The organism is Massilia sp. CCM 8734 (assembly GCF_011682155.1).
Taxonomy (GTDB): Bacteria; Pseudomonadota; Gammaproteobacteria; order Burkholderiales; family Burkholderiaceae_D; genus Telluria_A; species Telluria_A rubra.
This window is the reverse complement of sequence record NZ_WHJI01000007.1, coordinates 113,385-171,055: the sequence shown is the minus strand read 5'-3', so window position 1 is coordinate 171,055 and position 57,671 is coordinate 113,385. Positions and strand designations below refer to the sequence as shown.

Below are 57,671 nucleotides of genomic sequence, written 5' to 3'. Positions count from 1 at the left end.
TCAGGCCGTCCAGGGCGGCGAGCTTTTGCAGTTCGATGTTCGCTTCGGCCAGTTTTTGCTGGCTCTCGCGCAGGAAGCGGAACGCTTCGTCGCGCTGCAGGCGGCTGGTGTGCGCCGCCGAGTGGTAGCGCACCCGCGCCAGCAGTTCCAGCTTGTCCGGCAGCTTGACCATGTAGTCGTTGGCGCCCACCGCAAAGCTGTGCGCCTTGAGCTTGGGGTCTTCCTTGGCCGAGAGCACGATCACCGGCACCTGGCGCAGGCTGTCGTGCTCGCGGTACTGCGCGATCAAGCCGAAGCCGTCGATGCCGGGCATGACCAGGTCTTGCAAAATCAGGGTCGGTTGCATTTGTGCGGCCGTCTCGAGCGCCAGCGAGGAGTCGAGCACGTAGTGGTATTCGATGTCGGCCTGGTCGGCCAGCATGCGCCGCACCGCCTCGACGATGATCGCCTGGTCGTCCACCATCAGGACCCGCACCTTGAAAACGGCCGGCTCCGGCATGTAGGGTTTGTTTACATCAGACATCGGTAATCAGCTTTTCGGTAGTGCCGGCGCGAAGGTGGAGATTCAATTCCCGGCCAGTTTCGACCCAATTCTACTGCGCAATGCGCGCCCGATGTTTTCTAACGATAAAATTTGCTGCGCGGCATCGATTTCAGCGGCCGCGCGTGGCATGCCGTACACGGCGCTGCTGGCCTGGTCCTGGGCGATGGTGGCCTTGCCGGCCTGGCGCATGGCGAGCAGGCCGGCGGCGCCGTCGCGCCCCATCCCGGTCAGCAGCACCCCGGTCGCGTCGCCTTCCCAGTAGCGCGCCACGCAGTGGAAAAACACGTCGACCGAGGGCCGGTAGGCGTAATCGCGCGGCACGTCGTCGTAATGCAGGCGGTGGCGCGCGCTCAGGACCAGGTGGTCGTTGGTGCGGGCGACCTGCACGCAGCCCGCTTCGAGCGCATCGCCGTCCTCGACCACGCGCACCGGCATCAGGAGCTGCTCGCCGAGCCACTTGGAAAAGTGCGCCGCGAAGTTTTCGTCGATGTGCTGGACCACCACGATGGCGGTGCCGGGGGCCGGGTTCCAGCCGGCCAGGATCTTGGCCACGGCGATCGGGCCGCCGGTCGATGAACCAATGGCCAGCAGGTGCTTGATCCTGGCGTCGGCGCGCTCGGGCGACTGCGCGGGATGGGCTTCGGCGCCGCTCACGCGGATCAGTTTGCCGATGGTCTTGATTTTGTGCAGCAGTGCGCTGTCGCCCCCGTCACCGCGCGCCAGCAGCGGCGTGGCGGTGACGTCGAGTGCGCCGGCGCCGAGCGCGCGGAACACCTGGCTCACATTGTCCTGCGGCTGGCCGGTCACCACCAAAATCGCGCACGGCGTTCTTTCCATGATCTGGCGCGTCGCTTCGACCCCGTCCAGTTGCGGCATGTTCAGGTCCATCAGGACCAGGTCGGGGCGGTTGTCGGCGCACAGGCGCACCGCTTCCAGGCCGGTGCGCGCGATCCACACCACCTGGTGTTCGCTGGTGCTGGCCACCACGCGGCGCAGCGCTTCGGCCGCCATGGCGACGTCGTTGGCGATCCCGATCTTCATAGGCCGGCCTCGCCGATCAGGTCGAACACGGCGTCGAGCAGGGTCTCGTCGTGGAAGCTGCCCTTGGTCAGATAGTAGTCGGCGCCGGCGCTCATGCCGCGCGCGCGGTCTTCGGGACGGTCCTTGTAGGAGACGATCATCACGGGCAGTTTGTACAAATGGATATCCTTCTTGACCAGGCCAACGAGTTCGATGCCGTCCATGCGCGGCATGTCGACGTCGGTGATTAACAGGTCGTAGTCGCCGCTGCGCACCACGTTCCAGCCGTCGATGCCGTCAATGGCGATGTCGACCTGGTAGCCGCGCCCCTGCAGCAGCTTGCGTTCCATTTCGCGCACGGTGAGCGAGTCGTCCACCACCAGAATGCGCTTGACCTTGCGTTTTTCGGGGCCGCCGCGCGCGCCCAGCTGGTGCAGGCCGCCTTCGTGCAGCAGCTTGTCGATCGACAGCAGCAGGTCCGGCACGTCCAGGATCAGGACCGCAGCGCCGTCGTCGAGCAGGGCGCCGGCGCTGATGTCGCGCATCTTGCCGAAGATCGGGTCGAGCGCCTGCACCGCCAGGCTTTGTTCGCCGCGGATCGCATCGACCACCAGCGCGTAGCGGCGCTGGGCCGCGCCGATCACCACCACCGCCAGCTCGCCCGCGCCGGCGCCGATCTGGCCCAGTTCCAGCACCTGCGCCGCCGACACCAGGCCGAGGTGCTCGCCGCCGAAGTCGAAGAACTGCTTGTTCTCGAGCGTGTGGATCTCGCTTTGCGGCACCTTGAGCACGCGTTCGACCTTGACGATCGGGATCGCGTAGGCTTCGCCCTGCACGTCGACCACCAGCGCGCGCACGATCGATTGCGTCAGCGGCAGGGTGATCAAGGTGCGAAAGCCGGCGCCGGGCACGGACTCGATGCGCACCGTGCCGTTCTGTTCGCGGATGGTCTGGTGCACGATATCGAGCCCCACGCCGCGCCCGGAGATGGCGCTGGTGGTTTCCTTCAGGCTGAAGGCGGGCAGGAACAGGAATTCAATCAGCTCGGGCTGCGACATGGCCGCCGCCATCGTGGCGCTGGCCATCTTGCGCTCGACCACCTGGCGCCGGATGCGCTCGATGTCCACGCCGCGCCCGTCGTCCGCAATCTCGATACTGAGCATGCCGGCGCGGTGGCGCGCTTCGAGCACGATGGTCCCGAGCGCCGGCTTGCCGGCGGCGATGCGCTCGGCCTGGGTTTCCATGCCGTGGTCGACGGCATTGCGCAGCATGTGGTTGAGCGGGCTTTCGATGCGCGCCAGGATGTCGCGGTCGACCAGCGTGTCTTCGCCTTCGATCACGAGCTGCGCCTCCTTGCCCAGGCTGCGCGCCAGGTCGCGCACCATGCGCGGAAAGGCTTGCACGCCGTCGCGGAAAGGGCGCATGCGCAAGGTCAATACTTCGTCCACCAGGTTTTTCGAGACCCCCAGCAGGCGCCGCTCGTAGCTTTCGATGTCGGCCATGTGTTCGAGCATGAACTGCTTGAGCGGATGGGCCTTCTGGCCGGTCAGGGCCGATTGCTCGATCAAGGCCTGGTCGCCGCCGCGCACCACCGCGTCGTGCAGTTGTTCGAGCGCCTGGAACAGGCTCGCCTGGTTGCGCTTGAAGCGCTGCAGCTGCGCGATGAACGGGTGCATCTGGTGCGCGTTGATGCGCGACTCGCTGGCCAGCGCCAGCAGGCGGTCGAAGTTCTGGGTCGCCTTGGGCGCGCCCACGACCCGATGCGGCGCCGCTTCGTCGGGCGGCGCGACCGGCGCTGGCGCAGGCGGTTCCAGCGCCAGCGGCGGCGGCGCGACCGGAAGCGGGTCGGGCGGCGGCGCCGACACGATCTGCGCAATGCCGGCGATGCTGTTCATGGTGGCGCCGATGCGCGCGCCGTGCTGTTCCAGCCAGGCCGGCAGGGCGGCTTCGTCCAGGGTCGAAAACTGCAGGATCAGGTCGACCCCGGCCAGCAGCACGTCGATGCGCGCGGGGGTGAGCTGCAACTGGCCGTGCTGGGCGGCGACGAAGGCGTCTTCCATGCCGTGCGCCAGCTGCACCACGACGTCCAGGCCGACGATGGCGGCGGCGCCCTTGATCGAATGGGCGGCGCGCATCATGGATTCGGTCGTCGAAGCGTCGCCGCCGCCGCGTTCCATGCTCAACAGGCCGTCGGTGAGGATCTGGGTCTGGCCGTCCGCCTCCATGCGGAACAGGTCCAGCATCGAGAATTGACTGAGGTCGCCGCTGCCGCTGCTCATCGCAGTAACCTGTTCAGTTGGTGGCCGATCAGCGGCGCATCGAGCACGCCGATGCGCATCTCGCCGTGGGTCAGCACGCCGGTGATGAAGCGCTGCAGGCCCTTGTTGAGGGTGGCCGCCGGCGCGCCCACGCTGGCAGCGCCGTAGCGCAGGATGCCGTGCAGGTCGGCCACCGGCAGGGCGAAACGCTGCTCTTCCCAATTGATGACGAGCAGGCGCGCGAACACATGGCGTCCGCCCTGTTGCGGGGCGTCGTTTTCGTCGATGCCGAGCAGGGTGGCCAGTGCGATGGACGGCGCCAGCGTGCCGCCGACGTTGACGATGCCGGTCAGGCCGCCGCCGCTGCGGTGCGGCAGCGAATGGCTGGCGGTCAGCGGCGCGACCGAGGCCACGATGTGTGCCGGCAGCATCAGCCACTCGCGCCCGAGACGGAACACCAGGCCCGAGCTGTCGTGCTGCGCGCGCGCGGCCTGCGGCTGGCGCAGCAGGGCGGCCCAGTCGTCGCGGTAGGCGGCGTCCACCGGGCGTTGCATGCTGCGCCTGGCCGCGCCGGCGTAGACCTCGCAGTTGCGGCAGTGGACATGCTGTTCGAGCTTGGGGCAGCTCATGTCGCCGGCCACGCCGATCGTGTTCCAGCAATCCTGGTCGTCGAGCGCGTGCAGGGTGTCGGGGGCGCTGGTCATCGGAGCGCCTTGCGTGGCGCGCTGTCGCTGGTGTCGCCGTTACCATTGCCGTTACCGCGCTGGTAGATGCGCGCGGCGCGCTGCTTGAAGGCGCTCGCCTGCGCCTGGTCGCCGCTTTGTTCGGCCAGCAGGGCCAGGTGGCACAGCGCGTCGTAGTGGTCCGGCTTCAGATAGACGCAGCGGCGCCAGTAGTGGCCGGCGGCGTCCATTTTCTGTTCGCATTCGCTCACCATGCCGAGGATGAAATAGGCATCGGCCGAATCGGGATCGGCCGCCAGCAGCTCGCGGCAGGCGGCGGCGGCGCCCTGCAAGTCGCCCAGGTCGGCCTGGCGGCGCGCGCGCGCCAGCAGGTCGGCAGGGGCCGTGCGCATGACCAGCTGCGCCGCAACCGGGGCCGTCACGCGCAGCCCCCGCGTGGCGGGCGCCGTGGCGGCCGGCGGCGCCGGCGTGGCGACCAGCGGCCGCGCCGGGCGCACGTGCTGGCGTGCCGGCAGGCGCGCCGGCCAGGCCGCGTGCGCGCCGGTTTTTTCGAGCGCGAACGCACCCGGCGCGCGCAGCGCCGCAAAGCCGTTGCGGCAGAACGCCGGCACTTCGGCGTAGCCGGCGAACAGGATGCCGTCGTCGGCCAGCAGGCGCGCAAGGCTGGCGATGGCGGCCGCCACGGTGGGGTCGTCGAAGTAGATCAGCAGGTTGCGGCAAAAGATGACGTCGTAGTAGCCGGGCCGGCTGGAAAAGGCCGGGTCGAGCAGGTTGGCGTGGCTGAACGTCACCTGGGCGCGGATCTCTTCGCAGATCTGGTATTCGGCGTCGACCGCCGTGAAGAAGCGATCGCGAAAATCGAGGTGGCGGCCGCGAAAGGCGTTGCGGGTGTAGCGGCCGGCGCGGGCGCGCGCCAGCGCCACCTGGGACAGGTCGACCGCGTCGATCGCGACATCGGCGCTGGCCACGCCGGCGCTTTGCAGCGACATGGCCATCGAGTACGGCTCTTCGCCGCCGGCGCACGGCACCGACAGGATGCGCAGCGCTCGCGCGGCGCTGGCGTCCAGGCGCCGCACGATGAAGGCGGTGGCCGCGACAAACGCTTCGGCATCACGGAACATCCACGATTCCGGCACCACCACCAGTTCGGTCAGGGCCGACAATTCTTGCGCGCTGGTGGCGAGCAGGCGTTCGTAGGCCAGCGCGTCGGCCAGCGCGATGGCCTGCATGCGCCGTTCGACGGCGCGCCCGACCACGGCCTCGGTCAGGTTCAGTCCCGTCACTTGCTGGAGCAGGTCGCGCGCTTTCATGACGCCGCTCCCGCGTTCGGGAACAGCAGCGCGCGCACGTCGGGCGCGAGCAGTTGCTCGAGGCTGACCAGTTGCAGCATGCCGGTGCCGCTGGTGGCCACCTGGCCCAGAAAAGGCGCGCCGCCCACGCCGGGGTCGAGCAAGGCGTCGGCATCGACGCTGTCGACGCCGACCACGTGTTCGGCCAGCAGGCCGAGCGGGCGCGTGGCGCCCTCGCCGGTGGGGTAATCGACCAGGATGATGCGCGAGTCGTACCACAGCTGCCCGGGCGCCACGCCGGCCAGGCTGGACAGGTCGATCACCGGCACCGCTTCGCCGTGCAGGTCGAGCAGGCCGGCCACCCAGGCGGGAGCGAGCGGAATGGCTTTCAGGGCGGCCGCCGGCACCACCCGCGCCACCGCCCACAAGGGCAGGGCGTAGCGGTCGGCGCCGATGTGAAAGACCATCACTTTCATCGACCCGCTCCTCAGGCGTTGACCGAGAAGGTGGCCACCGACGATTGCAGGTCGCTGGCGGCGTACTGCAACTGGTGCACCGCTTCGCTGGTGGCCTTGAGCGATTCGACCGTCTGCTGGGTGGCGTCGTTCAGTTGCATCATGGTGTCGGAAATCTGCGACGCGCCCACCGCCTGCGACTGCATCCCCTGCAGCACCAGGTCGAACTGGGGGGCGAGCTTTTGCACCTGGTCCATCACGGTCGAGAGCTGTTCGCCCACCTGGCGCACTTCGCCCACGCTGCGCCGGATCTCTTCGGAGAACTTGTCCATGCCCATCACGCTGGCCGATACCGCCGACTGCATCTCCTTGAGCATCTGCTCGATGTCCCAGGTCGACACCGAGGTCTGGTCGGCCAGGCGCCGGATTTCGGTGGCCACCACCGAGAAGCCGCGCCCGGCGTCGCCGGCTTTTTCGGCTTCGATCGCGGCGTTGAGCGAGAGGATGTTGGTCTGGTCGGCCACCTTGGTGATGGTGGTCAAGACACTGTTGATGTTGCTGGCCTTTTCGGACAGCGCGGCCAGCTTGGCGTTGATCGAATCGGTGGCCGAGACCATGTGCTGCATGGTGCTGTCCATGCGTTTCAGGTTTTGCTGGGCGTCGGCGGTGGCGTTGGTGGTGTAGTCGGCCACCGCGGTGGCGTCTTCCATGGTTTTGAGCAGTTGGGTGGTGTTGGCCGAGATTTCCTTGGTGGTCGAGAGGATTTCGATGCTGGTCTGGGCCTGTTCGATGCCGGTCGCTTCCTGCTGCTTGGCCGAGGCGGCGATTTCGGTGGCCGAGGTGGTGACCTGGATGCCGGCCTTTTGCACGTTGTTGAGCAGGATGCGCAGGTTGCCGACCATGGTTTTCAGGCCGTCGCCCATGCGTCCGATGGCGTCGCTGCCGGTAATCGTCACGGTGCCGGTCAGGTCGCCGATGGCGGCCTTGGAGACCACGTCGAGCAGGGCGTCGACATTGGCGCGCAGCGCATTCGTGGCGGCCGCCTCGTTGGCCTGGCTGTCCTGGATCGACTGCGCCATGCGGTTGAATTCTTCGGTGACCTTGCCCAGTTCATCGCGCGAGACCACGGCCGCGCGCGCCGACTGTTGACCGCCCGCGATCTTGCCGACCGCTTCGGTCAGGTTGTTAAGGGGATTGAGCAGCGCGCGCGCCAGCATCCAGGCCACGACCGAGGCCAGCGCCACGCACAGCACGCCGCCCACGCTGAGCAGCAGGGACATGGTTTTTTGCAGTTGCGCCGATTCGATCGTGCGCCCGCTCAACAAGGCGTTTTCCTCGTCGGTCATCTGGTCGATCAGGCTGCGCACCTGGCTGACGGTCTGGAAGCCGCTGGCCAGTTCCGGCGAGCGCACGACTTGTTCGGTCACCCCGTCGCTGGCCTTGCCCATCGCCCGGCGCCGTTCGATCAGCGGGTGGATCACGTTGTTGAGCCAGTTGGCGGTCAGCGATTCGAGCGTCCTCACGCGCGCCTGCTGGGCCGGGTTGTCGGCGGTGAGCTGAATGGCGCGCCGAATGTTCTCCAGGAGGAATTTTTCCTCATTGATGTCGGGTGTCAGGAAGCGTTCTTCGCCGGTCAGCAGGAAACCGCGGGTTTCGGCCTGGATTTCCAGCACATTGGTGGCGATTTTGTTTGTTTCCAGCAGCACTTCCAGGGTATGGCGGTCCCAGCGGCTTGCTTCGGATATCTTGGAGAAATTGTTGTAGGCCAGGATCAGCAGGAACAGGATGATGGCGACGATGGCGCCGAAGCCCAGAAACAGCTTGTTCTTGATGCTCAGGTCTTTAAACATGGGGGCTCTCCGGGTACGATGTTGTTCTCTATAAATGTAACATCGTTGAGGGATGGCACGGTACGTTTCGCTGTGGGGGCGGGAACTTTTTCTGTTCGGGGCCCTTTGATTCGCCCAAAAACGTCGTCCCCCGCGCCAAGGCGCGGGGGGCGACGGGTCACTGGCTGGTGGTCTTAGCTAACGCTTACTGCCCGCGCTTTTCGCGCGCCACTGCGGCGATGCGCATGCGCAAGGCGTTGAGCTTGATGAAGCCGCCGGCGTCGGCCTGGTTGTACGCACCGCCATCTTCATCGAAGGTCGCGATGTTCATGTCGAACAGCGAATCGGTCTTTGAATCGCGCGCGACCACGATCACATTGCCCTTGTACAGCTTCATACGAACCCAGCCGTTGACCGTTTGCTGGGTGTGGTCGATCAGGGTCTGCAGCGCGACGCGCTCGGGCGCCCACCAGTAGCCGTTGTAGATCATCGACGCGTAGCGCGGCATCAGGTCATCCTTCAGGTGGGCCACTTCGCGGTCCAGGGTGATCGATTCGATGGCGCGGTGGCCGCGCAGCATGATGGTGCCGCCCGGGGTTTCGTAGCAGCCGCGCGACTTCATGCCGACGTAGCGGTTCTCGACCAGGTCGAGGCGGCCGATGCCATGCTTGCCGCCCAGGCGATTGAGTTCGGTCAGCACGGTCGCCGGCGACATGCGCACGCCGTTGACGGCCACGATGTCGCCCTTTTCGTATTCGAGGTCGAGGTACTCGGCCTGGTCCGGCGCCGCTTCCGGGCTGACGGTCCAGCGCCACATGCTTTCCTCGGCTTCGGCGCTCGGGTTTTCCAGATGGCGGCCTTCGAACGAGATGTGCAGCAGGTTGGCGTCCATCGAGTAGGGCGCGCCGCCGTTCTTGTGCTTCATGTCGACGGCGATGCCGGCGTCTTCCGCGTATTTCAGCAGTTTTTCGCGCGACAGCAAGTCCCATTCGCGCCACGGAGCGATGATCTTGACGTCCGGCTTGAGCGCGTACGCGCCCAGCTCGAAGCGCACCTGGTCGTTGCCCTTGCCGGTGGCGCCGTGCGAAATCGCATCGGCGCCGGTGGCGCGCGTGATCTCGATGAGGCGCTTGGCGATCAGGGGACGGGCGATCGAGGTGCCCAGCAGGTATTCGCCTTCGTACACGGTGTTGGCGCGGAACATCGGGAACACGAAGTCGCGCACGAATTCTTCGCGCACGTCGTCGATGTAGATATTCTCGGGCTTGATGCCGAACTTGATCGCCTTGGCGCGCGCCGGTTCGAGTTCTTCGCCCTGGCCCAGGTCGGCGGTGAAGGTGACGATTTCGCACTTGTAGTTATCCTGCAGCCATTTCAGGATGACCGAGGTGTCCAGTCCGCCCGAATAGGCGAGGACTACTTTTTTGATGTCGCTCATGGAGATTCCAATCTTGGGTTGACGATGGTGTTATATGTATTTTTACTGCGCTTCGATCTGGCCGAGCAGCAGGTATTCGATCAGCGCTTTCTGCACGTGCAGGCGGTTTTCGGCCTCGTCCCAGACCACCGACTGCGCTCCGTCGATGACCTCGGCTGCGACTTCCTCGCCGCGGTGGGCCGGCAGGCAGTGCATGAAGAGCGCGTCGGGCGCGGCGCGCGCCATCTTGGCGCCATCGACGATGTAGCCGTCGAAGGCCGCCAGGCGGGCCGCGTTTTCCTTCTCGTAGCCCATGCTGGTCCACACATCGGTGTTGACCAAGTGGGCACCCCGGCACGCGTCCGACGGGTTGTCGAAGACGGTGAAGCGGGTGGTCGACACCAGGGAATGGTCGATGTCGTAGCCTGTGGGCGTGGCGACGTTCAGGTGGAAGCCGAATACCTCGGCCGCCTGCAGCCAGGAGTACAGCATGTTGTTGGCGTCGCCCACCCAGGTGACGATCTTGCCGGCGATCGAGCCGCGGTGTTCGACGAAGGTGAAGATATCGGCCAGCACCTGGCATGGATGGTGTTCGTTGGTCAGGCCGTTAATCACCGGCACGCGCGAATGGGCGGCGAAGCGCTCGATGATGTCTTGGCCGAAGGTGCGCACCATGATGATGTCGCACATGCGGCTCATGACCTGGCCGGCGTCTTCGACCGGTTCGCCGCGACCGAGCTGGCTGTCGCGCGTGTTCAGGTAGATGGCGGCGCCGCCCAGCTGGTGCATGCCGGCTTCGAACGAGAGGCGGGTGCGGGTCGAGTTTTTCTCGAACACCATGACCAGGGTGCGGTCGATCAGGGGATGGTAGACCTCGTAGTTCTTGAACTTGCGCTTGATGATCTTGGCGCGCTCGATCACGTACTCGAATTCGGCCAGCGTGAAGTCGGAAAACTGGAGGAAATGCTTGATCGGTTTATTTGTAGGCATAGACACAACGATTGAATGCGTGAGCCGCAGGCGGCCGGGCCCTGGCGTAGGGTTGCGTATCAATTATAAGGGTTTTGAAAATTTGCCGGGGGCAACCCGTTATACTACACGGTCCAGCGCCGCCGACGGTTCGGCCGTGTAACCCTTGCTCCCGCACCCATCATGCCCCAACTCGCGCTTGCCGATTTCCCTCCCGCCGTGGCGCTCGCCGCCGCCAGCCCGGACTGCGACTGGGTCGCCAATTTCAGCGCCGTGCAGCAGTTCGCGCTGCCGCTCATGCCGGTATTCGTCCAGCGTGGCACGGCGCTGATTGCCGCCGGTGCCGGCCGGGGCTGGGTCAGCGCGATGCGCGAGCTGTTCGGCGAAACGGGCCTGAAGGCGTGCATGCGCCAGTTCGCCCTGCATGCGCGCAGCATGGTCTCCGAAACCACGAACGGGACACCCGTGTGCTCGCAGATGTGTACCTTGCGCGACACTGTCGACCGGCTGCTGCTGCCGCACATCGGCGATCCGGGCGCGGACAGCCTGTTCCAGGACAGCGAACGGATCGGCATGCTGGCCAGCACCGCCGCGCTGGCGGTCACGCGGCAGGCGCCGGACGGCTGGTCGCCGGCGCTGAGCTGCGACCATCCGGACATCATCAAAAAATTCCTGTGGCCCGCGCTCGACCATCCAAGCGGCCTGGCCTGGCTGCGCCCTTTGTGCGAGCAGCTCGCCGGCGGCCAGCTATGGCTGCTGGCGGACGGCGAGTTCGCGCCGCAAGGCGGGGCCGGCGCCAGGGCCTGCGCGCTCCATATCACCGCCGAGTGGCCGCAATGGTGCCAGCGCGTACGCGCGCTGCTGGTCGAAGGCGTGCGGCGCGACTGGATCGACAGCGCCCAGGCCGAGGCCGTGATCGCGCGCCATCCCCTGCTCGAACCCTGGTATCTGTTGGCCACGCCCGAGAGCGAGGCGGGGCTGGAGGCATTGACCGCCAATCTGCGCGCGCGCTTGCCGCAACGGCTGCGCGAGCTGGCCGCCAGCAAGGCATTTTCGCCGGAGGAGGTGATCGACCTCTGCTACGACATCCACCGGCGCGGCGCCGCCGTTTTCCGCTGGCAGCAGCCATGGTGCTACCTGGCCGGCACCGACGCCCTGGTCGGTGTATTGACGTGGGTGGCTTCGCGCAAGCGCAAGCTGGGCGTGCGCACCGTCAATGACTGGGCCGACCTGATGCGCCACCTCGCCTTTGTCGACGACGCCGAACCGGCGCAGATGGCGGCGCTGGCGCAGCAGCTGGGCCAGTTCCCGCCGGCGGCGCTGCTGGAAGTACTGCCCTGGTGCGGCCGCGCGCAGGCACTGGTGCTGGAGGCGCTCGGCATGGCGCAGCTCGAGCCGCTGCGCTGCTGGCTGATGCGCCAGGTCGGGCAGGATCCGGCCTGCGTGCGGGTGCCGGTCGACGAGATGGGCAACTACAAGAAGGTAGCCGGAGCCCCGTTAGACGAGCCGGCAGCCATCGCCGCGCTGCACGGGGTCGACGAGGCCGCCTGCGCCGAGCTGATGACGGTCTACGTCAAGGCGGGCATGTTCAAGATGGCCGGCGCGGCGCGCTGACGCGCTTGTTGACGCGCCTGTCGACGTCTCAGGTGCGGTAGTAGCGTCTTGCCTTGCGCGAAAAACCAAAGGCGTAGGTCCACCATGCGGCCAGCGTCGCCATCAGGGAGACGGGAATCGGCAAGGCCTGGGGCGATCCGGCGTCGCCGGCGTGACGGATTGTCTCCGGCAGGAAAAATACCCCGACCGTCATCGCCCCGAGGAGCAGGATGCCGAGCCAGCGCCCCCATTGGCGGCGGCGGGTGGCACCGAGCACCGTGGTGAACAGCAGCGCCAGCACGGCGAGGCGCCAGGCGATACCACCCAGAAGGCGGTAACTCGTGCTCGCGGGAAAAGGGCTGGAGAACCAGGCGACGTTGATGGCGCCGAGCGTGAACCAGCTGAAGCGGATTGCGCCGATGGCGAGCGCGAGCGTCGTCGGCCACATGATCAGCAGGAACAGCCAGACCGATAGCGGCCGCCCGGGCAGGTCGGCGGGGACGTCGGGCGCGGCGCTGGGCGGGGGATGGTAGGGGTTGTGCATCCGGCCACTATAAGTTCAATCAATACATGAGGCAACTACTTCGGGGCAAGGGCAGCGCTGGCCGGCGCCGCAAAATAGCGTTTTGCCTTGCCCGAGAATGCAAACGCGTAAATCCACCAGGCCATCAGGGCCGGCCCCACGATCTTGCGGCCAATAACAGCGCCGAATCGTTCGGCATTGTCGGCGTACTGCGCCGTATCCGGCATCAAAAACGGCAAGGCGGTCAGCGCGGCCATGCCGAGCACGGCGATCCAGCGAGCCCATTGGCGCCGGCCCAGAATGCCGATCAGCGTACCCAGCCCGGCCGCGACGGCGGCCAGGCGCCATCCGATATGGAGCACCAGGTCGATCGGCGGCCAGGTGCCATACGAGTGCACGAGCCAGACCGTCGCCGCAGTGCCTACCGCAGCAGCGATCGTCATCGCGCCCACGATGATCAGAAGTAGCCATAGGGAGAGCGGACGCTTGCCCGGCAGCCCGATAGTATCCGTCGCCACGCTTGCCGGGGATTGGTATGGATTATGCATGTCAATTGCCGAAATAGCGGCGTGCCTTGGCCGAGAAGCCGAAGCGGTAGCCCCATAAGGCCATCAGCAATGGCGCGAGGATCATGCGGCCGAAGGCGCCGCCGCTGCGTTGGGTTTCATTGTCGTACTGCGCCGTATCCGGCATGAGGATGATCATGACCGTGAGCGCGGCGATGAGGAACAAACCAAGCCAGCGCCCCCAGCGCAGCCGCCGCGCGATGCCGACCAGCCCAGCGACGCAACACGCGATCATGGCGAGGCGAATCGCGAGGTCGAACAGGAAGCGGAAGTTCATCCAGTCGCCAAAGGCGATCAGGTACCAGATGGTACTGACCGCCCCGAACGCGATGGCGAGCGTTATCACGACCAGGACGAGCATCATCAGCCATGCCGACAGCGGTCGCTTGGCTGGCGGCTGGGCGGGCGCCATCGTGGCGCTTGACGGGGATTGATACGGATTATTCATCCGGCAACTATAGGTTCAATCAATCCCGGAAGCAACTGTTTCCTCTTTTTAAGACGGCAGCGCCGCCGGGTGACGGCGCAGTTCCGGTCAATAAATTTTCGGCACGTCCGATTCCGGATGCGCCGGCGCCGTCAGCGGCAGGTCGAGCACGAAGCTGGTGCCGTCCTGCGCGCTGCTGAGCACCGTGATCTGTCCGCCCAGCAGGGAGGTTACGATGTTGTAGCTGATCGACAGTCCCAGCCCGCTGCCGCCTTGTCCGAGCTTGGTGGTGAAAAACGGATCGAAGATGCGCCCCAGGTGTTCGGGCGGGATGCCGCCGCCGTTGTCGTGGAACTCGATCAGCACCCGTCCCTCGGCCGGCATGGCGGCACTGAGGTGCATGACGCCGCGATGGCCCGGCGCAAACCCATGCAGCAGGGCGTTGTTGATGAAGTTGGTGATCACCTGGCCGAACGGCCCCGGATAACTGTCCATCCCGATCGCGTCCGAGACATCCATCGCAATGCTGTGGTTGACCGCGCGGATGCGGTTCATCATGGTGGCGATGATTTCGTGGCACACCTGCTGCAGGTTGAAGAAGCGGCGCTGTTCGGTGGTGCGGTCGACCGCCACCTGCTTGAAGCTGTTGACCAGGTCGGCCGCGCTGGTCAGCCCGCGCAGCACCAGCGCCGATGCTTTTTGCGAGTCGGTGATGAAGGCGGCCAGTTCCGAGCGGCGCAGGCCCGTGCCGTTGAGCAGGGCTTCGATTTCGGCGGTCTTTTCCTGCATGGTGCTGGCGATCAGCAGGCTGTTGCCGATCGGGGTATTGAGTTCGTGCGCTACCCCGGCCATGAGCGAGCCGAGGGCGGCCAGCTTTTCCTGCGACACCAGCTGCGTCTGCGCATCCTGCAACTGGCGGTAGGCTTCGGCGTTATCGAGCGCGATCGCGCCGTAGGCGCACAGGGTGCGGAAAATCATGCGCTCGTTCTCGCCGTAGGCGTGCGACTGCGGCGCCTGCACCGTCATCACGCCGATGGCGCGCTCGCCCACCGTCAGCGGCACGAACAGCGCGCTCATATTGACCATCGTGCCCGGCACCACCTTGCGGTGTTCGGCGTCGGGCCAGTGCTCGATGTAGATTTCGCGCCGCTCGTCGAGGCAGCGCACCGAATAGGCTTCGCGCTTGGACAGGGCAATCGCGTGGCTCGGCAGCTCGCGCCCGAGCTCCACGCCAAAGGCGCGATTGAGCACCGTGCCGGCGGCGTCGATCAGGTAGATGGCGAAGGTGCTGGCCGTGAGCAGGCCGTGGATGTGGCGGTCGAGCGCCTGGAACACGGCGGCGGCGTCGAGGTGGGCGGTGATCTCCTGGCCGATCGCCGAGAGGCGTTCGAGCGTGGCGCTGGTGCGTTGCAACACCTCGGCGCGGCGCGCTTCCGATTCGGCCAGCTCGCGATGGTGGTAACCCTCGCTGCGCGCGTGTTCGGTCTGGTGATGCACCTGCATGGCGATGGCGCGGTTGGTCGCTTCCTGGCTGTGGGTTTTCTCGCGCGAGCCCGACGCCGCCAGCGCCACCTCGTAGGCGCGCGCGTAGTCGCCGGTGGCCGCGTATTCGCGCGCCATGGCGTCGTACAGGTCGCCCGGCACGGTGTAGCCCTCGATGGTCGACGCCACCGACAAGGCTTGCTGCAGGTAGTGCAGCACCGGATTCGGTTCGACCATGCCCGCCGGCGCCGGCAGCGCGTGCTGGGCGTGGATCAGCGCCATCACGCGCAGGGCGGCGATCTGGTTGTAGGCGTAGCCGGGAGCGGCGGCCATGGCGGCGGCGTCGGCGGCCACCGCGATGGCATCAAACGCGCGGCCCAGGTGCGACAGGGCATGCGCCTGGCCGCGCCGCGCGATGCTGCGAAAGTCGGACTGGTCGAGCACTTCGGCGCGCGCCGCCAGGCGGGTAAAGGCGTCGAGCGCGCCGTCGTAGTCGCCCTGGTCGAGCGAGAGGTCGCCCAGGTATTGCAGGGCGATGGCGTAGCTGCGCGCGTTCTCCAGGGGTTTCAGGATGACCAGCGCTTCCTGCAGCATGTCGTGGGCGGCGTCGAGCTGGCCGAGGCGGCGCAAGGTGTCGGCGCTGTGCATCAGGCAGGCGCCGACGCTGCGCGGCCAGCCGGTGGGGCGTGCCAGTTCGAGCGCGCACTGGACCCATTCGAGCGCCGAGTGGTGGTCGTTGAGGATGGTGAAGTCTTCGCCGATGTTGGTGGCGGCGGTGATGGCGGCGCGCACCTGGCCGGTGTCGAGGGCCGATTCGTAGCAGCGCATGTAGTGGCCGGCGGCGGCGCCGAAGTCCGCCGCCTGGCTGGCGGCCAGGCCATGAAAGTCGTTGACCCAGGTGGCCAGGGACGGGTGCAGGCGCGCGCTGTCGGCGTCGAAGCGCTGGCCCCAGCGGGCGACGGCGGCGCCGGGGTCGCGCAGCACGGCCCAGCGTGCGATGGCCGCTTCGGCCAGGTCGCAGCGCAAGGCGTCGCCGCCGGCGCGGGCGCTGGCGGCGGCCGCGGCGAAGGCTGCGTCGCTGCCGTCATGGTCGCCGCGGTCGACCGCGATCCAGGCCAGCAGCCAGTGGGCGTCGGCGCAGCCGGCATGGTCGTTCAGGAGCGTGAAGTGGGACAGCAGTTCCTGCGCGTGGGTGCCGGCCAGGTCGAGCGCGCCGTCGAGCCATTCGCATTCGGCGTGCAGCAGGTGCATGCGCGCCTCCAGGCTGGCGCAGTCGCTCGGCGGCAGGTCGGACAGGGGCAGTTGGGAGAGCGCTTCGCCGGCCAGCATGAGGGCGCGCGCCGGGTCGCGCTGGCGCAGGTGCCAGGCCAGCGGCAGCAGCACCGGCAAGCGCTCCATGCCGCGCAGCGAGGGCAGCGCGGACTCCCATTGTGCAACGTTGACATCGACGGTGAACATCTCCATTGCCGGGACCCCTTTACGATGGTGTTGCCATTGTATGCTGAAAAGGCGCCAACTTTGTCGTTCCCGCGAAGGCGGGAACCCAAGTTCGAGCCAATGCCACAGGTATCGCAACAGACTTGGGTTCCCGCCTGCGCGGGAACGACGAGCAAGAGGGAGCAACGGGGCAAGCGGAACGATGGCTCGACGGCTTCGGGCTAACTACAGTCGCTCAGTACAAGGTCTGCGCCGACTCGTGCAGCAGCTGTCCGTACAGCGTGTGGCGGAATTTGGCGATTTTGCCTTCGGCCACCGCCGTCAGGATCGCGCACTGCGGCTCGATCAGATGGCGGCAGTTGTAGAACTTGCAACCGCCCAGGTACGGCCCGAACTCCACGAACGCCCGTTCCAGCATCCCTTCGCTCAGGTGATACAGCCCGAACTCCTGGAACCCCGGCGAATCGATGATCGAGGCATGCTCGCCCAACGAATACAGGCGCGTAAAGGTGGTGGTGTGCTTGCCGGTGTCGAGCGCCGCCGAAATTTCGCGCACGGCGATGTCGGCGTCCGGCACCAGTAAATTGATCAGCGACGACTTGCCCATGCCCGACTGGCCGATGAAAATCGACGATTCCCCCTCCAGCAGCGGCATCAGGGTGGCCACCGCGTGCTCCGGATTGGCGCGCGCCGACACTTCGTGCAGCGGGTAGCCGAGCGAGGTATAGGCCAGCAGCCGCTCGCGCGCCTTGGGCAGCAGGTCGGCCACGTCGGTCTTGTTGAGGATCAGGTGGGCCTCGATGCCGGCCGCTTCGGCCGCCACCAGCGAGCGCGAAATGAGGTCGTCGGCAAAACCGGGCTCGGTCGCCACCACGATGAACAGGCGGCTCAGGTTGGCCGCCAGCAGTTTCGACTTGTACTGGTCGGAGCGGTACAGCAGGGTCTTGCGCTCGGTGATCGATTCGATCACGGCCTGGTCTTCCGACGTCATCTTGAGGTTGACCACGTCGCCCACGGCGATATTCGTCTTTTTGCCGCGCGTGACGCATTGCAGCTTGCGTCCGCCCACGTCGGCCAGGTAATGGCGTCCGTGGGCGGCGATGATGATGCCGGTCAGGCCGGTCGCTGCCGGCGCAGGCAAGGTGGCGCCGCTCATGCGCCGCCCCGCTGGCCGAACAGCGCGTCGGCCTTGGCCGCGCAGATAAAATCGTTGTCAGACAGCGCGCCGCCGGCCGAATGGGTGTTGTAGCGCACTGCGCACTCCTTGTAGGTGACCGTCAGTTCCGGATGGTGGTCCTGATGGTGGCTGATCCAGGCCAGCGCGTTAACGAAGGCCATGGTGTCGTAGTAATTCTTGAATGGGAAGCTGCGCGCCAGCTTGCCGTCGGTGACGCTCCAGCCGGGCACCTGCGGCAGCAGGGCGGCAATGGCGTCGGCGTCGAGGGCCGCGGCGTTGGCGCGGCAGGTTTGTGCGAGCAGGGTCATCGTACCGCCAGGTTAAGTTGATGGATGCGGATGCTGGCCGGCGGATGCGAATCGTAAAAGGTCGAGTGCAAGCGGTCCGGCGTGAGCGTGGAGGCGTTTTCTTCGTACATCTTGACCAGCGCGGAAATCAGGTCGCGCGCGTCGGTGTGGGTGGCGGCAAAGGCGTCGGCTTCGAATTCGTGCTTGCGCGAGCTGATCGAGGTCAGCGGCGAGAACAGGAAGGTGAACACCGGCAGCACCAGCATGAACAGCAGCAGGGCCACGGCGTCGCTCGGCACGCCCGGCAGCGGGTCGAAACCGAGGCCGCTGTAGAACCAGGCCTGGTTTTTCAGGTAGCCGAGCAAGGCCAGGAAGGCCAGTGAGACGACCGAGCCGACGATCATGCGCTTGAGGTTGTGGCGCAGCTTGAAGTGGCCCAGTTCGTGCGCCAGCACCGCTTCGATCTCGGGGCCGGTCAGGCTGGCGACCAGGGTGTCGAAAAACACCACGCGCTTGTTGGCGCCGAAACCGTAGAAAAATGCGTTGCTGTGGCCGCTGCGCTTGGAACCGTCCATCACGAACAGGCCCTTGGCGGCAAAGTTGACGCGCACCATCAAGCCTTCGATGCGCTGGCGTAAGCTCTCGTCCTTCAAGGGCTCGAATTTATTGAACAGCGGCATGATCAAGGTCGGGGCGATCACCATCATGATCAGCTGGAAGGCGAGCCAGACCAGCCAGGTGTACAGCCACCAGAGGTTGCCGCTTTTTTCCATCAGTTGCAACACCACCCAGATCAGCGGCAGGCCGAGCACCAGGCCCAGGCCCGTGCTTTTGACGGCGTCGCCGAGCCACAGGCCCAGGCTCATCTTGTTGAAGCCGAAGCGCTCTTCCAGCACGAACTGGCGGTAGTAGTCGAACGGCATGTCGAGCACGCCGCTCACGGCGGCGAAGGCGATGAACAGGGCGATCTGGAACGTGATCCCGTTGCCGGTATGCGGCAGCAGGGCGAGCGCCAGCCATTGCAGGCCGCCGAGCAGGGTGAATCCAATGAGCACGGCGCTGCTGAACAGCAGGCTGACCAGGCCGAAGTGGATCTTGGCGGCGGTGTAGTCGGCCGCCTTCTGGTGTGCCGCAAGAGGGATCTTTTCGGCAAAATTGGCCGGCACCGCGCCGCGGTGGGCCATCACGTGGCGCAGCTGGCGGGTCGACAGCCAAAAGCGCAGCAGCAGGCTCAAAATGAAGAAAGAAACGAACAATATCGAAAACGCGAGTGAAGACATTCTGTGCCTGTGAGAAAATGCAGGATTGTTTAGGCCAAGAGAGAATTATGTCACATGCCACTGATTTAGCAGCACCGGCCGCGTTACCGCGCCCAAATGAGTTCAACCTGGTTTGGGTGGACATGGAAATGACCGGCCTCGAGCCGGACAGCGACCGCATCATCGAAGTGGCCGTCGTCGTCACCGACATGCACCTGAACATCCTGGGCGAAGGCCCGGTGTTCGCCATCCACCAGTCGGACGAAACGCTCGACAAGATGGATGCGTGGAACAAGGGCACCCACGGGCGCTCCGGGCTGATCGAGCGTGTCAAGGCCTCGACCGTGACTGAAGCCGAAGCGGAAAGCGCGCTGATCGCCTGGCTGAAGAACTACGTTCCCGCCGGCAAGTCGCCAATGTGCGGCAATACCATTTGCCAGGACCGCCGCTTCATGGTGCGCGGCATGCCGAAGCTGGAAGCGTTTTTCCACTACCGCAACCTGGATGTGTCGACCCTGAAAGAGCTGTGCAAGCGCTGGAAGCCGGAAATCGTCAGCGGTTTCAAGAAGCACCAGAAGCACACGGCGCTGGCCGATATTTTGGAGTCGATCGAAGAGCTGCGCTACTACCGCGAGCATTTCATCAAGCTGTAATCTGCTTTGCCTCTCGCCCCGGCCGTCCTGGCCGGGGCATGCTGTCCCTTCCTGTTGTATCGTTGCCGCCGCGCCGCCGGCGGACTCAGGTACATTCAAGCCAACTGGTGCTTTTTGCTCTAGAATGATTTTTACGCAACAAGCGATGGGAAGGTGCGACATGAAAACTGTGACGATGCGGTCCGGAAGCGTCCTCCCCGCGCTCGGACAAGGCACGTGGAACATGGGGGAAGACCCGGCGCGGCGCCAGGCCGAGATCGGCGCGCTGCAGTTGGGCATGGATCTGGGCATGGGCTTGATCGACACGGCCGAGATGTACGGCGAGGGCGGGGCCGAGCAAGTGGTGGGCGCGGCGGTTGTCGGGCGACGCGAGCAGGCGTTTATCGTCAGCAAGGTCTATCCGCACAATGCCGACAAGCGCGGCGTGCGGGCGGCGTGCGAGCGCAGCCTGCAGCGCTTGAACACCGACCGCATCGATCTTTACCTGCTGCACTGGCGCGGGGCGGTGCCGCTGTCGGAGACGCTCGACGCCTTCGGCGCGCTCAAAAAAGAAGGGAAGATCCTCGATTTTGGCGTGAGCAATTTCGACCTGGGCGACATGCTCGAGGCCGAGGCCTTGCCGGGCGGGCGCGCGATCGCGGCGAACCAGGTGTTGTTCAACCTGGTCAAGCGCGGGATCGAGTGGGACTTGCTGCCGTGGTCGCGCAAGCAGGGCATGCCGGTGATGGCTTACTCGCCGCTGGAGTCGGCGGGGCCGGAACGCCAGGCCTTGCTGACTCATCCCGCCCTGGTGGCGGTGGCCCAGCGGCATGCGTGTACGCCGGCGCAGATTGCGCTGGCGTGGCTGCTGCGCCAGGATGGGGTGGTGGCCATTCCCAAGGCGGCCGATCCGGCCCATGTGCGCGAGAACCGGGCGGCGCTCGATGTGGTGCTTAGCGCCTTCGACCTGGAGGATTTGGACCGGGCGTTCCCGCCGCCGAAGAAGCGGCAGGCGCTGGCGATGCGCTAGCATCAGCGGGCCAGGGGGTTATCGGGCAGAGCACGTCCCCATCCAGGGAGAACCCAAGGAGAACCAGATGGTCACTATCGTGCGCGTCCTTGGTGAACGCGGCAAGGAAGTCGGCTCCATCCTGTGGCGCTGCGTCTACAGCTTCAGCCTCACCTTGCTCTGCTCGGCCGGCCTGGTCTTGATCCCCCAGGGCGCCGAATCGCTGCGCCTGGTCAGCCATCCCGGCTGGACCTTTCCGGTATTTATCTTTTCGGTCGCCGCCTGGTCCACCGCCGCCTGGTACAGCGCGCGCCTGACCCTCGGGCGCGTGTTCGACGGCACCTCGCTGCTGGACCGCACCGACACGCCGTTCGTCAACGGCATCCGCATGTGGCTGCCGCGCTTTCTGGGCATCGTGCCGGCCAGCGTGTTGTCGATCCAGTTCCAGCGCATGGGCCAACCGGTGCTGGCGCTGGCGTGCTTCATGACCGCTTTCGCCATGGGCGTGTTCGTGGTCAAGCGGCGCGCCTGGTTCGCGTCGCGCTTTCGCCGCTTCGACGGACAAACCACCACGATCCGCTTCGAATCGCTGCAACAGCGCACCGTGCTGACCGTCTCGATTGCCATCGTGCTGACCTTCATGCTGCTGTTCGCCGTCTGGATGTGGCCGGTCGAAGTGACGCGCCTGGTCAGCGCCCCCGCGCTGCTGTGCTTCGCGTTTGCCAGCTGGATCCTGTTCGGCGACCTGGTGCTGACCTATTATTTCAAGCAGGCCCGCCTGCCATCGATGGCGGCGCTGCCGCTGCTGCTGTTCGTCGTGTTCAGCCTGTGGAACGACAACCACCAGGTCACGCTGCTGCCGGCCGGCCCGCGCGATCCGCCCGTGATCCGGCGCCCGATCGACGATCATCTCGAGGCTTGGCTGCAAACGCGGGTCGACAGCGGCGCGCTGGCGCCGGGGCGGCCGTTTCCGCTGTTCGTGGTGGCGGCCGAAGGCGGCGGCATCCGCGCCGCCTACTGGGCCGGCATGGTGCTGGCCAAGCTGCAGGACGACAGCGAGGCGCGCTTCGGACGCCATCTGTTCGCGCTGAGCGGCGTCTCCGGCGGCAGCCTGGGCAGCAGCGCCTTTGCCGCCCTGGTGGCCGACGCCGGCGCCAGCGGCCTGGCCGGCGCGCCATGCGCCCGGGGCGCGCGCGACGGCGCCTACCAGGCGTGCATGCGCAAGGTCTTGCAGCGCGACTTCCTCTCGCCCACGCTCGGCTACGCCTTCTATCCGGACATGCTGCAACGCTTTTTGCCGTTCGCGATTCCCGCGGCCGACCGCGCGCGCGCGATGGAGGCGGCCTGGGCGCAGGGTTGGGAAAGCGCCACCGGCAACCCGCGCTTCGCCCGGCGCTTCGACCAGCTGTGGGCCGGGGACAGCGCCATGAACGTGCCCTCGCTGCTGCTCAACGCCACCCTGGTCGACGGCGGCAACCGCATCATCGCCAGCGACCTGACCATCGACGGGCGCTTTCCCGACGCCTACGACGCGCTCGACCCGGTGCTCGACCTGCGGCGCATGAGCCTGGCCACGGCGGTGCACAACAGTGCGCGCTTCAGCTACATCAGTCCGGCGGGCACGGTGTCGGCCTGCCACGAGGGCAAGGCGCTGGTGGCTTGCGCGCCGGGGCGTGACAGGCGGCCGTGGGGAAGGGTGATCGACGGCGGCTATTTCGAGAACTCCGGCGTCGAATCGGTGCGCGACCTGCTGTTCGCCCTGCGTCCCAAGTTGGCGCAATGGCGCGAGCGCGGGTACGACATCGACCCGGCCGTGATCGTCATCAGCAATTCGCCGGACGCGATCGCGCCGTCGGGCAAGCAAGACCCGGGCAACGCGCGCATGGACACGACCTTCCTGTCTGAACTGCTGGCCCCGCCGCTGGGGCTGTTCAACACCCGCAGCGCGCGCGCCACCTTCGCGGTGACGGCCGAGCTGCGCGACATGGCCGTGATCCTGCCCGCCGGGCCGGAACGCTTTCTGTGGTTCGGCATGCATTCGGCCAACGACACGCCGCTGGGCTGGGCGCTGGCGAACGAGACCTTCGACGGCATCGATGCGCTGCTGGGGCCGCCGCACGCCGGCAAGTTGCCGTTCAAGACCGTGCTGGCGCGTTTGCCACCGCAAACTGTGCCTTAGGAAAGAATTCTCCGCTTACGTGGGTTGGCGAACGGAACGATTCGCGGAGAAGGGGTATTGTTATGTCTCAGACAAACAGGAGGCTCTATGACCAAGCACACCAACGACCCAAGTGAGCAACAGCAGCGCGACAATGAACAGGCGCAGCAGGAAGTCACCAAGAACCGCCAGCGTGCCGAAGCGGAAGAAGTCGCCGGCAACCACAAGAACGACGGCATCAAGGACCACCAGGGCGCCGACAAAGGCCCGCGCGGTCAGTAATTCGCCATGGTAGTACCTTGATCGGCCCGGTTTGCGTTCCTGCATAGGATCGCACACCGGGCCGATGTTGCGTGGGCGTGGCCGGGACCTGCCCGGCTTAGCGGTTGGACCTGGACGATTTCGTCGACTCGTCATCGGCGCCACACCTGACCTCAGTCGGTACCGTGCATGCCGAGGCCGGCGTGGTATTGGTGATGAACACCTGCTCGCTGTCGTTCCAGCGACCTTGCTGCGCGACGATCATGCGCTTTTCCTGTGCGCCAACCAGCCAGCGCGGGCCATCGCGCTTCCAGCGGCCGTCGAGGCCGAGCAGCACGCTGCGCTCGCAGCCGGGACAATTGCCGCCGTTACCCATCTGGCCGGAAAGATAGATGTTCCCGCGCGCCGCCACGCATTGCAGCGACGACAGCAGCAATGGCGGTTCCCCCTGGCGGGACTGGCGCTCGAGCAGATCGCGCACAACGGCGCGCTGTCCGGGGCGCTCGATCACCAGCGACTGCCGGCTGCACAGGGAATTGAATTGCACGGTGGCGCCGGCATGGTAGGTTTCCTGGCAAAACGCGCGCACGGTAAGGCGCGCATCGGCGCACGTGAGCTCGGTCTTAAACCAGTGCATGTCATCGACGGCGGCAAGCGCCGCATGGCACAGCAGGCCCAGGCCCACGGCCAGTAGGACTTTCTTCATTCTTCGACCTTCATTCCTCACAAGGCGTTAAAAAGCGGCGCCAGCATCGGCGCGACTCCCATGGCGGGGGGAAGCACGATCAGGACCAGGGCCAGCAAGATACCACACGCGGCTGCGCGCAACAAAGGTAGGAAGCTGTTCCTGGTGATTCCCGGATACAGGACCGAGATCGCCGGTTTTGCCGGATGATAGTGAACCGGCATCTCCTTTCCCACGCACAAAATGTGGTCGTAGGCATGCGCAAACCCATGCGAGCCGTACAGCTTTTCCACGCCGAAGGCGATCCGTTCGCCGTCGTGAACAACGCCGTCGACAAGGAATGTGTACGCCACATCGGGGCAATAGCCCCTCGGCCCCTCCTCATCGTGCCGCTCCAGGATGCCGGCGCGGCTGATGCGGGCGCAGGCAGTCGGCCAGCGCGTGCTTTGCCAGGCCCTTCGCAGCACCCGTAGTCCGCGCACGGACAGCAGCAGCGATGCCGCCATTGCCAGCAGTACGACGCCGTACACGACTTCTTTCCACATGCGTTTCCTTTTTATCGCCACGTCGCTTGTTTGATGTGCATACAGGAAACATTGCCATCTTACCGCGCCTGAATTGATCCAGCAATCGACCATCGCCGACTTGCCGGAAACGCAGCATTTCCGCTCGTCATCTGCACGAAAATAGTGCGCCTCCGCACCTTCCTGGCTCATCTGTGATGTAATTGCGGCTTCCCCGCTCTCGTTTACCGCTCATGTCCGTCGCGCGCGCCGCCTGGCTCACCGCCTTATTACCCCCGCCCAACAGTGCCGGTCGCCTCGAACAATGGCGCGCCAGCGTTGCCGCCTTTTTGGCGCTGATCCTCACCGGCGTGCTCTGCACCTGGACGGGCGGGGCTGCCGGCCTGTGGCTGATCGCCCCCATGGGCGCCTCGGCCGTGCTGCTGTTCTGCCTGCCGGCAAGTCCCCTGGCCCAGCCGTGGGCCGTCATCGGCGGCAACGTCGTGTCGGCGCTGGTGGGGGTGGCTTGCGTCAAGTCGGGCCTGTCGCCCCAGGTCGCCGCGCCGCTGGCCGGCGGCCTGGCGATTGCCGCCATGTTCGCGCTGCGCTGCCTGCATCCGCCGGGCGGGGCGGTGGCGTTGACGGCGGTGCTGGCCGGTCCCGCCGTGCATGAGCTAGGGTTGCGTTTTGCCTTGATGCCGGTTGCGCTCAACTGCCTGCTGATGGTGGGCGCGGCCCTGGTCGTCAACAACCTGACCGGCCGGCGCTATCCGCACCGCCGGCAATCGGCCATGCAGAACGTGCACGACACCGCCGACAACGTGCCGACCGCGCGCCTGGGTTTTCGCAGCACCGACCTGGACGCCGTGCTGGCGCGCTACGACCAGGTGCTCGACGTCAGCCGCGACGACCTTGAAGGCATTATTTTGGCCACCGAAACGGCGGCGTACGTTGAAGGCATTATTTTGGCCACCGAAACGGCGGCGTACGGGCGCCGCTTCGGCGTGATCCGTTGCGGGCAGATCATGTCGACCGATGTGGTGACGCTCGAATTCGGGACCGCGCTGGCCGACGCCTGGGGCTTGATGCGGCATCGCCAGGTGCACGCGCTGCCGGTGCTGAACCGGGCGCGGCGGGTGATCAGCATCGTCACCCAGACCGATTTCTTGCGCCACAGCGACCTGGACGTCTACAGCGGCCTGGGAAAAGCCTGCGCGCACTGCTGCAACGCAGCGGGCTGACGCATACGGACAAACCGGAAGTGGTGGGGCAGATCATGACGGCCAAGGTGGCCACGGCGCACGTGCGCACGCCGATCGTGGAACTGGTGCCGCTGATGGCCAACGCCGGCCTGCACCACATTCCCGTGGTCGACGATGAAGACCGCTTCGCGGGGATTGTGACGCAGTCCGACCTGGTGGCCGCGCTGTACCAGGGCCGCCTGTCGGAACTGGCGGAACTGGCGTCGGCGGCGTAGGGCCTTGCACCCCACGCGCGCCGCCTTGATGACTTAGAGCCTACCGGGATAGGCTCTTAATTACTCGGCAACCGGATCGGCGCCGCAGCACTTCTTGTACTTCTTGCCGCTGCCGCAAGGGCACTCGTCGTTACGGCCGACTTTCGGCTCGTCGCGCTTGAGGGTGGTGACCGGCGCCTTGCGCAGCGGCACCCAGAAACGGTGAATCGCCGGCAGGTTGGCCTGGATATCGAGGGCCAGCTTGTGGCCTTTCATTGGCGTATCGACTTCTTTCAGCTCTTCTTCCTCGATCTCGTCGGCGCCGAGCAGGTAGATCGGGCGCATCAGCGGTTCCAGGTCCGATGCCCAGATCGGATCCCACGAACCCGGGCGCAATTCCATGCCTTCCCAGAAACCCCAGCACCAGGCTTCGCCGTCGAGCAGCATCGTGCCTTCGTGCTCGGCTTCGCAAAACAGCGGCTCGAATTCCTTCGGCGCGACTTCGAATGTGACCAGTACTTCGTTCATGAAACGCATGATCAGCTCGACGATGCGCTCTTCTTCCTTGGCGTTCTTGAACTTGGGGGCGCTCTTGGCATCCTCGCCCCACACTTTCGGCAGCCATTCGGCCGGCATGATGGTTTCCGGACCCATCGCCACGGCGGTCAGGTAACCGTGCAGGGTGTCCATGGTCATGGCGTCTTCCGCACTGCGGTCGGACAGGAGGAACTGGTCGAGTTCGTCGAATTCTTTTTCTGAGAGGGGCTGGTCGAGTTGCATGGCGTGTTCTTATCTTGATCGTTGAAGCCGCTAGTTTAACGCGTTCGCGCATCGGGACGTACTGTTAAATGCGGCGCGCCGTACAATAGCGATCATGACGACGCCATTTCCCGACCCCGACACACCCGCCACCCACCCGTTCTCGAAGCTGAGCCCGGAATGCGTGCTCGACGCGCTAGAGAGCGTCGGCCTGCGCGCCGACGGCCGCCTGCTGGCCCTGAACAGCTACGAAAACCGGGTCTACCAGGTCGGCATGGAAGACGAGGCCCCGGTCGTCGCCAAGTTCTACCGCCCTGAGCGCTGGAGCGACGCCGCCATCCTGGAAGAGCACGCGTTTGTCGCGGAACTGACGGAGCGCGAAATCCCGGTCGTGCCCGCGCTCACCCTGGGCGGGCGCACCCTGCACAGCTTCGGCGGCTTCAGCTTTGCCGTGTTCCCGCGCCGGGGCGGGCGCGCGCCCGAGCTCGACGACCCCGCCGTGCTCGAGTGGACCGGGCGCTTCATCGGCCGCATTCACGCCGTTGGCGCCCTGAAAAGCTACAGCGAACGGCCGGCCTTGACCATCGACACCTTCGGGCGCGAACCGCGCGACTACCTGCTCGCCAACGACTTCATCCCGCCCGAACTGCTGGCCGCCTACACCAGCGTGGTAGACCAGGCTTTAGAGGGCGTGCGCCACTGCTACGCGCGGGCGGGCGAGTCGGCCCAGTTGCGCCTGCACGGCGACTGCCACGTCGGCAACGTGCTGTGGACGCCGGACGGCCCGCACTTCGTCGACTTCGACGACAGCCGCACCGGCCCCGCCATCCAGGACTTGTGGATGCTGCTCTCGGGCGAGCGCAGCGACATGGTGCGCCAGATGAGCGACATCCTGGCCGGCTACGAAGACTTTGCCGATTTCGACGAGCGCCAGCTGAACCTGATCGAAGCGCTGCGCACCCTGCGCCTGATCCATTATTCGGCCTGGCTGGCGCGGCGCTGGGACGATCCGGCCTTTCCGGTCGCCTTCCCGTGGTTTAATACACAACGTTACTGGCAAGACCGCATCCTCGAACTGCGCGAACAGATCGCCTTGATGGACGAGCCGGCGCTGTGGTAACGCCCCTGTCCGGCAAACGGTCGAATTGACCGGCTTTTCCGCGTCTGATCCGTGCGCCGGGGCCGGCCAACCTGACAGATAATCAAGGTCAGGCCTTCCCATGCCGGGACGGTAGCCCAAGCGAGAACAAGATGGAAACCACAGCAGCCCCGCACGACGACGCCAACCTGACCATCGCGCTGCCGCCCGACGGCGCCGCGTCCCAGGCTGCCGCCGCGCCCCCGGCTGCCGTCGAAGCCGCCCCCGACCGCGCCCAGTCCGAAATGCGCGCCATCCACGAAGCCATCGCCCGCGTCGAAGCCGAAGCGAAGGCCTCGTGCGCCGCCGAAAGCCGCGCCCACGCCGAAGCGCGCGCGCGCGGCCTGGCCGAAGAACGCGCCGCCAGCGACGCCGCCGCCGCCGCCGCCGCCCTGCAAAACGCGCAAGCGTCCGAAGAAGCCATCGAAGCCAATCGCGACCGCCTCGAAACCCTGCGCGCCGCCGCCCAGGCCAGCCTCGAGCGCCTCGACGCCGTGCGCCAGGAGACCGCCGAACTGCGCGCCCGCGTCGAAGCCGACACCCAGATCAAACTGGCCGCCGAAACGCGCCTCAAAGCCGACGAAGAAGCGCGCCGCCGCACGGCCGAACAGATCGCCGCCGAAGCCGAGCTGGCCGAACAAGCCGCGCGCGCCACCGAAGCGCTGCTGGCCCAGACCGAGCAGGCGCGCCTGCAAGCGGTCGAACGGGTGGCCGCAGTGCACGCCGCCCAGGAAGAAGTGCTGCACATCGCCAACGCCGACGCCCGCATGACCACCCTGGCGCGCGAACGCGAACGCCAGGCCAAGGGCGCGCGCCAGACCGCCGAACTGCTGGCCGAAGCCGAATCCGAAGCGCTCGAATTGACCGTCCAGCGCGAAAAAGCCGACCAGATCGCCCTGGCCTCGGCCTTCGCCCGCGCCGTGGCCGAAGCACGCGCGCTGGAAGAAGCACGCGCCTTGGCCCACATCGAACAGGAACGCGAAGCGATTGCGATTGCCCAGGCCGAGTCCGAACGCGTGGCGGCCCAGTCGATCCACCTGCGCCTGCAATCGGAAAAAGAACTGCGCGACGCCGCCGTGCACCGTGAACGGCTGGAAAAAATGGCCGCCGCCGGCGCGTGTGCCCGGCGCGACGCCGAAGCGCGCATCCTGAGCGCGACCGAAGAACGGATCGAGGTCGACAAGCGCCTGCGCGAAGTGGCCCTGGCGCGCGCCAAGGCCGAAACCGACGCCGGCGAACTGGTGCAAGCGAAAGTCGACGCCGAAACCCTCGCCATGACGCAAGCGAACGAACGCGCCCTGGCCGACCAGGCCGCGACCGCCGCCGCCCTGATGGAGGCCGAAGAACAGCAACGCGCGCGCGCGCTGGCCGAAGAACGCGCCAGCCTGGCCCAGGCCGCCGCCGACCTGGCTGCCGCGCAGAACGCCTCCGACCAGGCTGCCGTGGCCGCGATCGCCGAACAGGTCGAACTGCAGCGCCGCGCCAGCGCGCTGGCTGCCGAGAAAGCCGCCCAAGCGGGCGCCCTGGCGCTGGCCGAACAAGCCCACGCCGACGCCGAGCAAGCCGCGCTGGTCAGCCTGCAAGAGCGGCTGGAAGCCGAAACCCGCGCCGCCGCAGTGGCCCAGGCGCGCGCCGACGCCGAGCAGATGGAGGCCGTGCTGCTGCGTCAGAAAGCCGACGCCGAACAGCGCCTGGCCGAAGCGAAGCGCATCGAAGTCGAGGCGCTGCGCGTGCTGACCGAGCAAGCCGACATCGACAGTGCGCAAGCGCAGGCCGCCGCCGACGCGGTAGCCGCCCAGGCGCGCGTGGCGCACGAGCTTGCGCATGCGCAAAGCGCGCGTGCCGCGGCCGAACAGCAAGCCCTTGCCATGGCCGAACAGGCGCTGGCGCTGGCCGCCGATGCCCTGGCAGCGGAAACCGCCCGCGCCGAGAGCGAGCGCCACGCGCTGGCGCTGGCCGAACAACACGCCACCGGGCAGCGCCAACTGGCCGAGCTGGCGGCGGGCACCGAACAAGCCAAGCGGCGCGAAGCCGAAGCGACGCGCCACCTGGTGCGGCAAGCCGAAATCGAAAGCGTGCAGGCGCAAGCGGCCGCCGACGCCATCGCCGCCCAGGCGCGCGCCGCCATCGACCTGGCCCAGACCGAGAGTGCGCGCGCCGTCGCCGAACAGCAAAAACTGGCCCTGGCCGAGCAAGCGCTGGCCGACGAACGCGCCTGCGCAGAGAGCGAAACGGCGGCCCTGGCGCTGGCCGCGCGGATGGCCGCCGACCAGCGCCAGATGGCCGTCGCCGCCGCCTACGCCGAGCAAGCCAGGCGGGTCGAAGCCGAAGCCACGCGCGCGCTGGTGCAACAGGCTGAAATCGACAGCGTGCAGGCGCAGAGCGCTGCCGACGCCGCCGTGGCGCAGGCGCGCGCCGCCGCCGAACTGGCCGACGCGCAGCGCGAGCGGGTTCGCGCCGAACAGCAAAAACTGGCGCTGGCCGACGAGGCCCTGGCGCACGAACGCGCGCTGGCCGACAGCGAACGCGCCGCCGTCATGCTGGCCGAACAGACCCTGGCGGCCAAGCGCCAGCAGGCGGCGGCTGCCAGCGGCGCCGAGCAAGCCCGCCGTACCGAAGCCGAGGCTGCGCGCATGTTGGCGCAGCAGGCCCAGGTCGAAACCGAGCAAGCCACGCGCGCGGCCGATGCGCTGGCCGCGCAAGCGCGCGTGGCTATTGAGCGCGCCCAGGTCCAGCAAGTGCGGGCCGAGGCCGAACAGCAAAAACTCGCACTGGCCCAGGAAGCGCTGGTACTTGAGCGCGACAGCGCCGAGGCCGAGCGGGCCAGCGTGCAGACCGAGCGTGCCTCGCTGGCGCTGATCGAACAAAAGCTCGCCACCCAGCGCCAGCAACTGGCGGCCGACCAGCGCGCCGAGCAAGCGATTGCGGCGCGGCTGGCATCCGAACAAGCGGCCAGCCTGTCGGCGCGCACGCGGGCCGAAGCCGAACACGAAGCGGCCAGCATGGCGCGCCAGTTCCAGGTCGCGCAAGAAATCGCCGCCCTGGCCGCGCAAGACAAGCGCGACGCCCAGCGCGTGCTGCTCGAGAGCGCGCAGGCGCAAGCCGACATGCAACGCAAGAGCGCGCTCACCACCAAAGAAATGGCCGACGCCCGGCGCGAACTGGTCGCACTCGAAGCACGCCGCCTGGAGGCCGACACGCGCACCCTGATGGTCACCCGGCACGCGATCGACGACGAAAAGCGCGAAAGCGCCACTGGCGCGGCGCAGCGGTCCACCTCCGCCACCATGACGCACCAGGTGCTCGGGCGGCTGACCGCGCCGAACAAGGGTTGAGTCGATGCACGATGTTGACGGCAACGGGGCTGGCGGCACGGCGTCGGCCTTGACCGGGTAAGATCGACGGCATGACGACGACCAGGCTGCTGCTGACCCTGTTGTTAACGATCCCGCTGCGATTACAGGCGGCCGAACTGTCGGTGCTGGTCGACACCAGTACCGACATGCCGATGGCGCGCTTCGAGCGCGGCCGGCTGGCCGAAGGCATCCACAAAGATATCGGGCAAGCGCTGGCTGGCGCCATGGGGCGCACGGCCGTGTTCGTTGCCTTGCCGCGCAAGCGGATCGTGCGCGCGCTGGAAGACGGCGGCGCGGACGTTCTGTGCAGCTACGTCCCCGAATGGCTCAACGGCTCGTTTGGCTGGAGCCATGCGTTCATCCCCATCACCGAAGTGTTGATCACGACGCGCACTGCGACGCGGCCGCGCAGCGTGGCTGATGTGGCCGGGCAGCCGATCGGTACAGTGCTGGGCTACTCCCATCCCGAGCTTGACGGCATGCTGGGCAAAGACTTCATCCGAGACGACAGCGCCAACTCCCTGATCAACCTGCGCAAGCTGGCGGCGGGTAGGGTGCGGCATGTGGTGACGGCCAGATTTTTCCTCGACTACCGGCAAAAGCTGGGCGACCCGGTGCTCGAGCTGCACCCGCCGCTGGCGGTCAAGAGCTACATGGGCCAGTGCGCGGTGTCGCCCAAAGGCAAGGTCAAGTTAGCCGACGTCGACAAAGCCATCGCGCGCCTGATCGCCGCCAACGCCATCCCCGCCATCCTGGCCCGCTACCAATAGCCGCGCCCCCCGGGGTCCGCCCCAACCGGGGTCTGACCTCTGATTAGCAATTTTTGTTCGTTTCTTTTCCTTCCTAAACCGGGGTCAGAGCTTTAACTCGCAACATTGTTAAGCGAACTGATCAAGAAAGTCGACGCACTTACAGTCAGAACCTAGCATTTTGGCTCAGTACAGCCATTTTGCTCGCTTTTCGATTTTCCGAATTTTACAAAATTTCAGATTAAAGCTCTGACCCCGGTTGGGAAGCGAACATTGTTGCTAATCAGAGGTCAGACCCCGGTTGTCGGGGTTTTGAGCGTTGGCGGCAGGAATTTTGTGGGTGTTGGGCATTTGCAATACAATCAAGGGACTTCTTCCGACAGGTGTGTCTTTGTGACTTCCACTCCCATTAAAATCGCCGCTGCGCTTGCCATCGCGGGCGCGGCTGGGGCGACCTTTTTGTTTGCCGGGCGTAAGCCGGCACCGCCGCCGCCAGCAACGCCGCCGCCCGTCAAGAGCGCCGCCATCGCCGCGCCACGCCTTGATGCCGCGCCGTTGACCGCCGATCTGCACGCCTTGTTGGCCAATTACCGCAAGATTATCGTGCTGCTTGCAGACGAGAAATCCATGCCGGCCAACGAACGCGAACAGGCGCAGCGGGTGGGACAAACGCTGTTTCACGAGAACCAGTCACGCGCGGAGAAGCTCGAACGCGACTTGGCCACGCTGCTGGCGTCGAACCAGCCGAATCGCTTCGATGCCGTCACCGACCTGCTCAGCTTTATCGAGTCCGACAAGTCCCTGTTCGACGCCGATCGCCTGGCGTTTCGTGAGTTGCTGCAAGGCTTGCTGGCCGAGGTGGCGAAAGATTCGAGCTTGCCGGCTATTAAGATCCACAAGCGGCTGTCGGAAGATCTCGACGCCCTGGCCGAGATCGAACGCAATTACGAGAAGGAAATCCGCCAGGTCTTCGGCCGCTATGAGTCGCGCGCCATCGCGCTCAAACGCGAGCGCTGGGACAGCTACCTGGCCTACCTGAACACCCTGTTCACGCGCGAAGCCATCCTCAAGGAGCAGGGCGTGGTCGTGCCGTATCCGGCCTCGGCCTTGCCGCCCGAGCCCAAGGGGGAGCCCAAGGCCGTGGCCGACCCCAACGAGATCTTCGGCAATTCCCTGCCCAAGAAAACCGTGGTGCTGACCTTCGACGATGGCCCGCACAAGCGCTATAGCGAGGAAATTGCGGCCATCCTCAAGCAGTACGGGGTGCCGGCGGTGTTCTTCAGCGTCGGCCGCAACCTGGGCAGCGTCGACGCCGCCGGCAAGCCGACCTTGTCCGATGGGGCCGCCGTCAGCCGCAAGCTCAAGGCGGGCGGCTATACCTTGGCCAACCACAGCTACACGCACGCGCAGTTGTCGAAGGAAACGGGCGACAAGCTCAAGGCCGAAATCCTCAACACCGACGTGCTGTTAAAAGCCATCGACGCCGGCCGCGCGCCGCTGTTCCGCTTCCCCTACGGCGCCCGCAACAGCGAGGGCATGCACGCGCTCGAAGGCGCGCACCTGCGCTCGGTGATGTGGAATATCGATTCGCTCGACTGGGCCGATCCGGTCCCGGCCTCGATCGCCGAGCGCGTCCTGCGCACGGTCGACAAGGAGGGCCGCGGCATCATCTTGTTCCACGATATCCACGCGCGCACGGTCAAGGCGCTGCCTGCCGTGCTGGACCGCCTGATCGCCGAGGGTTACCAGTTCGCCGGCTGGGATGGAACCAATTTCACCAGCGCCAACACAGCCGCCGCGCCCGCCGAGAAAGTGGCGGTGAGCACCGGCTACGCCAATTCCTGGGCCATCGTGATCGGCATCGACAGCTATCCCAAGTGGCCCAAGCTGCAGTACGCGGTGCGCGATGCCCAGGGCGTGCGCGAAGTGTTGATCGGCAAGTTCGGCTTCGCGGCCGAGCGCGTGGTCTCGCTCAATAATGCCGACGCCACCCGCGCTGGCATCCTCGGCGCTTTCCACGACCGCCTGGCGCACGGCGGCGTGCAGAAAAACGACCGCATTTTCGTGTTTTTCGCCGGCCATGGCGCCACCCGCCAGCTCAGTTCGGGACGCGATCTCGGTTACATCGTGCCCTACGATTCCGATCCGACCCAGTTCGCCACCGATGCGATTCCGATGAGCGAAATACAGAACATCGCCGAAAGCCTGACCGCCAAGCATGCGCTGTTCGTGATGGATGCCTGCTACAGCGGCCTGGGCCTGACGCGCGGCGGCGGGGCCGGCGCCTTTTTGCGCGACAACGCGCGCCGCATCGGGCGCCAGATGCTGACCGCCGGCGGCGCCGACCAGCTGGTGTCGGACGGCGGGCCGAACGGCCATTCGGTGTTCACCTGGACTTTACTGCAGGCACTGGCGGGCAAGGGCGACCTGAATGGCGACGGCTTGATCACCGCCACCGAGCTGGCCGCCTATGTGGCGCCGGCGGTGGCGGGCGTGTCGAACCAGACGCCGGCCTTCGGCAGCCTGCCGGGATCGGAAGGTGGCGACTTTGTGTTCGAACTGCCGGTCGAGGCGGAATTTTTGAATCCGCAGACGGCGCAGTTGTCGTCCGAGGCGATCGCGCTCAACGCCAAGCTCGACGCGGTGCGCCCGGATGCGCCCAAGATGGAGGACAAGCCTGGGGTCACGGCGCCGACGGCGCCGGTCGCGGTCAAGGACTTGCAGGGCAAGGAGCAGAAGCTGGTCACGCCGCTGGCGGTGCCCTCGTCGGCACGCCAGCTGGCCCAGCGCGCCAATGACCGCGGCCTGCAATTGTTTAAGGAGAAGCAGTACGCGGCGGCCGAGGCGGAGTTTACCGAGGCGCTGAAACTGCGCGCCGACTTCGCGCTGGCGGCCAATAACCTCGGCTTTGTCTATTACAAGCAGGGCAAATTCGCCGAAGCGGCGCGCTGGTTCGACAATGCCGTGAAGATGGACCCCTCGCGCGCGGTGGCTTACCGCAACCTGGGCGATGCGCATGTCCAGGCCGGCGATGCTGCCAAGGCCAAGCTGGCTTACCAGACTTTCATGGCGCTGGCGCCGGCCAGCGCGGGCGCAGCGTATGTAAAGCAGCAGTTGGAAAAGCTGTGATGTGTCCAGGTTGCGGTAAGGCAAGCGAGTCATGCATGGCGCAACGGGCACGATGAAGCGCCATGTGCTTACCCGATCGCTGCTTGGCGAAGCCTTGCTTTCCGCAGCCTTGCTTGCCGGCTTGGCCGGCTGTGCCGACAAGAATATCGATCCGGGTGGCGTCTACGTTCTCGACAAAGACACCAGTGTGTATACGCTGACCCTGCGCGCGGGCGGTGAATGTTCGCTCACCGTGGCCAGTCCGGGACGGCCGCTGGAAGTGATACAAGCGAACTGGCAGGCCGACGACGACACTGGCCGCCTGGTGACGTTCAGCGGTATCTCCTGGCGCGGCAGCTGGCCGGAGGAGGCGCCCGCCTACTGGCTCGTCAATATCGAAGGCCGCGTGCAAAAAATGTGCATCGACTCCGAGGACATCGATTGTTTTTACAAAAAACAATAGCGCACGATGGCCTGCCGGACTCTGGCGCGCAGCAGGGCGCCATGGTCGCGGCAGGACCGACCTGGCATCAAGCCACCCCCAGTGCCTCCTGCTGCTTCTTATAGCGCAGCGACGACCACAGCGACACCAGGATGAACGCCACGCCCGACAGCCCCGTGAACCACTCCGGAATGTGATAGCGCACGCTGGCGAACATGATCAAGGCCAGGATGCCGATCGCGTAGTGTGCGCCGTGTTCCAGATATACAAATTCTTGCAAGGTGCCTTTGTCAACCAGGAACACGGTCATCGAACGCACGAACATGGCGCCAATCGCCAGGCCCAGCATGATGATGACCACATCACTGGTGATCGCAAACGCGCCGATCACGCCGTCGAAACTGAACGACGCATCGAGTACTTCCAGATACAAAAACCCGCCGATACTGCCGCGCGATACCATTTGCCCGATGCCCGGGTCGGCTTCTTCTTCCTCCAGCAGGGAACTGATCCAGTTCACACCCACGTAAATGACCACGCCCGTCACGCCGGCGATGAGCACGCTCAGCTTGCGCGCTTCCGGAACCACGTACATGGCCCCGAACGAGGCGCACAAGGTCAGCATGACCGCCAGGCTCTCGCTGCCGTAGGTGCCTACCTTCTCTTCGATCCATCCGAGCCAGTGAAGTTCCTTCTCTTCGTCGAATAAAAAGTTGAGGAAGACCAGCAGCAGGAAGGCGCCGCCGAACGCGGCCACTTCGGCGTGGTTGTCGGTCAGGTGGCGTGAATATTCAGCCGGCGTGTTGATCGCCATGGTCCACACGTCCAGCAGGCCGAGCCCGGTAGCAACCGAGACGATCACCAGCGGAAACAGTAGTCGCATGCCGAACACGGCCACCAGGATGCCGACCGTCAGGAACAGCTTGCGCCAGAAGTCGTTCCAATGGCGCAGCACCGAGGCGTTGACCACCGCGTTGTCGAACGAGAGCGACACTTCCAGCACGCCCAGCACGGCGGCGATCCACAGCGCGTTGAGCAGCCCGGGCAGGCCGCTGCGCGTGTAGCCCCACCAGCTCGCGACGACCAGGAGAACGAAGGTGACAAGGAAAGAGAATCTGAAATGGCGCATGCGTTAATTCCTAAGGAAAATTTCGATCAGGATGGCGGCTGCCGGCCGGCGGCGTTGTGATGTCATTCTAGTAGGTTTTTCGGCCCGGTGAGCGGTCAAATGCGCGCGTGCGCCACCCGTTTCGCCCCCCTTTGCCATGCGCGCGCGCCGTGACGCGGGTGATCGAAGGCGCCTGCGGTGGGGAGCGATCTGCGATAATTGCCGATTACGCAGCAATTTTGCACTTCATCGACGACAAGGACACCTGCATGGACATCAGCTATCTCATCACGCCCGTACTGACCTGGCTGGTGGTGGGACCCATCAAATTTTTGATCAATAGCGCACGGCAGCGGCGCTGGGCGTTCAACCTGGTCGGCAATGGTGGTTTCCCCAGCAACCATAGTTCTGTGGTGAGCAGCATGGCGACCCTGATCGCCTTGCGCGAAGGAATGGACAGTCCGGCGTTCGGGGTGGCGGTCACCCTGGCGTTTATTGTGATGATCGATGCCAACAGCCTGCGCCAGCACGTGGGGCGCCAGGCGGGGGCGATCAACCGCCTGGCCGGCAGCGCCGCCGATCACACCCATCTGCGCGAACGCATGGGCCATACGCTGGTCGAAATCACAGGCGGGATTTGCACCGGCATCGGCATGGGCTTCGCGATTTTTCATCTGTTCGCGCGTTTTTGATCGTTTGCCCGCGTTCCCGGCATGCCCGGGGACGAGGGCAAAGCGCCGTTCACCACGGCAACTTTGCAGTTCAGTCGCGCAAATCCGCAGTTCAGCCATCGAATCGGCCAGGTTAATAGATCGCTAATTGACGTCCCTACTCGTCTCAAGGATACTTTGCGGCTGGTTGTTTTCATTCTGATTACAGACGTCTGACCGATTTGATCCCGGAGAATCCCATGCTGCGCAAAACACTGCTCGTCCTCGCCATCGCCACGGCGCTTTCCGCCTGCGGTAAAGGCGAGAAAGACCCCGCCAAGGACGGCAAGGATGCCAAGCCCGTTCAGCTGCTGGTCGCTCCGGAAGACTTGCTCACCATTTCCTCGAATTCACTCGCCTCCGGCCCGGTCGTGACCGGCTCCGTCCAGCCCGAACGCAAGGCCGACCTGCGCGCCGAAGTCTCGGCCGTCGTCTTGCAGGTGCTCAAGGAAAACGGCGACCTGGTCCAGCGCGGCGACATTCTCGTCAAGCTCGACGAAACCGCCATCCGCGACAGTCTCAGCTCGGCCGAGCAGTCGGCGCGCGCCGCCTCCCAGGCGCTCGACCAGGCCGAACGCCAGCTCGAACGCATGAAAACCCTGCGCGCCTCGGGCATGACCTCGGCCCAGGCCATGGATGACGCCGAAGTGCGGCGCAATAATGCCCTGAGCGAAGTGTCGGCCGCCAAGTCGCGCGCCGCGCTGGCGCGCCAGCAACTGGCCCGCACCGTGGTGCGCGCGCCGTTCGACGGCGTGGTCAGCGAACGCAAGGTATCGGCCGGCGATACCGCCTCGATCGGCAAGGAATTGCTGAAAGTGATAGATCCGTCCAGCATGCGCTTCGAGGGACGCGTCTCGGCCGACCGCATCAGCGCGGTCAAGGTCGGCCAGCCGGTCAGTTTCCGCATCAATGGTTACGCCGGCGAGGAGTTTCGCGGCGTCGTGAAACGGGTCGATCCGGCCGCCAACGAGGTCACGCGCCAGGTCGAGGTGCTGGTCGCCTTTGCTCCAGGCTCGGCGGTGCCGAAGGTGTCCGGCCTGTACGGGGAAGGGCGGATCGAGGCCGAAACCAAGGCCGCGCTGATGCTGCCCGAAGGCGCGCTGGTCAAGGCTGGCGACAAGGCCTACGTCTGGCGCCTGAAAGACAAGACCATCGGCAAGGTCGACCTGGCGATCGGCCCGCGCGACACGCGCACCGGCAATTATGAGGTCAAGCAAGGCCTGGCCGCCGGCGACATCGTCATGCGCAATCCGAGTTCGTCGTTCAAGGAAGGCCAGGCTGTCCAGCTCGCGCCGGGCAAGGTCGCCGCCGCCGCACCCGTCGTGCAGGGGAAATAAGCCATGTTCCTTTCCGATTTCAGTATCAAGCGGCCGATCGCGACAATTGTCATGATCATCGCCCTGATGTGCATGGGCTTGCTCGCCCTGAGCAAGCTGCGCGTCAACCAGAATCCGGACGTCGAAGTGCCGGTGTTGCAGATCAACATTCCGTATCCGGGCGCCTCGCCCGACACGGTCGAGCGCGAAGTGATCAACCGCATCGAAAAGTCGCTGCTCAGCATTTCCGGCGTGACCGATGTGCATGCCGAGGCGGTCGAGGGCAATGCCCAGTTCTGGCTGGAGTTTAACTTCGACAAGAACCTGATCGAAGCGTCCGACGAGGTCCGCAACGCCATCGCCACCGTGCGCTACAAGTTGCCGACCGAGATGCGCGAACCGATCCTGCAACGCCTCGACCCGGCCACGCAGCCGATCCTGAACCTGGCGCTTTCGTCCACCAGCCAGACCCACGCCGACATCTCGCGCCTGGCCGAGGATGTGCTGGCCGACCGCTTCCGCAGCATCGATGGCGTGGCCACGGTCAACGTCAACGGAGCGCTGCGGCGCGAACTGTCGGTGCTGCTGCGCGCCGAAAAGCTGCGCGAATACAATGTGGCCGTGTCCGATGTGGTGAACGCCTTGCGCACGCAAAACACCAACGCGCCGGTGGGCAAGATTCGCGGCCAATACGATGAGAAAAGCATTCGCCTGGTGGGCCGCATCGAGTCGCCCGAGGAATTCCAGCAGATCGTGGTCAAGCGCCGCGGCGAGGAAGTGGTGCGCCTGGCCCAGGTGGCCGAAATCCGCGACGGCTTTGCCGAAGTGAACAACCTGAGCATCCGCAGCGGCAAGCCGAACGTCGGCATCACCCTGACCCGCTCGCGCGACGCCAGCACCGTCAGCGTGGCCCAGAAGGCCAAGCTGCTGATCAAGGAACTGGAAAAGGAATTGCCGAAAGGCACCGTGCTTGAAATCACGCGCGATGGCGGCGATGAAGCCCAGCGCAGCCTGAACAATGTGATCGAATCGCTCGTGTTCGGCGCCGTGCTGACCATTTTCGTGGTCTACGCCTTCCTCAATTCGTGGCGCTCGACCCTGATCACGGCGCTGTCCCTGCCGACCTCGGTGATCGCCTCGTTCATCGCGGTCTGGCTGTGCGGCTTCACGCTCAACTTCATGACCCTGCTCGGACTGTCGCTGGCCATCGGCGTGCTGATCGACGATGCGATCGTGGTGCGCGAAAACATCGTGCGTCACATGCAACGCGGCTCCGACCGCCGCAAGGCCGCCCTGGAGGGCACCGCCGAGATCGGCATGGCGGTGGCCTCGACCACCTTCTCGATCATCGCCGTGTTCATTCCGGTGGCCTTCATGCCGGGCGTCTCCGGTGAATGGTTCCGTCCGTTCGCGCTGACGGTCACCTGCTCGGTGCTGGTCAGCCTGGTCATTTCCTTCACGCTCGACCCGATGCTGTCGGCTTACTGGGGCGACCCGCCGGACCACCACACGGCGCCGAAAAAAGGCTTGTCCCTGGTGCTGCATCACTTTAACGAGTGGTTCGACCGCCAGGCCGACCGCTACGGCAACGTGATCGCCTGGGCTTTGCATCACCGCATCTGGATGACCCTGATCGCCGTGGCCACCTTCGCCGGCGCCCTGTACCTGCAGGCCACCATGGGCGGCACCAGCTTCCTCCCGGCGGCCGACTACGGCCAGTTGCTGATCGATGTGCGCACGCCGGCCTCGTCGAGCGTGGAATATTCGCGCGCCAAGCTGGAAAAGGCGGCCGAAGTGGCGCGCTCGATCAAGGAAACCAAGGATACCAACGCCTTCATTAACACCGGCGGCGGCAAGGTGTATGTCGATATCGGCAAGCGCGTCACGCGCTCGCGCAGCGCCAAGGAAATCGCGGTCGAGCTGCGCGCCAAGATCAGCCAGCTGGTGGGCGCCGAGTACGTGGTGCTCGACGATATGAACAATGGCGCCGCCAAGCCGGTCCAGGTCCAGTTCACCGGGCCCGACTCGCGCAAGCTGATCGAGATCGCCACCGCCTACATGGAAAAGATGCGCCAGATCCCTGGCGCGGTCGATGTCGGCCTGTCCGAGCAAGATCCGAAGAACGAACTGCGGATCGAACTCAATCGCGGCCTGGCCAATTCGATGGGCATTTCGGTCAACGACGCGGCGCAATCGCTGCGGGTGGCGTTTGCCGGCGTCGAAGTGGGCGACTGGGTCGACCCGACCGGCGAAACGCGCGACGTGGCGGTGCGCCTGCATCCGGACGACCGGGTCAGCGCCGACAATATCGAACGCTTGCCGATCGCCGTGACCGGCACCAACCAGATGGTGCCGCTCGACCAGATCGCCACCATTACCATGGGCAAGGGACCGTCCGGCATTTCGCACAAGAACGGCAAGCGCACCATTTCAGTGTCGGCCAATGCGCAAGGCCGCTCGAACGGCGAAGTCACGGGCGACGCCATGAAACTGGCCGATACATTCGACTACCCGCCAGGCTACGGCCGCGAACTGGGCGGCGCCGCCCAGAACCAGAACGAGTTGTTTACCGAAATGGGCATCGCGCTGGTGTCGGGCATCGGGCTGATGTACCTGATCCTGGTGATGCAGTTCGGCTCGTTTACCGCGCCGCTGGCGGTGATGCTGTCCTTGCCGCTGTCCTTGATCGGCGTGGTGGTGGCGCTGCTGTTGACCGGCAACACGCTTAACCTGATGAGCTTCATCGGCATCATCATGCTGATGGGTCTGGTGGCGAAGAATGCGATCCTGCTGCTCGATGCGGCCCGTGCGCGCGAGCGTGAAGGCCACAGCCGCGAAGATTCGCTGATGGACGCGGGACGCGCACGCCTGCGTCCGATCCTGATGACCACCTTCGCGCTGATCGCCGGCATGTTCCCGGTGGCGCTGGGTCTGGGCGAGGGCGGCGAGTTTTATCGTCCGCTGGCCATTGCGATTATCGGCGGCACGATTACCTCGACCATTCTGACCTTGCTGGTGGTGCCGACTTTTTACGACAGCATCGAAATCAAGGTCGACAGCATGAGCGTCAAGTTCCACCGCCGTTCGGAGCGTTTCGGCCCGCTGCTGGGGTTCCTGACGACGTTTGCCGAAGTGATTCTGTTTCTCACCTTCGGCCGCTTCATCTACCGCGTGCTCATGCGGCTGGTGCGTCTGGTGACCGGCCGCCGCACGGTGGTCGTGGCGCCGGGGGCCGTGGCGCTCGACAAGCGGGCGTAAGCAATTGACCGCCGGCGCATCGTCAGTGATGCGCCGGTGCCTGGGCTGATCGCTATCGCTATGGCGATCGTTTAGCGCTTGTCCTTCGGTGGCGTAGTGGTATCGGTGCTGCCCGTGCTGCCCGTGGTGCCGCTCGTACCCGTGCCACTCGTACCTGTTCCGCTGGTGCCGGACGTGCCGCTGGTGCCCGAGGTCCCTGTCCCCGATGTGCCGGTACCGGAGGTCCCGGTCCCGGTATCGCCCGTGCTGCCGCTGGTGCCGCTGGTGCCCGTCCCGCTGGTGCCCGTACCGGTACCGCTGGCGCCCGTCCCGCTGGTGCCGGTGTCGCCGGTGCCGGTCGTGCCACCGGTGCCGGTCGTGCCGGTCGTGCCGCTGGTCCCGGAAGTGGTGCCCGGCGTGGTGGTCGTGGTGGTGTCGCCGGTGCCTGTGGCGGGGGTGTCATTGCGCTTGCAGGCAACGAGCATCGACGCCAGCAGCGCCGCGGTCAAGATGATTTTTGGTGCGGTTGTGAATGGTTTCATTGTTTACTCCTCGGTCACGTCAATGAGTGCCGTTGCCCGTAACTTAGCGTGGGAAACGGCGCTAGGTCGATCCTGCCGGACATGCACACCACCCGGCGAGGACCATCAGGGAACCGACGCGTGGATAACGCGGTTCCATTAACTGATGCGCGAATTCGACTGTAAAAAATTAGACTTTCAACTTCTGCGCCAGTTCATCTTTATTTACGTATCTGACGTAGATTTACCTCCATGTCCGCGCAATTTGATGCGGATCAAACTTTGCTACCGGCCGCACCCGCTGCGTCAAGATATTCCGTCGGACGACGAGCGCGCGGCCTGCTCCATCAACGCCGGAATTTCGGCCGGAATTTCGCGCGCCAGGTAGCCCAGCACGCCGAAGCGCAAGGCCAGCTGTTCGCCGGCCCTGGCATGCAGGGCCACGCCCCAGCAGGTCGCTTGCGCCAGGGTGGCGCCGCGCGCCGCCAGCCCGGCGATGATGCCGGCCAGGGTGTCGCCCGAGCCCGAAATGGCCAGCCCGACATTGCCGCCTTCGTGCTGCCACGGCCCGCCCTCTGGCGCGCTGATCACGGTGCGCGCCCCTTTCAGCGCCACCACCGCGTTCCACGCCTGCGCCGCCGCGCGCGCCGCGCCGTCCGGATCGGCCACGATCTCTTCTTTCGCACGCCCGGAGAGGTGCGCCATTTCGCCCGCGTGCGGGGTCAGGATCACCGTCTCGGCGAAGCGGAACGGCGGCCCGTCATCGTCGTCCTGGTCGGGATTGGTGACGATGCCCATGGCGTTGGCGTCGAGCACCACGCTGGTGCCGGCCAGGCGCGGCAGCAAGGCGCGCACCAGCGCCGCCGTGGCCGCTTCATCCTGCATGCCGGGGCCGATCAGCACCGCATCGATCTTGTCGGCCAGCGGGTCGAGCACGCCCAGCGCGTCGCGTTCGAAGCCGCCTTGGACCGTCTCGCGCAGGCCGATCACGCGCGCTTCCGGCATGGCCAGCGCCACCAGTTGGGCCACGCTGGCGCCGGTGGCGATGGTCAGCTTGCCGGCGCCGGCGCGCAAGGCCGCCGTGGCCGCCAAAATCACGGCGCCCGGCATTTCGCACGAGCCGCCCACAATGAGCACGTGGCCGCGCCGTTCCTTGTCGCCTTCGGCCGGCGGCATCGGCAGCGGCCAGGCGCGCAGGGCGGCGCTGTCGATGGTGATCATGTGGGTGCTGGCGAGCGGCATGTCCATGGGACCGGCGCGCCTACGCTTTCGGAGCAGCGGGCACATCTTTTTGAACCGTGACCGGCGTGCCTGCCGCTTCCAGGGGAGCGACAAAGTTAGTCAGTTGCAAGCCGAGCTTGCCGTGCTTGCCTTCGTGCGGATTGAAGCTGTACGAGGTCACCGAGCAGTTCGGCACGTCGGCGGCGCGGTCGAACGCCAGGATCGCGGCTTCGTCGAGCCGTTCGAACAGGTAGCGGAAGCAATTGACCGTGACCTGGTGGCCGACGATCAGCACGCGCTCCTTGCAGAACTCGCGGGTGATGGTGTCGATGATGCTGCGCAGGCGCAAGATGACGTCGCACCAGCTCTCGCCGCCGGGCGGGCGGAAGTAGAATTTACCCACGTGCTGGCGCTGTTCGTACAGCTCCGGATATTGATGCTGGATGCCGAGCACGGTCAGGCGGTCGAGGATGCCGAATTCCTTTTCGCGCAGGCGCTCGTCCACGTGGACCGCCATCAGGCTGTCGGGACCGAGCTGTTGCATGATGATGCGGGCGGTCTCGGCCGCGCGCACGTAGGGCGAGTGCAGCACCACGGTCGGGCGCTCGTGTTCCGGCATGGCCGCGAACCAGCTCGCCAGCGCGCGCGCCTGGTCGGCGCCCAGCGCGGAGAGCGGCACGTCGACATCGCGCTCGGCGATGTCGATATGCAAGCCGGCCGCCGCCTCGGCGGCGTCGCGCGCCACGTTACCGGCGCTTTGTCCGTGCCTGACCAGCCAGATCTGTTGGGGCCACTTTTGTTCCATCGTTTCGCCTGCCATTGAAATGTTGACACGACGTCATCATAGACGGATTCGACGGTAGCTCAGCGCACGATACAAGCGGTTGTGGTGCTTTTTGTGGTGCTTTTTCTACGCAGCTTTCTCGTCGGCATCGAGGTTCACGGCGGCGTCGCTGTTAAATACCGCCATGTCGGTCTGGCCGAGCACGCGGCTGGTGACGGTGCCGGCCGTAATCGAGCCGCTCACGTTGAGCGCCGTGCGGCCCATGTCGATCAATGGCTCGATCGAAATGAGCAAACCCGCCAGCGCCACCGGCAAGTCCATCGCCGAGAGCACGATCAGGGCCGCGAAGGTGGCGCCGCCGCCCACGCCGGCCACCCCGACCGAGCCGACCGTGATGATCGCGATCAGCGGCACGATGAACGAGAGCGTCATCGGGTCGATGCCGACGGTCGGCGCGATCATCACCGCCAGCATGGCCGGATAGATGCCGGCGCAGCCGTTCTGGCCGATGGTCGAGCCGAATGAGGCGGCAAAGTTGGCGATGCCTTCCGGCGTGCCGAGGCGGCTGGTCTGGGTCTGCACCGACATCGGGATCGAGCCGGCGCTGGTGCGCGAGGTGAAGGCAAAGGCGAGCACCGGGAAAATCTTCTTCACGTAGCGCGCCGCGTTCAGGCCCGCCGCGCTGATCAGCAGCAAATGCACGCAGAACATCAGCAGCAGGGCGCTGTACGAGGCGGTGATAAAACTGAGCAGCTTGACGATGCTCTCCAGGTTGGAGCCGGCCACCACCTGGGTCATCAGCGCGAACACGCCGAACGGGGTCAGGCGCAGCACCAGGGTCACCATGCGCATGATGATCGCGTGCGCAACTTTGATGAAGCGCTCGAACGCGTCGAAGATCTCGGGCTGCTTGGCCGCGATGCCGGTCGCCGACATGCCGACGAAAATCGAAAACAGCACCACCGCGATGGTCGAGGTCTTGCGCGCGCCGGTCATGTCGAGGAAGGGGTTGGCGGGAATGAAGCTGATGATCATGCCTGGCAGCGAAATCGCCTGCGCCGTGTTCAGGTGTCCTTTTAAATAGTCGCCGCGCGCCACTTCGGCGGCGGTGGCGGTCAGCCCCACGGCGGACAGGCCGAACAGCTTGGCCATCAGGATGCCGATCCCGGCCGCGACCATGGTGGTGGCCATCAAGATGCCGATGGTCAGCGCGCTGATCTTGCCCAGCGAGGAAGCGTCGCGCAACTTGAGGATGGCGGCGATAATCGACACCATAATCAGCGGCATCACGATCATTTGCAACAGCTTGACGTAACCGGTGCCGATGATGTCGAGGTAGGCATTGGTGTCGGTGATGACGGGCGAGGACGCGCCGTACAGCAGCTGGAACGCCGCGCCCAGCAGCACGCCCACGCCCAGGCCGGTAAATACGCGCTTGGTGAACGAGGCATGCGCCTGTTGCATCTTATAGAGGAGAAAGCACACGCCCAGGGCGACGGCAAGGTTCAGGATCACGGGGAAATTCAGGGTCATGCGGGCCTCTTGAGTGGGCGCTGCGCGCGCAGGGGGCTGTGCGGCGGCAATAGAACGGACCATTCTAACCATAAACCTGCCGCACTGCACACCGGCTCCTCCGTGAGCGGGCGTAGCAAAACATCAATGTTATTGACAGCGTCCGGGATGTTTGCAACACTCGCCGCCTTGCCTTGATTCCGGCCAAGCCCGCCGCACCGCGCGGGTCCAAGCTGGAACACCGCCCTACCTGGAGAACCCATGCGCGCCCCGTCCAAATTCTTGAGTCTGCTTCCCCTGGCTTGCCTGGCGCTGGCCGCGCGGGCGCAGACCACGGTCGAGGCCTTCACGCCCACCGGCACGGTCAAGGCCGTGCGTCAGGTCACGGCGCGCTTTTCGGCCCCCATGGTGGCCTTCGGCGACGCCCGCATGGCCGAGCCGTTCACGATCGATTGCGCGCAGGATGGCAGCGGGCGCTGGCTCGATGCCCGCATCTGGACCTACGACTTCGCGCGCGACGTGGCGCCGGGCGTGCGCTGCAGCTTTACCCTCAAGCCCGAACTGCGCGACCTGGCCGCCCAGCCGCTGGCCGGCACGGCGCGCTTTGCGTTCGATACGGGCGGCCCGAGCGTGCGCGAGAGCACCCCGGGCAACGGCGACAACGTCGACGAGCAGCAGGTGTTTATCCTCGGGCTCGACGCCCCGGCGCGCCCGGCCAGCATCGCCGCCAAGGCCTGGTGCGGGGTGGAAGGCATCAACGAGCGCATCGGCGTGCGGGTGCTGGCCGGGGCCGAACGCGAGCAGGTGCTGGCCGCGCGCCAGGGCTTCGTCGGGCGTTACCTGAAGGAGTACGTCAAGCGCGGCGGCGCCCAGGCCAAGGGCAAGGCCAAGGATGACCCGTCGCTGCCGCTGGCGCTGGTGCAGTGCCAGCGCAAGCTGCCGCCGGGCGCGGCCGTCTCGCTGGTGTGGGGCGCCGGCATCGAAGGCATGGGGGGCGTGGCCTCTGGCGCCGACCAGACGCTGGCGTTTACCACCGGGGCCGATTTTTCCGCCAGCTTCAGCTGCGACTACCTGACCGCCGGCGGCCCGTGCGTGCCGCTGCGGCCGCTGCGCCTGTCCTTCAACGCCCCGGTCCCGCACGAGCAGGCTGAAAAGATCACCCTCACCGACGCCGGCGGCAAGCTGTATGCACCCTACCGTGACAGCAGCGGCGCGCGCGCGGCCCCGGTGAGCAATCTCTACTTCAACGGTCCCTTCCCCGAAAAGAGCGTCCTGAAGCTGGCGCTGCCGCCCGGGCTCAAGAACGAAGATGGGCGGGCGCTGGTCAACCAGCACGAGTTCCCGATGACGATCAAGATGGATGTGCTGCCGCCGCTGATCAAGTTCCCCGCCAAATTCGGCATCATCGAAGCGCGCACCGAGCGCCTGTTGCCGGTCACGGTGCGCAATGTGGAAACGAAGCTGTCGGGCAAACTGCGCAGCGCCGGCGCCATGCTGCGCGTGGACGTGCAGGGCGAACGCCAGGACCTCGACGTCATGGACTGGCTCAAGCGCCTGAACGGCGACGCCGGCAACGAACATCAAAAATCGGTCTTCGCGGCCCTCAAGAGCGGCAAGCCGGACCCGTTCACCTTGCCCGCGCCGGCCGCCGGACGCCCGTTCGAAGTGATCGGCATCCCGCTGCCCAAGGCCGGCTTCTACGTGGTCGAATTCGACAGCCCCAAACTGGGCGTGGCCCTGTTCGACAAAAAAGCAAAGGCCTACGTCAGCGCTGCCGCGCTGGTGACCAACATGGCGGCCCATTTCAAGCATGGCGCCGATTCGTCGCTGGTGTGGGTCACCTCGCTCGACAAGGGCCGTCCCGTGCCCAGGGCGGCGGTGGCGGTGCGCGACTGCGCCGGCAAGCTGCTGTGGCAGGGCACGACCGACGGCGCCGGCGTGGCCCGCATCGACAAGGCGCTGGCGCGCGGCGACTGCCGCCACGGTCCCGGCAGCATGTTCGTCAGCGCCCGCAGCGGGGGCGATTACACCTTCACCTTGTCGGACTGGGATAACGGGATCGAACCGTGGCGCTTCCACCTGCCGTTCAGTCCCGGCGGGAACACCAGCATCGTCGCCACCGTGTTCGACCGCACCTTGCTGCGCGTCGGTGAAACGGTGCACATGAAGCACTTCCTGCGCCGCAGCGGCAGCCGCGGCCTCGAGTTCGACACCACCGGCGCCGAGGCCAAGGCCAGCACCATCACCGTGTTGCACCAGGGCAGCGGCACGTCCTACGAGCTGCCGTTGCGCTGGAACGCCAGCGGCAGCGCCGAAAACGACTGGGTCATTCCCGCCGGCGCCAAACTGGGCGAGTACAGCATCAAGATCGTGGGCCAGTTTTCCGGCACCTTCCGCGTCGAGCAGTTCCGCGTGCCGACCATGAAGGCGCTGCTGAACGGCCCGTCCGCGCCGCTGGTCGGCGCCACCGCGTTCGACTTGGACCTGCAGCTCGGCTACCTGGCCGGCGGCGTGGCCGGCAAGGCGCCGGTCAAGCTGCGCACCCTGACCGAAGAAAAAATACTGTACTTTCCGGGCTACGAGCACTACACCCTGGGCGCGGGCGACGTGCGCGAAGGCGTGCAGGACGACGCGCGTTTCGACGACGACGAGTACAGCGAGGATGACGAAAACGCCCCGGCCGTGACCGACGTGCGCACCCGCGCGCTGGTGCTCGACAAGGCCGGCGGCGCGCGCGTGCACCTCGACCAGTTGCCAACGAGCGAGCGGGCGCGCGACCTGGTGGCCGAACTGTCGTACCAGGACGCCAACGGCGAAACGCTGTCGAGCTCGACCCGCATCGCCCTGTGGCCATCGTCGTACGTGGTCGGCATCAAGGCCGACGACTCGGTCGGCGCCAACGACCGCGCCAGCATCGAGGTGGTGGTGCTGGGCGTGGGCGGCAAGCCGGCGCCCGATGTGGCGGTCGATGTCGACCTGTTCCAGCGCACCAGCTACACGCACCGGCGGCGCCTGATCGGCGGCTTTTACGCGTATGAAAACAGCAGCGAAGTCACGCGCGTGGGCACCGCCTGCCAGGGCCGCAGCGACGCCAAAGGCTTGCTGCGCTGCGAGCTCAGGACCCCGGCGGAAGGTAACCTGATCCTGCGCGCGCGCGCCGTCGACGGCCAGCGGCGCGTCGCCGTCACCCAGCGCGACATCTGGGTGGCCGGCGCCGGCGACTGGTGGTTCCAGGCCGGCGACAACGACCGCATCGACCTGCTGCCGTCGGCCAAGCGCTACGAGCCGGGCCAGGACGCCACCTTCCAGGTGCGAAGCCCGTTCCGCGACGCCACCGCGCTGATCACGGTCGAGCGCGAAGGCATCCTCGACACCTATGTGCGCACGCTTAGCGGCAAGGAGCCGACCTTCACCATCCCCATGCTCGGCAAATACGCGCCCAACGCGTTTGTGTCGGCGCTGGTGGTGCGCGGGCGCGTGGCCGGCGTGCAGCCGACCGCCATGGTCGACCTGGGTAAACCTTCCTACAAACTGGGCATCGCGCCGGTGCAGGTAGGCTGGAGCGCGCATGAATTGAAGGTCAAGGTCAGCACCGACAAACAGGATTACAAGGTGCGCGAGAACGCCAGCGTGACCGTGAAAGTCACGCGCGCCGACGGTTCGCCCGCACCGGCCGGCACCGAAGTGGCGCTGGCGGCGGTCGATGCGGGCCTCTTGGAACTGATGCCGAACCGGAGCTGGCGCCTGTTGAGCGCCATGATGCAGGAACGCGCGCTGCAGGTAAACACCGCGACCGCGCAGATGCAGGTGATCGGCAAGCGCCACTTCGGGCGCAAGGCGGCGGCGCATGGCGGCGGCGGTGGCCAGGGCAGCCGCGAACTGTTCGACACCCTGCTGTTCTGGAAGGCCCGCATCGTGCTCGACGCCAAAGGCGAAGCGCGCGTGCCGGTTGCGCTCAACGACACGCTCACGTCGTTTCACATCGTGGCCGTGGCCAGCGGCGGCAGCGGCATGTTCGGCACCGGCGAAACCGAGATCCGCAGCAGCCAGGACCTGATCGTGCTGCCGGGCTTGCCCGCGCTGGTGCGCGAAGGCGACCGCCTGCGCGCCGGCTTCACCTTGCGTAACACCACCGACGCCGCGCTCACGGTCGATTTCGGCGCCAGCGTGGCGGCCGACGGCGGCGCGCCCAAGGTGCTGGCGCGCCAGAGCCTGGCCCTGGCGCCGGGGCAAGCGCAGGAAGCCGGCTGGGATGTGCAGGTGCCGGCCGGCGCCAGCGCGCTCGCATGGACCATCGACGCGCGCAGCGCCGGCGCCAGCGACAAGCTGCGCATCAGCCAGAAGGTGCTGCCGGCGGTGCCGGTGCGTACCGTGCAGTCGACCCTGGTGCGCATCGAACAGCCGCAAACGATCAAGGTGCAGGCCCCGGCCGGCGCCCTGGCGGGGCAGGGCGGGGTGCGCGCCACCTTGGTCGCCCGTCTTGGCGAAAGCCTGCCCGGCGTGCGCGATTACATGAGCGCCTACCAGTACCGCGGCGTCGAGCAGGATGCGTCGCGCGCCGTGGCCCTGCGCGACGCGGCCCTGTGGGACAAGCTGGCGGCATCCCTGCCGGCGCAGATCGACGCCGATGGCCTGCTCAAGTACTACCCGACCCAGGTCCAGGGCAGCGACAGCCTGACCGCCTACCTGTTGTCGGTCAGCGCCGAAGCCGGCTTCCCGCTCGCCCCCGCACTGAAAGAGCGCATGGAGGGCGGCTTGCGCCAGTTCGTCGAAGGCAAAGTCACGCGCCCGGCGCGCGTGGCCCGCGTCGACACGGCGGTGCGCAAGATCGCCGCGCTGGAAGCGCTGTCGCGCACGCGCCCGGTGGCGCCGGAACTGCTCGAATCGTTCACGATCGAGCCGAACCTGTGGCCCACATCGGCCGTCATCGACTGGTACCTGATCCTGCAACGCAGCCCGGCGCTGGCGCAGCGCGACGCCCAACTGGCGCAGGTGCGGCAAGTGCTGCGCGCGCGCCTGAACCTGCAGGGCGCGGGCCTGTCCTTTTCCACCGAGGCGAACGACAACTGGTGGTGGCTCATGGCCTCGCCCGACACCAATGCCAACCGCCTGCTGCTGGCCGTGATCGACGACGCCGCCTGGCAGGAAGACATGGGGCGCCTGGCGCGCGGCATGCTGGGCCGCCAGCAAAAAGGACGCTGGGGCTCGACCCTGGCCAACGCCTGGGGCGTGCTGGCGCTGGACAAATTCTCGCGCAAGTTCGAACGCGAGGCGGTCACCGGCAGCAGCAGTGCGGGTCTTGGCAACACGGTCAAGGAAACCAACTGGAATGCGCGCGGCGTCTCGGTGATCAACCACCCGTGGGGCGTGGGCCAGCAAGACCTGGTCCTCTCGCACAACGGCGGCGGCAAGCCGTGGGCCATCGTGCAAAGCCTGGCCGCGCTCGAACTCAAGGCGCCGCTGTCGAACGGCTACAAGATCGTCAAGACCATCACGCCGATCGAACAGAAGGTCAAGGGCGCGTGGTCGCGCGGCGATACGTATCGCGTGCGGCTCGACCTGGAAGCGCAAACCGACATGACCTGGGTCGCGCTGGACGACCCGATTCCGGCCAGCGCCACCTTGCTCGGCAACGGCTTGGGGCGCGACGCCATCACCTTGCCCGGCGCCGAAGGCCAGGGCGGCGGCTTGCGGCCGGTATTCGAGGAGCGCACCTTCGAGGCCTTCCGCGCGTATTACGACTTCGTCCCCAAAGGTAAATGGCGCATCGACTACACCGTGCGCCTGAATAACCAGGGCCGCTTCAACCTGCCGCCAACCCGCGTCGAAGCGCTGTACAGCCCCGAGTTGTCGGGCGAGCTGCCGAATGCGGCGCTGGAAGTGGGGCGCTGATGCGCCGCCTTGCCGCAGCGCTGGTGCTGGCGTTGGCCGCGCCGGCATACGCCGTGCCCACGCCCGAGCAGGTCAGGGCGGCTTACCGCGCGTCGGACGCGCAACTGCTCGACCGCCACGGCGTGCCGATCGATTCGCTGCGGATCGACATGGCGGTGCGGCGCGCCCAATGGGTGGGGCTGGCCGACATTTCGCCGGCCATGCGCCTGGCGCTGGTGCGGGCCGAAGACCGGCGCTTCATGCAGCACGACGGCGTGGACGTGGGCGCGCTCGGCAAGGCCGCCTGGGACAACCTGCTGCGCACCCGCGCGCGCGGCGCCTCGACCATCACCATGCAGCTCGCGGCGCTGGTCGACGAGCGCCTGCGCGCCGGCGCGGGCGGGCGCAGCTGGGGCCAGAAATGGGATCAGGCCAGCGCCGCGCGTGAACTCGAAGCCGGTTGGAGCAAGGCCCAGATCATGGAGGCCTACCTGAACCTGGTGCCGTTTCGCGGCGAGCTGCAAGGCATCGGCGCGGCCTCGCAGGGCCTGTTCGGCAAGGCGCCGTCGGGATTGAACCAGGCCGAATCGGCGATCCTGGCCAGCCTGCTGCGCGCGCCCTCGGCGGCGCCGCGCATGGTGGCGCAGCGCGCCTGCGCACTGGCCAGGGAGATCAACCCGGCGGCCAGGTGCGCCGGCATCGAGTGGGACGTGGCGGCCGCCTTGAGCCGGCCGGCCGCCGCCGCCGCGCCAACGCAGGCGCCGCACGTGGCCCAGCGCTTGCTCAAAGGCGGCGCGCGCCAGGTGCGCAGCACGCTCGACGCGGGCATCCAGCGCGACGCTGTCGACACCTTGCACGCCCACCTGGCCGCCCTGCGCGAGCGCAACGTGACCCAGGGCGCGCTGGTGGCCATCGATAACGACAGCGGCGAGATCGTCGCCTACGTCGCCAACGGCGGCGCCAGCGAGGTCGATGGCGTGCTGGCGCTGCGCCAGGCCGGCTCCACCCTGAAACCGTTCCTGTACCAGCTGGCGATGGAGCGCGGCTGGATCACGGCCGCCTCGCCGCAGGACGATTCGCCGTTGGAGATCGCCACCGCCGCCGGTCCCTACGTGCCGCAGAATTACGATCGCCAGTTCAAGGGCTGGGTCAGTACCCGCACCAGCCTGGCCAGTTCGCTCAACGTGCCGGCGGTGCGCATGCTGCAGTTGACGGGCCTGGAGCGCTTTCATGCGCGCCTGCGCGCGCTCGGCATGGACAGCCTGTCCGAGCCGGCCGCGTTTTACGGCTATTCGCTGGCGCTCGGCTCGGGCGACGTTTCGCTGCTGGAGCTGGCCAACGCCTACCGCACGCTCGCCAATGGCGGCCTGCATGGCAGCGTCACCTTGCAGCCGCGCGCCGCGCAGGCGAAGAGTCGCGTGCTCGATGCGAAGACTGCCTTCATCGTCGGCGACATCTTGTCGGACCGGGCCGCGCGCAGCCTCACCTTCGGCCTGCGCAACGAACTGGCCACCGCATTCTGGAGCGCGGTCAAGACCGGCACCAGCAAGGACATGCGCGACAACTGGTGCGTCGGCTACTCCGAAAAATACACGGTGGCGGTCTGGGTCGGCAATTTCGACGGCAGTCCGATGTGGGATGTGTCGGGCGTGACCGGCGCCGCGCCGGTCTGGCGCGATGTGATGGAGCGCCTGCACCGCGCGCTGCCCAGCCGCGCGCCGGCCGCGCCGCCAGGGCTGGTGCAGCAAACGGTCAGCTACCAGCCGGCCCTGGAAGCGCCGCGCCGCGAATGGTTCGTGCGCGGTACCGAGAGCGCGCAGGTGACCTTGCTGGGCACGGAGAAGCGCCGCGCGGCCATCCTGTATCCTGGCCCGGACGGCGTGATCGCGCTTGACCCGGATATTCCGGCCGGTCGCGAGCGGGTGGTGTTCCGCGCCCAAGGCGCGCAGGGTCTTTCGTGGCGCCTCGACGGGGTGGCGCTGGGCGCGGGCGCGGCCAGCCACGCCTGGCAACCGGTCGCCGGCGAGCACGAACTGGCGCTGGTCGATGCCGGCGACAAGGTGGTCGCGGCGACCCGCTTCAGCGTGCGCGGCAGCAAGGCGAATTAGTGCTGTAATACAACAATCCAGACGTATTCTGTTTGATATAATTACAATTCTTAAACCCTGGCAATAAAAGTTCCTGCAGCACCGACGCGTGCACGAGCCCAGCCGCACCGCACACGCCCATGAATACCCCAGTCAAGCAAGCCGCAGCGACCCTGCGCGACGCCATCCGCGAAGCCGCCGATGGCCTGATCAACCGCGACCACCTGGCCGAACTGATGATCCTCGGCGCCGTGGCGCAGGAACACCTGCTGGTCATCGGCCCGCCCGGCACCGCCAAGAGCGCCGTGGTGCGGCGCGTGGCGCAAAGCCTGGGCGGGCGCTATTTCGAGTATCTGCTGGGACGCTTTACCGAGCCGTCCGAACTGTTCGGCGCGGTCAACCTGGGCAAGCTGCGCGACGGGCTGGTCGAAACCGACGTCGGCGGCATGCTGCCGGAAGCCGACATCGCCTTTCTCGACGAAGTTTTCCTCGGTTCGACCGCGATCCTCAACACGCTGCTGGGCATTCTCAACGAGCGCCAGTTCCGCCGCGGCCACACGCATATCGCCTGTCCGCTGCGCCTGTGCGTGGCCGCCTCCAACGCGCTGCCCGACGACGACAGCCTGGCCGCGTTCGCCGACCGCTTTTTGCTGCACGTGTTCGTCGAGGCGGTGCCCGACGCGCGCCTCGAAGACTTGCTGGCCGGCGGCTGGGCGGTCGGCCAGCGCGCCATCACGCCGCGCGCCGACATGGCCACGCTCGACGCCCTGCACCGCGCGGTGCCGCTGGTGGACATGCAGCCCGTTCGCGCCGACCTGGCGCAGGCGGTGCGCAAGCTGCGCGGGGCGCAGATCATCCTGTCGGACCGGCGCATCGTCAAGGCCCAGCAACTGATCGCGGCGGCCGCGGTGCTGGCCGGGCGCAGCGTCGCCACCCGCGCCGACCTGTGGCCGCTGGTGTACGTGGTGACCAGCGCCGCCGGCCAGCAAAGCGCGCGCGAAACCCTGCGCGAGCTATTGGCCGAGGCGCGCCATCCGCTCCTGCACGCGGTGGTCGAAACGGCCGTGCAGCAGCCGCTGGCGCGCATTGCGCGCCTGGCCGAAAGCGCCGACCAGTTGCTGGGCGGCGCCCGTGGCGACGCCTTCCGGGGCGCGGCCGAATCCCTGCTGCGCGAAATCGACGCCAACTTCGGCAAGGACAACCTGCCGCCGGAACTGTCGGCGCGCCGCGCGCAGCTGGTGGTGGCCGTGCAGGGCGCGTAATGAGCCCGCTGGGATGGATGGCGCGCCCCGCCGGCAGCGCGCCGGAAGCGCGCGGGCAAGTCTCGCAAGGCGCCGCGATGCGCCAGGTACTGGCGCGCCTGGCGCGCTGCGATGACGAGGCACTGGCCGCGCTGACGGCGGTGGCCACGCGCGACATGCTGGTGCTGCTCGGGCGCGCCGCCGCGCTGCCGTGGGTCGACGGCGCGCGCTACTGCGCCCCGGACCCGCTCCAGCGCATGCTGTGGCTGCCCACCGACGTTGCGCCGCAACTGCCGCTCGACCTGGTGCTGGCCAACCTGGCGGGGCGTGGCGCGCACGTGCCTTTCCTGCTGTGGGACGCGCCTGAACAAGTGCTCGATATCGGCCACGCGCATCCGCTCACGCGCGCCCATCTGGCATGGCTCAGGGGTGAGCTGCAGCCATGATGCGCTGGCTGCGCACGAAGCTGTCGCGGCAACTGGCGCCACCGAGCGCCGCGCCGGTGTTTTCGCCGGCCGAACCGGGCGCGGGACTGGCGCGCGATCCGCGCATGCCGGTTCGGACGCGCCGGTACGGCCCGGTCCCCAGCGTCGGCGATACCGTCTTGCTGACCGATGAGCCGCGCTTCGCCCTGTGCGGCGACTGGCTGGTCGCGCCCAGGCCCGATGGCGGCAGCGTGCTGCACGCGGTGGCGAACTCCGTGCTCGGCCAGCCCGGCAAGCAGCGCCGCTACCGGGCCACGCCGCACCTGGCGGAACTCGGCGTGGTCCTGTTCGGCAAGGTGCTGGCGCGCGTGGTGAGCAATGGCGCGCAGCTGACCTTCGTGCGTTTTCCCGGCATGGACTGCGGCCAGCCGCGCAGCGTGCCGCTGCCCCCGGCGCAGCAGTTCCGCGCGCCGTCGGACCAGGGCCGCTGGCTGCCAACGTTCTTCCTGATCGATCACTCTCCCACCGGCGCCGGCGCGCGGGTGCTGATGCTCGACCAGGAGCGCAAGCTGGTGTGCTGGACCGCCTATGGGCACAAGCAAGGGGCGGGCATGCGTTTCGATGAGGTGGCCGACCAGGTGGTGGGCGCGTCGCAAACCCGGAAGTTGCTGATCTACGCCCGCAGCGATGGACAGCGCACCACCATCCATACCCTGGCGGCAAAGGCGCAACAGCCAACCATGATCGCCCCGTTCGACGTCGATGCCACGCAGGTGCTGTTCGGCCATGCGCACTTGCCCTGGCTGTACGCCATGCGCATTGACGACACGACATGGCAGATGGTTGACCACAATGCCAGGCTGCCCATCCGGATCCGGATTGCCGAAGGCGCCAGGGTGATCGCTGTCTTGCATGGCGGCTTGCTGATGGGCAGAAGGCAGGCGGCGTCCTTGCTGGTGATCGGTGCGCAGCGGCGCACGCTGGAACTGCATTGGAATGACCAGAACCGTGTACTGGTGCGCAGCGACGTGCCGATTGCCCAGGCCGTGCTCGATGCGTCGGGCCGGCGCCTGTGCTGGCTGACCGACCGCAACGCATTGAGCGTCATCGACCTCTCTGGCGGCGGCACGCTGTTGGCAGTCGCACCGGCGCCGGACCGGGAAGCTGTATGAAGCTGCCCGCGCAACTGGCGCCGTGGAGCGCCTGGCTGGCGCTGCTGCCTGCGCATCTGGCCGCGCCGCTCGGCCAGATGCTGCTGCGCCTGCAGCCGCTGGTAGGCCGCATGGCGGGCGTGGCCGCCTGTCCGGATACGATTCCGGCCGGCGCCGGCAGCATTGCGCGGCGCGGCCAGTACCAGCATCTCTTATTGAGCGAATGGGCGGTGCTGGACGCCGCGCCGGATGAATTCATCCGCCGCGCGGCGGCCAACGAACTGCTGTTTTCGGCGCCCGAACCGCAAGTGCAGCGCCGTGCGCACATCTGCGTGGCGCTGTTCGACGCCGGCCCGGCGCAGCTGGGCGAACCGCGCCTGGCGCAGCTCGCGCTGTTCATCCTGCTGGCGCGCCGTGCGCAGGACGGCGCGGCCGACTTCAAGTGGGGCATCCTGCAGGAGCCGCACCGGCTGCACGACAACAGCGGGCGCGACGCGCTGCGCTCCCTGCTGGCCGCGCGCACGCTCGAGCGCGTGGGCGCGCAGCACCTGGACGACTGGAATTGGGCCCTGGCCGGAATCGAGGACGAGGCCGAGGTGTGGCAAGTGGGCGCGCCCGGCGCCGACGCCACCGGGCGCGCCAGCGCCCACGCCACCATTGGACAGTCGCTGTTCGACTCTAGCCTGGAGGTGACCATCACGCAGGGACGGCAGACGCGCCGCCTGCAGCTGGAACTGCCCGCTCCGCAGGTCGGCGCGGCCCTGCTGCGCGATCCGTTCAAGCCGCCGGCGCCGCCCAGGCCGCGCACCGAGATCGGCGCGGGCGACACCGTCTCGCTGCTGTATGCGCCGCGCTTCGCCGTCAGCGGCGACTGGATCGTCGCGGCCAGGCAGGCCGGCGGCAGCGTGCTGCACGCCGTGCCCAACTCGGTGTACGCCAAGACCGGCAAGCCGCGCCGCTACCACCCGACGCCGGATGCGACCGAACTGGGCGTGGTCCTGTTCGGCAAGATGCTG

45 protein-coding genes (2 of these 45 cut by a window edge) are annotated in these 57,671 nt (G+C 66.6%); 21 read left to right on the top strand and 24 right to left on the bottom strand.

Features of this window, described 5'->3' with window-relative positions:
• From F2P46_RS09325 to argF, 9 genes are all read right to left on the bottom strand, one after another.
• Nucleotides 1–523, bottom strand: the 5' portion of a protein-coding gene (locus F2P46_RS09325; protein WP_166887940.1) for a diguanylate cyclase. It extends 515 nt beyond the left edge of the window; the window shows 523 of its 1,038 coding nt (coding positions 1–523); it begins with the start codon at nt 521–523; its stop codon lies beyond the left edge, outside the window.
• Nucleotides 524–565: 42 nt separating this feature from the next.
• Nucleotides 566–1,585: a chemotaxis-specific protein-glutamate methyltransferase CheB gene (gene cheB, locus F2P46_RS09320; protein WP_166887937.1), complete on the bottom strand. Its 1,020-nt coding sequence runs from the start codon at nt 1,583–1,585 to the stop codon at nt 566–568.
• Nucleotides 1,582–3,843 (bottom strand): hybrid sensor histidine kinase/response regulator, encoded by a 2,262-nt coding sequence (locus tag F2P46_RS09315; protein ID WP_166887934.1) that lies wholly within the window; start codon nt 3,841–3,843, stop codon nt 1,582–1,584. Before F2P46_RS09315 ends, cheB begins: the two co-directional genes overlap by 4 nt.
• On the bottom strand, nt 3,840–4,526 hold the full coding sequence (locus tag F2P46_RS09310; RefSeq protein ID WP_166887931.1) for a chemotaxis protein CheW: 687 nt from the start codon (nt 4,524–4,526) through the stop codon (nt 3,840–3,842). Before F2P46_RS09310 ends, F2P46_RS09315 begins: the two co-directional genes overlap by 4 nt.
• On the bottom strand, nt 4,523–5,815 hold the full coding sequence (locus F2P46_RS09305) for a protein-glutamate O-methyltransferase CheR (protein ID WP_166887928.1): 1,293 nt from the start codon (nt 5,813–5,815) through the stop codon (nt 4,523–4,525). Before F2P46_RS09305 ends, F2P46_RS09310 begins: the two co-directional genes overlap by 4 nt.
• Nucleotides 5,812–6,270: a chemotaxis protein CheW gene (locus tag F2P46_RS09300; protein ID WP_166887925.1), complete on the bottom strand. Its 459-nt coding sequence runs from the start codon at nt 6,268–6,270 to the stop codon at nt 5,812–5,814. Before F2P46_RS09300 ends, F2P46_RS09305 begins: the two co-directional genes overlap by 4 nt.
• Before the next feature lie 11 nt (nt 6,271–6,281).
• Complete coding sequence (locus F2P46_RS09295; RefSeq protein WP_166887922.1) at nt 6,282–8,099, bottom strand: methyl-accepting chemotaxis protein; 1,818 nt, start codon at nt 8,097–8,099, stop codon at nt 6,282–6,284.
• Nucleotides 8,100–8,283: 184 nt separating this feature from the next.
• A complete protein-coding gene (locus tag F2P46_RS09290; RefSeq protein WP_166887920.1) occupies nt 8,284–9,516 on the bottom strand; it encodes an argininosuccinate synthase in 1,233 nt (410 codons plus the stop codon).
• Nucleotides 9,517–9,558: 42 nt separating this feature from the next.
• On the bottom strand, nt 9,559–10,485 hold the full coding sequence (gene argF, locus F2P46_RS09285; protein WP_166887917.1) for an ornithine carbamoyltransferase: 927 nt from the start codon (nt 10,483–10,485) through the stop codon (nt 9,559–9,561).
• Between the two features lie 162 nt (nt 10,486–10,647).
• On the opposite strand from argF, the gene F2P46_RS09280 reads away from it, so the two are divergent.
• Entirely contained in the window at nt 10,648–12,078 is a 1,431-nt protein-coding gene (locus F2P46_RS09280) for a hypothetical protein (protein WP_166887915.1), read from the top strand.
• A 28-nt stretch (nt 12,079–12,106) separates the two neighbouring features.
• On the opposite strand, the gene F2P46_RS09275 is transcribed toward F2P46_RS09280, so the two are convergent.
• From F2P46_RS09275 to F2P46_RS09245, 7 genes are all read right to left on the bottom strand, one after another.
• Nucleotides 12,107–12,601: a hypothetical protein gene (locus tag F2P46_RS09275; RefSeq protein ID WP_166887912.1), complete on the bottom strand. Its 495-nt coding sequence runs from the start codon at nt 12,599–12,601 to the stop codon at nt 12,107–12,109.
• Between the two features lie 35 nt (nt 12,602–12,636).
• Entirely contained in the window at nt 12,637–13,128 is a 492-nt protein-coding gene (locus F2P46_RS09270; RefSeq protein WP_166887909.1) for a hypothetical protein, read from the bottom strand.
• Nucleotide 13,129: 1 nt separating this feature from the next.
• Entirely contained in the window at nt 13,130–13,558 is a 429-nt protein-coding gene (locus tag F2P46_RS09265; protein ID WP_208296556.1) for a hypothetical protein, read from the bottom strand.
• 123 nt (nt 13,559–13,681) lie between these two features.
• Nucleotides 13,682–16,519 carry an ATP-binding protein gene (locus F2P46_RS09260; RefSeq protein WP_166887903.1) on the bottom strand — a complete coding sequence of 946 codons (2,838 nt, stop codon included), beginning with the start codon at nt 16,517–16,519 and terminating at the stop codon, nt 13,682–13,684.
• 208 nt (nt 16,520–16,727) lie between these two features.
• A complete protein-coding gene (gene rsgA / locus F2P46_RS09255) occupies nt 16,728–17,648 on the bottom strand; it encodes a ribosome small subunit-dependent GTPase A (RefSeq protein ID WP_166887900.1) in 921 nt (306 codons plus the stop codon).
• Complete coding sequence (locus F2P46_RS09250) at nt 17,645–17,977, bottom strand: 4a-hydroxytetrahydrobiopterin dehydratase (protein WP_166887897.1); 333 nt, start codon at nt 17,975–17,977, stop codon at nt 17,645–17,647. Before F2P46_RS09250 ends, rsgA begins: the two co-directional genes overlap by 4 nt.
• Entirely contained in the window at nt 17,974–19,236 is a 1,263-nt protein-coding gene (locus F2P46_RS09245) for a M48 family metallopeptidase (RefSeq protein WP_166887894.1), read from the bottom strand. The genes F2P46_RS09250 and F2P46_RS09245 overlap by 4 nt, the downstream gene beginning before the upstream one ends.
• Before the next feature lie 47 nt (nt 19,237–19,283).
• Between F2P46_RS09245 and orn the strand changes: the two genes are divergently transcribed.
• The 4 genes from orn (at nt 19,284) to F2P46_RS09225 (ending at nt 23,296) form a co-directional block, all read left to right on the top strand.
• Nucleotides 19,284–19,868 (top strand): oligoribonuclease, encoded by a 585-nt coding sequence (gene orn / locus F2P46_RS09240; protein WP_166887891.1) that lies wholly within the window; start codon nt 19,284–19,286, stop codon nt 19,866–19,868.
• A 160-nt stretch (nt 19,869–20,028) separates the two neighbouring features.
• Nucleotides 20,029–20,877, top strand: a complete 849-nt coding sequence (locus tag F2P46_RS09235) for an aldo/keto reductase (protein WP_166887888.1) — start codon at nt 20,029–20,031, stop codon at nt 20,875–20,877.
• A 67-nt stretch (nt 20,878–20,944) separates the two neighbouring features.
• Nucleotides 20,945–23,035: a hypothetical protein gene (locus tag F2P46_RS09230; RefSeq protein WP_166887885.1), complete on the top strand. Its 2,091-nt coding sequence runs from the start codon at nt 20,945–20,947 to the stop codon at nt 23,033–23,035.
• An 87-nt stretch (nt 23,036–23,122) separates the two neighbouring features.
• The gene (locus F2P46_RS09225) at nt 23,123–23,296 is read left to right on the top strand and encodes a hypothetical protein (RefSeq protein ID WP_166887882.1); all 174 of its coding nucleotides are present in this window, start codon (nt 23,123–23,125) and stop codon (nt 23,294–23,296) included.
• A 97-nt stretch (nt 23,297–23,393) separates the two neighbouring features.
• On the opposite strand, the gene F2P46_RS09220 is transcribed toward F2P46_RS09225, so the two are convergent.
• Nucleotides 23,394–23,981 carry a hypothetical protein gene (locus F2P46_RS09220; protein ID WP_166887879.1) on the bottom strand — a complete coding sequence of 196 codons (588 nt, stop codon included), beginning with the start codon at nt 23,979–23,981 and terminating at the stop codon, nt 23,394–23,396.
• Nucleotides 23,982–23,998: 17 nt separating this feature from the next.
• Nucleotides 23,999–24,676 carry a DUF3592 domain-containing protein gene (locus tag F2P46_RS09215; RefSeq protein WP_166887876.1) on the bottom strand — a complete coding sequence of 226 codons (678 nt, stop codon included), beginning with the start codon at nt 24,674–24,676 and terminating at the stop codon, nt 23,999–24,001.
• A gap of 41 nt (nt 24,677–24,717) precedes the next feature.
• Between F2P46_RS09215 and F2P46_RS09210 the strand changes: the two genes are divergently transcribed.
• Both F2P46_RS09210 and F2P46_RS38550 read left to right on the top strand, forming a co-directional pair.
• Nucleotides 24,718–25,704 carry an HPP family protein gene (locus F2P46_RS09210; RefSeq protein WP_306667682.1) on the top strand — a complete coding sequence of 329 codons (987 nt, stop codon included), beginning with the start codon at nt 24,718–24,720 and terminating at the stop codon, nt 25,702–25,704.
• A gap of 35 nt (nt 25,705–25,739) precedes the next feature.
• Nucleotides 25,740–25,940: a CBS domain-containing protein gene (locus tag F2P46_RS38550; RefSeq protein WP_306667681.1), complete on the top strand. Its 201-nt coding sequence runs from the start codon at nt 25,740–25,742 to the stop codon at nt 25,938–25,940.
• A gap of 60 nt (nt 25,941–26,000) precedes the next feature.
• Here the strand turns inward: F2P46_RS38550 and F2P46_RS09205 are convergent, their stop codons facing one another.
• A complete protein-coding gene (locus tag F2P46_RS09205) occupies nt 26,001–26,699 on the bottom strand; it encodes a UPF0149 family protein (RefSeq protein WP_166887874.1) in 699 nt (232 codons plus the stop codon).
• Nucleotides 26,700–26,793: 94 nt separating this feature from the next.
• Between F2P46_RS09205 and F2P46_RS09200 the strand changes: the two genes are divergently transcribed.
• The 5 genes from F2P46_RS09200 to F2P46_RS09180 all read left to right on the top strand — a co-directional run bounded on the left by F2P46_RS09200 (nt 26,794) and on the right by F2P46_RS09180 (nt 35,492).
• On the top strand, nt 26,794–27,798 hold the full coding sequence (locus F2P46_RS09200) for a serine/threonine protein kinase (protein ID WP_166887871.1): 1,005 nt from the start codon (nt 26,794–26,796) through the stop codon (nt 27,796–27,798).
• A 131-nt stretch (nt 27,799–27,929) separates the two neighbouring features.
• Entirely contained in the window at nt 27,930–31,151 is a 3,222-nt protein-coding gene (locus F2P46_RS09195) for a hypothetical protein (protein ID WP_208296555.1), read from the top strand.
• A gap of 71 nt (nt 31,152–31,222) precedes the next feature.
• Nucleotides 31,223–31,942 carry an ABC transporter substrate-binding protein gene (locus F2P46_RS09190; protein ID WP_166887868.1) on the top strand — a complete coding sequence of 240 codons (720 nt, stop codon included), beginning with the start codon at nt 31,223–31,225 and terminating at the stop codon, nt 31,940–31,942.
• Nucleotides 31,943–32,314: 372 nt separating this feature from the next.
• Entirely contained in the window at nt 32,315–35,050 is a 2,736-nt protein-coding gene (locus F2P46_RS09185) for a polysaccharide deacetylase family protein (protein WP_368737900.1), read from the top strand.
• Between the two features lie 52 nt (nt 35,051–35,102).
• The gene (locus F2P46_RS09180) at nt 35,103–35,492 is read left to right on the top strand and encodes a hypothetical protein (protein ID WP_166887865.1); all 390 of its coding nucleotides are present in this window, start codon (nt 35,103–35,105) and stop codon (nt 35,490–35,492) included.
• A gap of 67 nt (nt 35,493–35,559) precedes the next feature.
• Here F2P46_RS09180 and F2P46_RS09175 read toward each other — a convergent pair whose 3' ends face one another.
• Complete coding sequence (locus F2P46_RS09175; protein ID WP_166887862.1) at nt 35,560–36,600, bottom strand: DUF475 domain-containing protein; 1,041 nt, start codon at nt 36,598–36,600, stop codon at nt 35,560–35,562.
• Nucleotides 36,601–36,848: 248 nt separating this feature from the next.
• On the opposite strand from F2P46_RS09175, the gene F2P46_RS09170 reads away from it, so the two are divergent.
• From F2P46_RS09170 to F2P46_RS09160, 3 genes are all read left to right on the top strand, one after another.
• Nucleotides 36,849–37,271, top strand: a complete 423-nt coding sequence (locus F2P46_RS09170; RefSeq protein ID WP_166887859.1) for a divergent PAP2 family protein — start codon at nt 36,849–36,851, stop codon at nt 37,269–37,271.
• A 218-nt stretch (nt 37,272–37,489) separates the two neighbouring features.
• Complete coding sequence (locus tag F2P46_RS09165) at nt 37,490–38,626, top strand: efflux RND transporter periplasmic adaptor subunit (RefSeq protein ID WP_166887856.1); 1,137 nt, start codon at nt 37,490–37,492, stop codon at nt 38,624–38,626.
• A 3-nt stretch (nt 38,627–38,629) separates the two neighbouring features.
• Nucleotides 38,630–41,863, top strand: a complete 3,234-nt coding sequence (locus F2P46_RS09160; RefSeq protein ID WP_166887853.1) for an efflux RND transporter permease subunit — start codon at nt 38,630–38,632, stop codon at nt 41,861–41,863.
• 71 nt (nt 41,864–41,934) lie between these two features.
• Here F2P46_RS09160 and F2P46_RS09155 read toward each other — a convergent pair whose 3' ends face one another.
• From F2P46_RS09155 to F2P46_RS09140, 4 genes are all read right to left on the bottom strand, one after another.
• Nucleotides 41,935–42,384: a hypothetical protein gene (locus tag F2P46_RS09155; RefSeq protein WP_166887850.1), complete on the bottom strand. Its 450-nt coding sequence runs from the start codon at nt 42,382–42,384 to the stop codon at nt 41,935–41,937.
• 285 nt (nt 42,385–42,669) lie between these two features.
• Nucleotides 42,670–43,611 (bottom strand): NAD(P)H-hydrate dehydratase, encoded by a 942-nt coding sequence (locus F2P46_RS09150; protein WP_229509180.1) that lies wholly within the window; start codon nt 43,609–43,611, stop codon nt 42,670–42,672.
• Between the two features lie 13 nt (nt 43,612–43,624).
• Complete coding sequence (locus tag F2P46_RS09145; protein WP_166887847.1) at nt 43,625–44,389, bottom strand: histidine phosphatase family protein; 765 nt, start codon at nt 44,387–44,389, stop codon at nt 43,625–43,627.
• A gap of 105 nt (nt 44,390–44,494) precedes the next feature.
• A complete protein-coding gene (locus F2P46_RS09140; RefSeq protein ID WP_166887844.1) occupies nt 44,495–45,901 on the bottom strand; it encodes an L-cystine transporter in 1,407 nt (468 codons plus the stop codon).
• Between the two features lie 240 nt (nt 45,902–46,141).
• Here F2P46_RS09140 and F2P46_RS09135 point away from each other — a divergent pair, with 240 nt between their 5' ends.
• The 6 genes from F2P46_RS09135 to F2P46_RS09110 all read left to right on the top strand — a co-directional run.
• The gene (locus tag F2P46_RS09135; RefSeq protein WP_166887841.1) at nt 46,142–51,772 is read left to right on the top strand and encodes an MG2 domain-containing protein; all 5,631 of its coding nucleotides are present in this window, start codon (nt 46,142–46,144) and stop codon (nt 51,770–51,772) included.
• The gene (gene pbpC, locus F2P46_RS09130; RefSeq protein WP_166887840.1) at nt 51,772–53,859 is read left to right on the top strand and encodes a penicillin-binding protein 1C; all 2,088 of its coding nucleotides are present in this window, start codon (nt 51,772–51,774) and stop codon (nt 53,857–53,859) included. The genes F2P46_RS09135 and pbpC overlap by 1 nt, the downstream gene beginning before the upstream one ends.
• A 119-nt stretch (nt 53,860–53,978) precedes the next feature.
• Nucleotides 53,979–55,100: an AAA family ATPase gene (locus F2P46_RS09125; protein WP_166887837.1), complete on the top strand. Its 1,122-nt coding sequence runs from the start codon at nt 53,979–53,981 to the stop codon at nt 55,098–55,100.
• Nucleotides 55,100–55,525, top strand: a complete 426-nt coding sequence (locus F2P46_RS09120) for a hypothetical protein (RefSeq protein ID WP_166887836.1) — start codon at nt 55,100–55,102, stop codon at nt 55,523–55,525. The genes F2P46_RS09125 and F2P46_RS09120 overlap by 1 nt, the downstream gene beginning before the upstream one ends.
• The gene (locus tag F2P46_RS09115; protein WP_166887834.1) at nt 55,522–56,676 is read left to right on the top strand and encodes a hypothetical protein; all 1,155 of its coding nucleotides are present in this window, start codon (nt 55,522–55,524) and stop codon (nt 56,674–56,676) included. The genes F2P46_RS09120 and F2P46_RS09115 overlap by 4 nt, the downstream gene beginning before the upstream one ends.
• Nucleotides 56,673–57,671, top strand: partial view of a hypothetical protein gene (locus F2P46_RS09110; RefSeq protein ID WP_166887832.1) — the 5' portion only. Its footprint extends 807 nt past the window's final position; only the first 999 of its 1,806 coding nucleotides appear in the window; it begins with the start codon at nt 56,673–56,675; its stop codon lies beyond the right edge, outside the window. Before F2P46_RS09115 ends, F2P46_RS09110 begins: the two co-directional genes overlap by 4 nt.

What these genes read in the sequence shown, in the direction of transcription:
- F2P46_RS09135 (WP_166887841.1), top strand. Translation starts at nt 46,142, where the DNA reads ATGCGCGCCCCGTCCAAATTCTTGAGTCTGCTTCCCCTGGCTTGCCTG.
- F2P46_RS09245 (WP_166887894.1), bottom strand. Translation starts at nt 19,236, where the DNA reads ATGTCTTCACTCGCGTTTTCGATATTGTTCGTTTCTTTCTTCATTTTG.
- F2P46_RS09200 (WP_166887871.1), top strand. Translation starts at nt 26,794, where the DNA reads ATGACGACGCCATTTCCCGACCCCGACACACCCGCCACCCACCCGTTC.
- F2P46_RS09190 (WP_166887868.1), top strand. Translation starts at nt 31,223, where the DNA reads ATGACGACGACCAGGCTGCTGCTGACCCTGTTGTTAACGATCCCGCTG.
- F2P46_RS09210 (WP_306667682.1), top strand. Translation starts at nt 24,718, where the DNA reads ATGTCCGTCGCGCGCGCCGCCTGGCTCACCGCCTTATTACCCCCGCCC.
- F2P46_RS09250 (WP_166887897.1), bottom strand. Translation starts at nt 17,977, where the DNA reads ATGACCCTGCTCGCACAAACCTGCCGCGCCAACGCCGCGGCCCTCGAC.
- rsgA (WP_166887900.1), bottom strand. Translation starts at nt 17,648, where the DNA reads ATGAGCGGCGCCACCTTGCCTGCGCCGGCAGCGACCGGCCTGACCGGC.
- F2P46_RS09150 (WP_229509180.1), bottom strand. Translation starts at nt 43,611, where the DNA reads ATGGACATGCCGCTCGCCAGCACCCACATGATCACCATCGACAGCGCC.
- F2P46_RS09230 (WP_166887885.1), top strand. Translation starts at nt 20,945, where the DNA reads ATGGTCACTATCGTGCGCGTCCTTGGTGAACGCGGCAAGGAAGTCGGC.
- F2P46_RS09290 (WP_166887920.1), bottom strand. Translation starts at nt 9,516, where the DNA reads ATGAGCGACATCAAAAAAGTAGTCCTCGCCTATTCGGGCGGACTGGAC.
- F2P46_RS09280 (WP_166887915.1), top strand. Translation starts at nt 10,648, where the DNA reads ATGCCCCAACTCGCGCTTGCCGATTTCCCTCCCGCCGTGGCGCTCGCC.
- pbpC (WP_166887840.1), top strand. Translation starts at nt 51,772, where the DNA reads ATGCGCCGCCTTGCCGCAGCGCTGGTGCTGGCGTTGGCCGCGCCGGCA.
- F2P46_RS09275 (WP_166887912.1), bottom strand. Translation starts at nt 12,601, where the DNA reads ATGCACAACCCCTACCATCCCCCGCCCAGCGCCGCGCCCGACGTCCCC.
- F2P46_RS09165 (WP_166887856.1), top strand. Translation starts at nt 37,490, where the DNA reads ATGCTGCGCAAAACACTGCTCGTCCTCGCCATCGCCACGGCGCTTTCC.
- F2P46_RS09195 (WP_208296555.1), top strand. Translation starts at nt 27,930, where the DNA reads ATGGAAACCACAGCAGCCCCGCACGACGACGCCAACCTGACCATCGCG.
- F2P46_RS09205 (WP_166887874.1), bottom strand. Translation starts at nt 26,699, where the DNA reads ATGCAACTCGACCAGCCCCTCTCAGAAAAAGAATTCGACGAACTCGAC.
- orn (WP_166887891.1), top strand. Translation starts at nt 19,284, where the DNA reads ATGTCACATGCCACTGATTTAGCAGCACCGGCCGCGTTACCGCGCCCA.
- F2P46_RS09295 (WP_166887922.1), bottom strand. Translation starts at nt 8,099, where the DNA reads ATGTTTAAAGACCTGAGCATCAAGAACAAGCTGTTTCTGGGCTTCGGC.
- F2P46_RS09140 (WP_166887844.1), bottom strand. Translation starts at nt 45,901, where the DNA reads ATGACCCTGAATTTCCCCGTGATCCTGAACCTTGCCGTCGCCCTGGGC.
- F2P46_RS09160 (WP_166887853.1), top strand. Translation starts at nt 38,630, where the DNA reads ATGTTCCTTTCCGATTTCAGTATCAAGCGGCCGATCGCGACAATTGTC.
- F2P46_RS09180 (WP_166887865.1), top strand. Translation starts at nt 35,103, where the DNA reads ATGAAGCGCCATGTGCTTACCCGATCGCTGCTTGGCGAAGCCTTGCTT.
- cheB (WP_166887937.1), bottom strand. Translation starts at nt 1,585, where the DNA reads ATGAAGATCGGGATCGCCAACGACGTCGCCATGGCGGCCGAAGCGCTG.
- F2P46_RS09215 (WP_166887876.1), bottom strand. Translation starts at nt 24,676, where the DNA reads ATGAGCCAGGAAGGTGCGGAGGCGCACTATTTTCGTGCAGATGACGAG.
- F2P46_RS09305 (WP_166887928.1), bottom strand. Translation starts at nt 5,815, where the DNA reads ATGAAAGCGCGCGACCTGCTCCAGCAAGTGACGGGACTGAACCTGACC.
- F2P46_RS09175 (WP_166887862.1), bottom strand. Translation starts at nt 36,600, where the DNA reads ATGCGCCATTTCAGATTCTCTTTCCTTGTCACCTTCGTTCTCCTGGTC.
- F2P46_RS09225 (WP_166887882.1), top strand. Translation starts at nt 23,123, where the DNA reads ATGACCAAGCACACCAACGACCCAAGTGAGCAACAGCAGCGCGACAAT.
- argF (WP_166887917.1), bottom strand. Translation starts at nt 10,485, where the DNA reads ATGCCTACAAATAAACCGATCAAGCATTTCCTCCAGTTTTCCGACTTC.
- F2P46_RS09315 (WP_166887934.1), bottom strand. Translation starts at nt 3,843, where the DNA reads ATGAGCAGCGGCAGCGGCGACCTCAGTCAATTCTCGATGCTGGACCTG.
- F2P46_RS09155 (WP_166887850.1), bottom strand. Translation starts at nt 42,384, where the DNA reads ATGAAACCATTCACAACCGCACCAAAAATCATCTTGACCGCGGCGCTG.
- F2P46_RS09270 (WP_166887909.1), bottom strand. Translation starts at nt 13,128, where the DNA reads ATGCATAATCCATACCAATCCCCGGCAAGCGTGGCGACGGATACTATC.
- F2P46_RS09125 (WP_166887837.1), top strand. Translation starts at nt 53,979, where the DNA reads ATGAATACCCCAGTCAAGCAAGCCGCAGCGACCCTGCGCGACGCCATC.
- F2P46_RS09170 (WP_166887859.1), top strand. Translation starts at nt 36,849, where the DNA reads ATGGACATCAGCTATCTCATCACGCCCGTACTGACCTGGCTGGTGGTG.
- F2P46_RS09220 (WP_166887879.1), bottom strand. Translation starts at nt 23,981, where the DNA reads ATGAAGAAAGTCCTACTGGCCGTGGGCCTGGGCCTGCTGTGCCATGCG.
- F2P46_RS38550 (WP_306667681.1), top strand. Translation starts at nt 25,740, where the DNA reads ATGACGGCCAAGGTGGCCACGGCGCACGTGCGCACGCCGATCGTGGAA.
- F2P46_RS09265 (WP_208296556.1), bottom strand. Translation starts at nt 13,558, where the DNA reads ATGGCGCCCGCCCAGCCGCCAGCCAAGCGACCGCTGTCGGCATGGCTG.
- F2P46_RS09120 (WP_166887836.1), top strand. Translation starts at nt 55,100, where the DNA reads ATGAGCCCGCTGGGATGGATGGCGCGCCCCGCCGGCAGCGCGCCGGAA.
- F2P46_RS09260 (WP_166887903.1), bottom strand. Translation starts at nt 16,519, where the DNA reads ATGGAGATGTTCACCGTCGATGTCAACGTTGCACAATGGGAGTCCGCG.
- F2P46_RS09310 (WP_166887931.1), bottom strand. Translation starts at nt 4,526, where the DNA reads ATGACCAGCGCCCCCGACACCCTGCACGCGCTCGACGACCAGGATTGC.
- F2P46_RS09300 (WP_166887925.1), bottom strand. Translation starts at nt 6,270, where the DNA reads ATGAAAGTGATGGTCTTTCACATCGGCGCCGACCGCTACGCCCTGCCC.
- F2P46_RS09235 (WP_166887888.1), top strand. Translation starts at nt 20,029, where the DNA reads ATGAAAACTGTGACGATGCGGTCCGGAAGCGTCCTCCCCGCGCTCGGA.
- F2P46_RS09115 (WP_166887834.1), top strand. Translation starts at nt 55,522, where the DNA reads ATGATGCGCTGGCTGCGCACGAAGCTGTCGCGGCAACTGGCGCCACCG.
- F2P46_RS09145 (WP_166887847.1), bottom strand. Translation starts at nt 44,389, where the DNA reads ATGGAACAAAAGTGGCCCCAACAGATCTGGCTGGTCAGGCACGGACAA.